The organism is Methylobacterium sp. J-001, assembly GCF_022829565.1.
GTDB lineage: Bacteria > Pseudomonadota > Alphaproteobacteria > Rhizobiales > Beijerinckiaceae > Methylobacterium.
This window is the reverse complement of the sequence record NZ_JAKSYN010000054.1, coordinates 1-56,912: the sequence shown is the minus strand read 5'-3', so window position 1 is coordinate 56,912 and position 56,912 is coordinate 1. Positions and strand designations below refer to the sequence as shown.

Annotated in this window: 49 protein-coding genes, 1 tRNA gene and 1 pseudogene (1 of these 51 running past the window's edge); 24 read left to right on the top strand and 27 right to left on the bottom strand. The window is 67.1% G+C overall.

Annotated features, from left to right (window positions below; genetic code table 11):
- Window positions 1-179, bottom strand: the 5' portion of a protein-coding gene (locus MKK65_RS05945) for an acyl-CoA dehydrogenase C-terminal domain-containing protein (RefSeq protein ID WP_243956290.1). It extends 1,609 nt beyond the left edge of the window; the window shows 179 of its 1,788 coding nt (coding positions 1-179); its start codon is at window positions 177-179; its stop codon lies beyond the left edge, outside the window.
- A 292-nt stretch (window positions 180-471) separates the two neighbouring features.
- On the opposite strand from MKK65_RS05945, the gene MKK65_RS05940 reads away from it, so the two are divergent.
- Together MKK65_RS05940 and MKK65_RS05935 are read left to right on the top strand one after the other, a co-directional pair.
- Entirely contained in the window at window positions 472-3,690 is a 3,219-nt protein-coding gene (locus MKK65_RS05940; RefSeq protein ID WP_243956288.1) for a hypothetical protein, read from the top strand.
- Window positions 3,691-3,878: 188 nt separating this feature from the next.
- Window positions 3,879-4,316, top strand: coding sequence for a DUF3429 domain-containing protein (locus tag MKK65_RS05935; RefSeq protein WP_243956286.1), 438 nt, complete (start codon window positions 3,879-3,881; stop codon window positions 4,314-4,316).
- A 163-nt stretch (window positions 4,317-4,479) separates the two neighbouring features.
- Here the strand turns inward: MKK65_RS05935 and MKK65_RS05930 are convergent, their stop codons facing one another.
- On the bottom strand, window positions 4,480-4,710 hold the full coding sequence (locus MKK65_RS05930; RefSeq protein WP_058190099.1) for a hypothetical protein: 231 nt from the start codon (window positions 4,708-4,710) through the stop codon (window positions 4,480-4,482).
- Window positions 4,711-4,843: 133 nt separating this feature from the next.
- On the opposite strand from MKK65_RS05930, the gene MKK65_RS05925 reads away from it, so the two are divergent.
- From MKK65_RS05925 to MKK65_RS05910, 4 genes are all read left to right on the top strand, one after another.
- Window positions 4,844-5,605: a LuxR family transcriptional regulator gene (locus MKK65_RS05925; protein WP_243956285.1), complete on the top strand. Its 762-nt coding sequence runs from the start codon at window positions 4,844-4,846 to the stop codon at window positions 5,603-5,605.
- Window positions 5,606-5,728: 123 nt separating this feature from the next.
- Window positions 5,729-6,352, top strand: coding sequence for an acyl-homoserine-lactone synthase (locus MKK65_RS05920; RefSeq protein WP_058190100.1), 624 nt, complete (start codon window positions 5,729-5,731; stop codon window positions 6,350-6,352).
- Between the two features lie 14 nt (window positions 6,353-6,366).
- Window positions 6,367-6,534, top strand: a complete 168-nt coding sequence (locus MKK65_RS05915; protein WP_243956283.1) for a hypothetical protein — start codon at window positions 6,367-6,369, stop codon at window positions 6,532-6,534.
- Between the two features lie 286 nt (window positions 6,535-6,820).
- Window positions 6,821-7,759: a DMT family transporter gene (locus MKK65_RS05910; protein WP_279596550.1), complete on the top strand. Its 939-nt coding sequence runs from the start codon at window positions 6,821-6,823 to the stop codon at window positions 7,757-7,759.
- A gap of 55 nt (window positions 7,760-7,814) precedes the next feature.
- Here the strand turns inward: MKK65_RS05910 and MKK65_RS05905 are convergent, their stop codons facing one another.
- A complete protein-coding gene (locus MKK65_RS05905) occupies window positions 7,815-9,029 on the bottom strand; it encodes an NADP-dependent isocitrate dehydrogenase (protein WP_058190103.1) in 1,215 nt (404 codons plus the stop codon).
- 197 nt (window positions 9,030-9,226) lie between these two features.
- Between MKK65_RS05905 and MKK65_RS05900 the strand changes: the two genes are divergently transcribed.
- Window positions 9,227-10,000, top strand: a complete 774-nt coding sequence (locus MKK65_RS05900) for an RNA methyltransferase (protein WP_243956279.1) — start codon at window positions 9,227-9,229, stop codon at window positions 9,998-10,000.
- Here MKK65_RS05900 and MKK65_RS05895 read toward each other — a convergent pair whose 3' ends face one another.
- A complete protein-coding gene (locus MKK65_RS05895) occupies window positions 10,001-10,183 on the bottom strand; it encodes a hypothetical protein (protein WP_058190552.1) in 183 nt (60 codons plus the stop codon).
- A 110-nt stretch (window positions 10,184-10,293) separates the two neighbouring features.
- Here MKK65_RS05895 and ccmA point away from each other — a divergent pair, with 110 nt between their 5' ends.
- Together ccmA and ccmB are read left to right on the top strand one after the other, a co-directional pair.
- Window positions 10,294-10,929, top strand: a complete 636-nt coding sequence (ccmA, locus tag MKK65_RS05890) for a heme ABC exporter ATP-binding protein CcmA (protein WP_058190104.1) — start codon at window positions 10,294-10,296, stop codon at window positions 10,927-10,929.
- Window positions 10,926-11,594: a heme exporter protein CcmB gene (gene ccmB, locus MKK65_RS05885; RefSeq protein ID WP_243956277.1), complete on the top strand. Its 669-nt coding sequence runs from the start codon at window positions 10,926-10,928 to the stop codon at window positions 11,592-11,594. The genes ccmA and ccmB overlap by 4 nt, the downstream gene beginning before the upstream one ends.
- 483 nt (window positions 11,595-12,077) lie before the next feature.
- On the opposite strand, the gene MKK65_RS05880 is transcribed toward ccmB, so the two are convergent.
- Window positions 12,078-12,845, bottom strand: coding sequence for a hypothetical protein (locus MKK65_RS05880; protein ID WP_243956275.1), 768 nt, complete (start codon window positions 12,843-12,845; stop codon window positions 12,078-12,080).
- Window positions 12,842-13,921 (bottom strand): hypothetical protein, encoded by a 1,080-nt coding sequence (locus tag MKK65_RS05875; protein WP_243956273.1) that lies wholly within the window; start codon window positions 13,919-13,921, stop codon window positions 12,842-12,844. The genes MKK65_RS05880 and MKK65_RS05875 overlap by 4 nt, the downstream gene beginning before the upstream one ends.
- Before the next feature lie 275 nt (window positions 13,922-14,196).
- Between MKK65_RS05875 and rpsT the strand changes: the two genes are divergently transcribed.
- The 4 genes from rpsT (at window position 14,197) to MKK65_RS05855 (ending at window position 18,543) form a co-directional block, all read left to right on the top strand.
- Complete coding sequence (gene rpsT / locus MKK65_RS05870) at window positions 14,197-14,463, top strand: 30S ribosomal protein S20 (RefSeq protein ID WP_147856441.1); 267 nt, start codon at window positions 14,197-14,199, stop codon at window positions 14,461-14,463.
- 532 nt (window positions 14,464-14,995) lie between these two features.
- The gene (gene dnaA / locus MKK65_RS05865) at window positions 14,996-16,492 is read left to right on the top strand and encodes a chromosomal replication initiator protein DnaA (RefSeq protein WP_243956271.1); all 1,497 of its coding nucleotides are present in this window, start codon (window positions 14,996-14,998) and stop codon (window positions 16,490-16,492) included.
- Window positions 16,493-16,702: 210 nt separating this feature from the next.
- The gene (locus MKK65_RS05860; protein WP_243956268.1) at window positions 16,703-17,911 is read left to right on the top strand and encodes an acetyl-CoA C-acetyltransferase; all 1,209 of its coding nucleotides are present in this window, start codon (window positions 16,703-16,705) and stop codon (window positions 17,909-17,911) included.
- Between the two features lie 122 nt (window positions 17,912-18,033).
- The gene (locus MKK65_RS05855) at window positions 18,034-18,543 is read left to right on the top strand and encodes a hypothetical protein (RefSeq protein ID WP_058190108.1); all 510 of its coding nucleotides are present in this window, start codon (window positions 18,034-18,036) and stop codon (window positions 18,541-18,543) included.
- A 33-nt stretch (window positions 18,544-18,576) separates the two neighbouring features.
- Here the strand turns inward: MKK65_RS05855 and MKK65_RS05850 are convergent, their stop codons facing one another.
- Window positions 18,577-19,356: an EAL domain-containing protein gene (locus MKK65_RS05850; RefSeq protein WP_243956266.1), complete on the bottom strand. Its 780-nt coding sequence runs from the start codon at window positions 19,354-19,356 to the stop codon at window positions 18,577-18,579.
- 113 nt (window positions 19,357-19,469) lie between these two features.
- Here MKK65_RS05850 and MKK65_RS05845 point away from each other — a divergent pair, with 113 nt between their 5' ends.
- Entirely contained in the window at window positions 19,470-21,668 is a 2,199-nt protein-coding gene (locus MKK65_RS05845) for a 3-hydroxyacyl-CoA dehydrogenase NAD-binding domain-containing protein (protein WP_243956264.1), read from the top strand.
- A gap of 21 nt (window positions 21,669-21,689) precedes the next feature.
- Here MKK65_RS05845 and MKK65_RS05840 read toward each other — a convergent pair whose 3' ends face one another.
- Window positions 21,690-22,664, bottom strand: a complete 975-nt coding sequence (locus MKK65_RS05840) for a LysR substrate-binding domain-containing protein (protein ID WP_243956262.1) — start codon at window positions 22,662-22,664, stop codon at window positions 21,690-21,692.
- On the opposite strand from MKK65_RS05840, the gene MKK65_RS05835 reads away from it, so the two are divergent.
- Window positions 22,648-23,739 (top strand): amino acid ABC transporter substrate-binding protein, encoded by a 1,092-nt coding sequence (locus tag MKK65_RS05835; RefSeq protein ID WP_243956260.1) that lies wholly within the window; start codon window positions 22,648-22,650, stop codon window positions 23,737-23,739. The genes MKK65_RS05840 and MKK65_RS05835 overlap by 17 nt on opposite strands.
- Before the next feature lie 26 nt (window positions 23,740-23,765).
- Window positions 23,766-24,821 carry a threonine aldolase family protein gene (locus MKK65_RS05830; RefSeq protein WP_243956258.1) on the top strand — a complete coding sequence of 352 codons (1,056 nt, stop codon included), beginning with the start codon at window positions 23,766-23,768 and terminating at the stop codon, window positions 24,819-24,821.
- Between the two features lie 6 nt (window positions 24,822-24,827).
- Here MKK65_RS05830 and MKK65_RS05825 read toward each other — a convergent pair whose 3' ends face one another.
- From MKK65_RS05825 to MKK65_RS05815, 3 genes are all read right to left on the bottom strand, one after another.
- Window positions 24,828-25,688 (bottom strand): 3'-5' exonuclease, encoded by an 861-nt coding sequence (locus MKK65_RS05825; protein ID WP_243956256.1) that lies wholly within the window; start codon window positions 25,686-25,688, stop codon window positions 24,828-24,830.
- Window positions 25,689-25,758: 70 nt separating this feature from the next.
- Entirely contained in the window at window positions 25,759-28,233 is a 2,475-nt protein-coding gene (gene ligA / locus MKK65_RS05820; protein ID WP_243956254.1) for an NAD-dependent DNA ligase LigA, read from the bottom strand.
- A gap of 65 nt (window positions 28,234-28,298) precedes the next feature.
- The gene (locus tag MKK65_RS05815) at window positions 28,299-29,594 is read right to left on the bottom strand and encodes an MFS transporter (RefSeq protein WP_243956252.1); all 1,296 of its coding nucleotides are present in this window, start codon (window positions 29,592-29,594) and stop codon (window positions 28,299-28,301) included.
- A gap of 115 nt (window positions 29,595-29,709) precedes the next feature.
- Here MKK65_RS05815 and MKK65_RS05810 point away from each other — a divergent pair, with 115 nt between their 5' ends.
- From MKK65_RS05810 to MKK65_RS05800, 3 genes are all read left to right on the top strand, one after another.
- Entirely contained in the window at window positions 29,710-30,402 is a 693-nt protein-coding gene (locus tag MKK65_RS05810; protein ID WP_243956250.1) for a 4'-phosphopantetheinyl transferase family protein, read from the top strand.
- Window positions 30,403-30,481: 79 nt separating this feature from the next.
- A tRNA-Pro gene (locus MKK65_RS05805) sits at window positions 30,482-30,558 on the top strand.
- 197 nt (window positions 30,559-30,755) lie between these two features.
- Entirely contained in the window at window positions 30,756-31,811 is a 1,056-nt protein-coding gene (locus MKK65_RS05800) for a hypothetical protein (RefSeq protein ID WP_243956245.1), read from the top strand.
- Between the two features lie 7 nt (window positions 31,812-31,818).
- Here MKK65_RS05800 and tgt read toward each other — a convergent pair whose 3' ends face one another.
- Together tgt and queA are read right to left on the bottom strand one after the other, a co-directional pair.
- Window positions 31,819-32,958, bottom strand: a complete 1,140-nt coding sequence (gene tgt / locus MKK65_RS05795; RefSeq protein WP_243956305.1) for a tRNA guanosine(34) transglycosylase Tgt — start codon at window positions 32,956-32,958, stop codon at window positions 31,819-31,821.
- An 11-nt stretch (window positions 32,959-32,969) separates the two neighbouring features.
- The gene (gene queA, locus MKK65_RS05790) at window positions 32,970-34,034 is read right to left on the bottom strand and encodes a tRNA preQ1(34) S-adenosylmethionine ribosyltransferase-isomerase QueA (RefSeq protein WP_243956243.1); all 1,065 of its coding nucleotides are present in this window, start codon (window positions 34,032-34,034) and stop codon (window positions 32,970-32,972) included.
- Window positions 34,035-34,131: 97 nt separating this feature from the next.
- Between queA and MKK65_RS05785 the strand changes: the two genes are divergently transcribed.
- Together MKK65_RS05785 and MKK65_RS05775 are read left to right on the top strand one after the other, a co-directional pair.
- Window positions 34,132-34,380: a hypothetical protein gene (locus tag MKK65_RS05785; RefSeq protein WP_243956241.1), complete on the top strand. Its 249-nt coding sequence runs from the start codon at window positions 34,132-34,134 to the stop codon at window positions 34,378-34,380.
- Between the two features lie 323 nt (window positions 34,381-34,703).
- Window positions 34,704-35,591 carry a cation diffusion facilitator family transporter gene (locus tag MKK65_RS05775; protein WP_243956239.1) on the top strand — a complete coding sequence of 296 codons (888 nt, stop codon included), beginning with the start codon at window positions 34,704-34,706 and terminating at the stop codon, window positions 35,589-35,591.
- A gap of 60 nt (window positions 35,592-35,651) precedes the next feature.
- Here MKK65_RS05775 and MKK65_RS05770 read toward each other — a convergent pair whose 3' ends face one another.
- The 10 genes from MKK65_RS05770 to coxB form a co-directional block, all read right to left on the bottom strand.
- Window positions 35,652-36,908 (bottom strand): SfnB family sulfur acquisition oxidoreductase, encoded by a 1,257-nt coding sequence (locus MKK65_RS05770; RefSeq protein ID WP_243956237.1) that lies wholly within the window; start codon window positions 36,906-36,908, stop codon window positions 35,652-35,654.
- Between the two features lie 47 nt (window positions 36,909-36,955).
- Window positions 36,956-38,071, bottom strand: coding sequence for a dimethylsulfone monooxygenase SfnG (gene sfnG, locus MKK65_RS05765; protein ID WP_243956232.1), 1,116 nt, complete (start codon window positions 38,069-38,071; stop codon window positions 36,956-36,958).
- Window positions 38,072-38,276: 205 nt separating this feature from the next.
- Window positions 38,277-39,047 (bottom strand): SURF1 family protein, encoded by a 771-nt coding sequence (locus tag MKK65_RS05760; protein ID WP_243956214.1) that lies wholly within the window; start codon window positions 39,045-39,047, stop codon window positions 38,277-38,279.
- The gene (locus MKK65_RS05755; RefSeq protein WP_279596552.1) at window positions 39,044-39,451 is read right to left on the bottom strand and encodes a DUF983 domain-containing protein; all 408 of its coding nucleotides are present in this window, start codon (window positions 39,449-39,451) and stop codon (window positions 39,044-39,046) included. The genes MKK65_RS05760 and MKK65_RS05755 overlap by 4 nt, the downstream gene beginning before the upstream one ends.
- A gap of 117 nt (window positions 39,452-39,568) precedes the next feature.
- On the bottom strand, window positions 39,569-40,429 hold the full coding sequence (locus MKK65_RS05750; RefSeq protein WP_243956205.1) for a cytochrome c oxidase subunit 3: 861 nt from the start codon (window positions 40,427-40,429) through the stop codon (window positions 39,569-39,571).
- A 142-nt stretch (window positions 40,430-40,571) separates the two neighbouring features.
- Window positions 40,572-41,183, bottom strand: coding sequence for a cytochrome c oxidase assembly protein (locus MKK65_RS05745; RefSeq protein WP_243956204.1), 612 nt, complete (start codon window positions 41,181-41,183; stop codon window positions 40,572-40,574).
- A 9-nt stretch (window positions 41,184-41,192) separates the two neighbouring features.
- Entirely contained in the window at window positions 41,193-41,357 is a 165-nt protein-coding gene (locus tag MKK65_RS05740; protein WP_058190126.1) for a hypothetical protein, read from the bottom strand.
- A gap of 5 nt (window positions 41,358-41,362) precedes the next feature.
- A complete protein-coding gene (locus MKK65_RS05735; protein WP_243956202.1) occupies window positions 41,363-42,310 on the bottom strand; it encodes a heme o synthase in 948 nt (315 codons plus the stop codon).
- A gap of 202 nt (window positions 42,311-42,512) precedes the next feature.
- Complete coding sequence (gene ctaD, locus MKK65_RS05730; protein WP_058190128.1) at window positions 42,513-44,141, bottom strand: cytochrome c oxidase subunit I; 1,629 nt, start codon at window positions 44,139-44,141, stop codon at window positions 42,513-42,515.
- A gap of 52 nt (window positions 44,142-44,193) precedes the next feature.
- Window positions 44,194-45,033 (bottom strand): cytochrome c oxidase subunit II, encoded by an 840-nt coding sequence (gene coxB / locus MKK65_RS05725; RefSeq protein WP_058190129.1) that lies wholly within the window; start codon window positions 45,031-45,033, stop codon window positions 44,194-44,196.
- Between the two features lie 298 nt (window positions 45,034-45,331).
- On the opposite strand from coxB, the gene fdhD reads away from it, so the two are divergent.
- Window positions 45,332-46,174: a formate dehydrogenase accessory sulfurtransferase FdhD gene (gene fdhD / locus MKK65_RS05720; protein WP_409565367.1), complete on the top strand. Its 843-nt coding sequence runs from the start codon at window positions 45,332-45,334 to the stop codon at window positions 46,172-46,174.
- A 2-nt stretch (window positions 46,175-46,176) separates the two neighbouring features.
- Here the strand turns inward: fdhD and MKK65_RS05715 are convergent, their stop codons facing one another.
- Window positions 46,177-47,055, bottom strand: coding sequence for a hypothetical protein (locus MKK65_RS05715; RefSeq protein WP_243956200.1), 879 nt, complete (start codon window positions 47,053-47,055; stop codon window positions 46,177-46,179).
- A gap of 544 nt (window positions 47,056-47,599) precedes the next feature.
- On the opposite strand from MKK65_RS05715, the gene gltB reads away from it, so the two are divergent.
- Window positions 47,600-52,315 (top strand): glutamate synthase large subunit, encoded by a 4,716-nt coding sequence (gltB, locus tag MKK65_RS05710; RefSeq protein WP_243956198.1) that lies wholly within the window; start codon window positions 47,600-47,602, stop codon window positions 52,313-52,315.
- Between the two features lie 101 nt (window positions 52,316-52,416).
- Complete coding sequence (locus tag MKK65_RS05705; protein ID WP_058190133.1) at window positions 52,417-53,850, top strand: glutamate synthase subunit beta; 1,434 nt, start codon at window positions 52,417-52,419, stop codon at window positions 53,848-53,850.
- Between the two features lie 51 nt (window positions 53,851-53,901).
- Here the strand turns inward: MKK65_RS05705 and MKK65_RS05700 are convergent, their stop codons facing one another.
- The 3 genes and pseudogenes from MKK65_RS05700 to MKK65_RS05690 form a co-directional block, all read right to left on the bottom strand.
- Window positions 53,902-55,341: a DUF459 domain-containing protein gene (locus MKK65_RS05700; protein WP_243956196.1), complete on the bottom strand. Its 1,440-nt coding sequence runs from the start codon at window positions 55,339-55,341 to the stop codon at window positions 53,902-53,904.
- Between the two features lie 79 nt (window positions 55,342-55,420).
- Window positions 55,421-56,626, bottom strand: a complete 1,206-nt coding sequence (locus MKK65_RS05695; protein ID WP_243956194.1) for a lytic murein transglycosylase — start codon at window positions 56,624-56,626, stop codon at window positions 55,421-55,423.
- Window positions 56,627-56,630: 4 nt separating this feature from the next.
- Window positions 56,631-56,912, bottom strand: a pseudogene (locus tag MKK65_RS05690) (UDP-glucose 4-epimerase GalE); the annotation flags it as partial.

The window sequence follows — 56,912 nt, the reverse complement described above, 5'->3', positions numbered from 1 at the left end:
CCGGCCCGATTCACCGGGGCTAGGACCTCCTCGGCGAGCTTCGCGCCCTCGCGCAAAACCGCCTCGACCACGTCCGGGGAGGCGTCGGCGAATCCGGCGAGATTGTCCCGGCTATGAAAGCCCAGGACATCGTTGAGCAGGAACAGCGTGTCGTCGACCGGGGCGCGGTAATGCGGCATGAACTGATTCCCCCTTGCCGGGCTGATCGACGGGTTCGGCCCGCCCGTTTGCAAGCATCTAAGCGCGCCATCGCGTCCGGAGCAACGGCTCCGCCGTCGCTGGGACGGGATGTATCGGGGGCCTGCACGCCTGCGCCGAGGATTACTGGGCCGGCCTCACCTTAACCGTGTGTTTACCAAGAAAGTTAAAGGTCCCCTCGAACGATCCGGCACCCGCGTTCCGTGGATACCGTCTTCCGGTCCCGTCCCGCGAACAGGATCAACGCCGAACGCTGCCGACGACAGGCCACCGATGACCCGCAACGCCATGCCGCAGCTCGACAGTTTCGATCCGGAGGTGCTCGACGCCGCCCGGGACGTGGCGGCGCGAGCGGGCGTCCCGCTCGAGACCTGGATCGCCTCGGTGGTGCCCCAGCAGCAGAGCGTGCAGGGGAATCGGCGCCCGCGTCGCCGCCCGCGCACCGAGAAAGTCGGCCTTCCTGAGGATCGGCCCGACGCCGAGCTTCACCACGACCGTCCGGACCCGGCCGCCGCTCTGTTCGAGCGGAAGTCCGAGTCCCGCCCGGACCACGGTACCGAATTTCAAAACCCGGGCTTCGCCGCCATGATGAGCCGCATCGATGGCCTCAACCGGACCTTGGATGAGGAGCGGCGTTTAACCCAGGAATCCGAGGCCCGGCGTCTGGCCGAGATCGAGACTCGGATCGAGCGTGCTCTGAAGGCGACGCCGGTCCAGCAGGTGACCGAGCGTCTCGGCGATATCGAGCGGCGGATGTCGCAACTCGGCGAGCAATTCGCCTCCGCGCGCCCCGCAATCCGCCGCGGGCGCCCGGACGTGGTCGAGATCCGCAGCGCCGTCCAGGATATCCGCCAGCGCCAGCGTGAGCTGTCGGAGGGCGTCGGCGAGCGTGCGGTGACGGCTGGCCAATCCGATGGTGGCGTCGTGGCGAGCATGCGCATGGACCTCGCCCGCCGCCTTGAGGCCCGTGTCGAGGAGATCACCGCACCGTCGGTCGCCGTGTCTGAACTCCAGCGCGAGACCGTGCGCCTGCGCGAGGCGATCAACCAACTGGCGACGAGCCGGGATGTCGGTGCTCTCGAACAGGCGGTGAACTCGCTCGCTCACGGCATCGAGCGAACGCAGGTCGGCACAGATCTCGCCGCCATCGCTGCGCCGATTGAGCAGGTCCGGGCGCAGGTCGAGCGCTTGGCTGAGCAGGTCGCAGAGAATGTTCATACCCGGGTGGCCGACGACGTCCGCCGATTGGCCGAGCGTCTCGACAGCGTCGCCGCGACCGGCCCGGCCGGTCCGGACGGGCATACGCTGGCCGGCCTGTTTGGCGAACTCGAAGAGATCCGCCGTCTGATCGGGGCCCTGGCCGGTCCGGAGCGCATTCAGGGCTTGGCGAACAGCCTGCAAGCCGTGAGTGCTCAGATCGCGCAGCTGCAGCGGACCGGCACCGATGCGAGCCTGCGCCCGCTTCTGGAAGAGATCCGCAGCGACGTCCGCACCGCGGCCCCGACGGCCATCTCCGAGCAGATCCAGACGTTGGCCGACAAGGTCGACGGCCTCTACACGCGCGACCAGAGGTTCGACCGGGTCGGGGAGTGGGACGTGGCCCAGTCCGGCGACATGGCCTCGATTCACGCGATGCTGCGCAGCCTTGCCGAGAAGGTCGATCAGGTCGGCAGCCGCTCGGAACACGAGGGCCTCGACGCCCTGGAGAAGCAGGTGGTCACGTTGGCCGGCAGGCTCGACGCCCCCCGGGGTGGCGATCCGGCCCTGGCCGGCCTCGAGCGCACCATGGACGACCTGCTCCAGCAGGTCGCGGCCCTGCGCGAATCGGCGCCCAGCGAGGCCGCAGTCGAGCGTGCTGCACGCAATGCGGTGGCCCAGACGCTGCAGGGATCCAGCATCCCCAGCGCGGATCTCGGCGAGATCGGTCTCCTGCGCGCGAGCCTCGCCGACATGCAGGCGCGGCAGATCGCATCGGACCAGCGCCTCGGCGCCACCCTCGAAGGTGTGCAATCGGCTCTCGAACGCCTCGTCAATCGGCTCGGCCCGGTCGAAACCGCGAATGCACGGGCGCCGTCCCTCGACGAGCGTCTGATGGCCTCCACGAGCCCGGAGATCACCCGCGCCGCCGCGTCTGAAGCGTCTCGCTTGGCCGACGACCTGCTGGAGCCAGGGAGCGGGCGTCCGGGACGCGAGGCGCGCGCGGCTCGGGACACCACGGCCCGCCGGGCTACGCGGGACCGCTCGACCGAGCCCGCCCGCGGCCGACCAGCTTTGGATGCGGGCGGCGAAACCGACATCAAGACCAGTTTCATTGCGGCGGCCCGTCGTGCCGCCCAAGCCGCTCAGGCGGAACTCGCCGCAGAGGCGCCGGCCGATCGCCGGGACCTGCGCGCCCACAAGGGCGAGAGCGAGCTGACGGCGTCGGGGGAGAGTCGTTTCGATCGCCTGCGGGCCGAGATCAACCGCCGCCGCCGGCCGCTGCTGCTCGGGCTCGCCGCTATCGTGCTGGCACTCGGCGCGCTCCAGGCGATCAGCCTGCGCACGCCCGAGGAGGTGTCCCGCCCCCCGGTCCAGACCTCCCAGGTCGCCCCAGCCCGCATCGAGCCTGCCCGGGAGTCTCGCCCGGAGGCTGCTCCAGAGGCGCCGGCACCCAAAGCACCGATCGCCGATCCGTTGACCACGCAGGCCCTGCCGAGCGCTCCGCCTGCCGAGGCACGCACGACACCCGCCAAGGCGGCGGTGCCCCAGGTCTCCGGCATTAACACGATGCAAGCCGATCTCGGCACCGTGCCGCCAGCCCTCGCCAAGGTGAAGCAGGCGGCTCTGGACGGCGACGGCGCGGCGATCTGGGATCTCGCAACCCGCGAGGCGGATGGCCGTGGCATGCCGCGGGACCTCGCTGTGGCGGCGAAGCTCTTCGAGAAATTGGCGGTCGCCGGCTATGCGCCGGCGCAGTACAAGCTCGCCGGCCATTACGAGAAGGGCTCCGGGCTGGTCCGCGACCTCGACAAGGCGAAGCTCTGGTACGGCCGCGCGGCCGAGCAGGGTCACGCCCGCTCGATGCATAATCTGGCGGTGCTATACGCAGAGAACCCCGCCGCCAACGGCAAGCCCGACTTCGCGTCGGCCGCCTCGTGGTTCCGGCAAGGGGCCGAGTTCGGCGTCCGTGACAGCCAGTACAACCTGGCGGTGCTCTACGCCCGGGGCCTCGGCCTGACGCAGGATCTGGTGCAGTCCTATGCCTGGTTCTCGGCTGCTGCCGCGCAGGGCGACGACGACGCGGCCAAGAAGCGCGACGACGTGGCGAACAAGCTGAACCCAGCGGACCTCACCAGCGCCAAGAGCCTCGCCGCCACCTTCAAGCCGCGCAAGATCGACGCGGCGGTCAACGAGCCGCCCGCCCCGAAGGAGGGCATCACGGCGCCGATGTCGCTGCTCGGGGCGCCGACGCCGAACTCGACCACCTTCACGCCGCCGCCGCGCAAGTCGTAGCGGTCGGAGCCTGCGACGCCCGACGCATCACCCGCCGATCCAGCCCCGGTGGATCCGGGTGATGCTCTCTTTTGCCGCCCTGATCCCAGCTTGACCGCTCCGCCGCGATGCGGGAACGCTCTGCGTGGGCGGCACCCGCCCCTGTGAAAGAAGCGTAGCCGTTGCCTGTTCGGCGGCTCGGAGGATGGATGGCGCACCGGAACCCCGTCCCGATCAGTGCGCTCGTGCTCGGCGTGGCCGGCCTCATCCCGTTTTTGGGTTTCGCGGCGCTGGCGGTTTCGGGCACCGATGGCGGCCTCAGCAGCATCGGCCTGTCGCCGCGGACGATCCTGTCGGCTTACGGGGCGGTGATCGCGTCGTTCCTTGGCGGCATCCGCTGGGGCGCGGCCGCAGCCCGCAATTCCGGCAATGGCGATTACGTCATCGCGATCGTGCCGTCCCTGGTGGCCTGGGCGGCGATGGCCGCGCCGGCGCCCTGGGATCTGTGCGTCCTCGGTGCCCTCGTACTGGCCTGGGGTCTGATCGACCAGGACCTTCCACGCCGCGGCCTCGTACCTCTCTGGCTCGGCCGCCTGCGGCTCGTGCTCTCTGGCGTCGCTGGCGCCGCCCTGCTGGTTGCAGCGTAAAAGCCCTTCAAAAAACGCCCTCTGCGCTGTCTTGAGCATAAGATGACGCCCGGTAATCGGGCGTTTCGTGAGGTGCTGTAAGCTCCGGCTTATTCATTTTTCACGGACGCGCCGCTGACTGCGCCCGCCGAAGACAACGACCAACCGCTGGGCGGTGGAACAATCAACTGTCTGCAGCCATCTCACGGAGCAGCTTCAACACCGCGCCGCGGCGGGTCGGTGACTTGATCGCCCGGAACAGGGCCGCGGCCTCGTCGCATTGTGCCTCGCTTGGCCCGGACGGATCGACCATCGCGGACTCGACGCGGAAGAAATAGGACGGCGACACGTCCAGCGTCTCGGCGATGCGCTCGAGCAGATAGCGCGTGGTCGGAGGCGTCTCATCGTCGATCATTGGCTCGAAGCTCGCACGCGATCCGCGTCACATATCGAAGCCGAAGCGAGTTCGGCCTCGCAGAAGAGATTTCGCGGCCAACCTATCGCCGAAGCGCGACAGATGCCATCCTCAGGTTGTGGTGGCCTGCGATTTGTCGCGCTACGTGCAAAATTTCGGGGCGAGCATGCCGCAATCGAAACATTTCGACAGGACATTCAATATCTTACGCGATCTCGATCGCGCCGCGACGCCCGACGAGATCGCTCGTCTGCTGGTCGGTGCGTTCGGACGCTATGGAATTTCATACGTCATGGCCGGCATCGTGCCGGAGCCGAATCTGCCAGCGCGCCGTCACGCCGGTTACGTTCTCGCCAGTACCATGCCGGAGGAATGGGCCCGCCGTTACGTTGCCCGCGGCTACGCCCTTCACGACCCAACGGTTCGCCGGCTTTGCACCAGCGCCACGCCGTTCGATTGGAGCGCCGTGCAGCCCGACACGGCGACAGCCGGCCGCGTCATGAACGAGGCCACCGAGTTCGGCATCCGGGCCGGCGTTACGATTCCGTTCGTGACCCTCGATGGCGAACCCGGCGGCATCAGCTTCTCTGGGGGGGCGATCGAGATTGAGGCGGCAGACCGAATCGCCGTCAATTTGGTGGCGACTTATGCCGTGGGCCAATTGCTGCTGATGAACAGCCGGCCTGTGCCCGGTGAACCAGTGCGTCTGTCACCCCGGGAGCGCGAGACTCTCCAATGGGCCGCCGAGGGCAAGACCGACGCGGAGATCGGTGTGGTGATGGGCATCACGGCGTCAGGGGTCGACTACCATCTGCGCTCGGCACGCACGAAGCTCGACACGGTCAACAAGGCGCACACCGTGGCGCAGGCTCTGCGGGCCGGCCTGATAACCTAGGGGTAGCATCAAAACTCACGGTCGCAATTGTCGTCGGCCTTACACGCAACCCTACGGTTTTGCGTAGTACACACTCGACCGGCGACGCGGGACACTCACGGCATAGAGACGTGAGGTTGTTCCATGATTCATGTGGTTACCCCAGCCAACGCATCGCAATATAGCGATGCGATGGAACAGGTTTGGCGCCTGCGGCACGAGATCTTCGTTGAGGAGAAAGGCTGGACGGACTTGGCCCGGCCGGACGGACGTGAAATTGATCAGTTCGATACGCCGCAGGCGGTGCATTTCCTCGCCATGGAGGGCGAGAAGGTCATCGGCTACAGCCGACTCCTGCCGACCACCCGCCCGCACCTCTTATCCGACGTGTATCCGCAACTCTGCGAGGGCGAGCGACCGGCCGGGCCGCACCTTTGGGAATGGACCCGCCAGGGTGTGGCCCGCTCGCACCGCGCCCGGGGCCGGGTGGTCAATCCGGTCTCGATCGCGCTGCTCACCGGCATCGTGGAGTGGGGCATGGCGCACGGCCTCACCGGCCTGCTCCTGCAGATGCCGACCCTCTACATGATCCACGTCATCCAGTTGCATTTCCGTGCCCAGCCCCTGGGCCTGCCCGTTTTGATCGGTGGCGAGGAAATCATGGCCGCCACTGCCGCCTTCGACGAGCGCACGCTGGCACGCCTTCGCACGGTGCACGGCGATAGCCGTTCTGTTCTGGTCTCCGAGCCGGCCTACCTGGCAGCCTGATGAGAAGTTCTGACATGACCGATGCCCCACTCGACACCCTCGCGGTGCAGTGCCTCACGGTGCGCGATCTCATCGATTCGGTCGGAGACCCGCTGATGCGGGCTGCGATCGACCTGCTGCTGATCGAGGTCGGCCGAGCACTGGCAGAGAGTTGCGCGCCGGATTTCCAGGCCGAAGCCTGATCGGACGGGGCCGTGGCACATCCCGCCGCGGCCCCTGCTTGAAAACTCCCCTCAAGAGCGCAGCTGGAGCTTGACCGTTCGCGAAACCGGCGCGAGTTGGATGCTGGGCCGATCAGCTACGATGGGCCTTAGTCTGGTGATTGAGATCGGGATGCTGTTCCCATGCTGCGACACCCGGCGGGCCCCTAGCAGAGGGGCTCTCGCCGGCAACACAACCGCTCCCCGGAAGTGATTGTGATCGCCGACATGCCAAGAACTGATCTCACGGGCGGCCGAGCGGCACGCGATGTCTGACGCGTCACTCGGCGGAGAAGCCGATCGTCGCCGGGCAAATTCGAGCCGGATTGTCGCCTTCCTTCTCATGGCATTCATCTGGGGCGCCGGCTGGCTGCCGACGAAGCTCGCCATGGAAGTCTTGCCGCCGATCTTCTTTGCCTGCCTACGTTTCACGATGGCGGCTCTGGGGTTTCTTGTTCTTGCCCGGCTCCGTGGTTTTTCCTTGCGGGTCGAGCGACCGGGGCGCGTCCTTGCGGCTTCCCTGCTGATCACCACCGCCTGCTACGCTCTGGTGTTCTGGGGGCTGGCGCAGGCCCCAAGCGGCCTCGCTGCAGTGGTCAATCTCGGGCTTATGCCGATTTTCTTGATCGGCATCGGGGCAGCCTACGGGCAGGAGCCGATCACGCCGCTCCGGGTCGCCGCGATCATCTTCGGCCTCGCCGGCTTGGCGTTGCTGTTTTCCGGTCGCCTCGGTGCGAGCGGGGAGGGCGCGAAGGCTGTCCTCGGCCTCGCTGCGGTGGCGCTCGGCACGCTCGCCTATGCCTGGGGCACGGTGATCAGCCGGCCGATCGTTCGCGCAACACCGCCGGTCGTGCTGGCGTTCTGGCAGTCCTGTCTCGGCACGCTGGGCCTGATCCCGATCTCACTGGTGGTGGAGGGCTGGGATCCAGGGCGCTTCGCCGCGCTCAGTGATCCGCGCGTCCTGCGGGGACTCGCCGTGATGGTCGGTGGCGGATCGCTGATTGCTTTGCCGATCTTCCTGATGCTGCTGCGCGACTGGGGCGCGTTCCGGGCCGGGCTCTATGCCTTCGTCAGCCCTGTCATTGCCGTCCTCATCGGCTACGCGTTCGCTGCGGAGCGCATCGATATGGCCGAGGCCGTCGGGATGGCGGTGACGCTGGCAGCGACCGCCCTCGCACTCGGCAAGCCCGGTCGGACCGCGACATGAGAACGGCGGGCGCCCCGGGGCACCCGCCGCTGAAACTTCGGCCGAAAGCGCCGTTTCAGACGCCCATCGCGGTTTTCAAGTTCTGATCGACCTTGTCGAGGAAGCCCGTAGTCGAGAGCCACTTCTGATCGGGGCCAACCAGCAGCGCGAGGTCCTTGGTCATGTGCCCGGCCTCGACGGTGTCGACGCAGACCTTCTCCAGCGTCGCCGAGAACTTGGCCAAATCGTCGTTGCCGTCGAGCTTGGCCCGATGCGACAGACCGCGGGTCCAAGCAAAGATCGAGGCGATCGAGTTGGTCGAGGTCTCGCGGCCCTTCTGGTGTTCGCGGAAGTGGCGGGTGACGGTCCCGTGAGCGGCCTCGGCCTCGACCGTCTGGCCGTCCGGGGTCATCAGCACCGAGGTCATCAGGCCGAGCGAGCCGAAGCCCTGCGCGGCGGTGTCCGACTGTACGTCGCCGTCGTAGTTCTTGCAGGCCCAGACGTAGCCGCCCGACCACTTTAAGCAGGAGGCGACCATGTCGTCGATCAAGCGGTGCTCGTAGGTGATCCCGAGCGGCTTGAACTTGGCCTCGAACTCCTCCTCGTAGACCTTCTGGAACAGGTCCTTGAACCGACCATCATAGGCCTTGAGGATGGTGTTCTTGGTGGACAGATAGACCGGATACTTGCGGGCCAAGCCATAGTTCAGCGAGGCCCGGGCGAAGTCGATGATCGACTGGTCGAGGTTGTACATCGACATCGCGACGCCGGCGTCCGGGAACTTGAACACCTCCTTCTCGATGACGGTGCCGTCGTCGCCCTCGAACTTGATCGTCAGGCGCCCCTTGCCGGGCACCTTGAAGTCGGTGGCACGGTACTGGTCGCCGTAGGCGTGACGGCCGATCACGAACGGCTGGGTCCAGCCGGGGACGAGGCGGGGCACGTTCTTGCAGATGATCGGCTCGCGGAAGATCACGCCGCCCAGGATGTTGCGGATCGTGCCGTTGGGCGAGCGCCACATCTCCTTGAGGCCGAATTCCTGCACCCGCTGCTCGTCGGGCGTGATGGTGGCGCACTTCACGCCGACGCCGTGGCGCTTGATCGCCTCGGCGGCGTCCACCGTGACCTTGTCAGCCGTCGCGTCACGGTGCTCCACGCCGAGGTCGTAATACTCGAGGTCGACGTCGAGATAGGGATGGATGAGCTTGTTCTTGATCTCGGCCCAGATGATCCGGGTCATCTCGTCGCCGTCGAGTTCAACGACGGGGTTCGCTACCTTGATCTTCGCCATGGACCGATGCCTTCTCGCGTTGTCCCCGCGCACGGCATGCAAGGGCCGTGCGGTCGCCCGCCCGGATATCGACCGGGTCCGTATCGCCCCGGCGACATAGCGCGGCCCTTCCGGCAGCGGAAGGCGCGGGCTGTCATCCGGCCGGCTTCGTCACCCGGCCCTCGACGGGCGGCCGCCGCCTGTGCCAGAGGGCCGGCATGACGACCCGAGACCCGCAAGACGAGCCGCCGCCGAAGATCACCGAGCTGCCGCCGGGGATCGCCCCGGTGGTGATCCTGGTGGAGCCCCAGCTCGCCGAGAATATCGGCATGACGGCTCGGGCCATGGCGAATTTCGGCCTGTCGGAAATGCGCCTCGTCAACCCGAAGAATGGGTGGCCGAAGAAGGGCGTGCGGGAGGCGGCCTCGGGCGCCACCCATGTCCTCGACCGGGCCACGATCTTCGGCAGCGTCGCCGAGGCGATCGCCGATTTGCACTACGTGCTCGCTACCACCGCGCGCGAGCGCGGGCAGATGAAGCGCGTCTTCGCCCCTGAGGCCGCCATGGGCGAAATGGTCGCCCGGGAGGGGCAGCGCATCGCGGTGATGTTCGGCCGCGAGCGTGTCGGTCTGACCAATGATGAGGTGTCGCTCGCCGATGCGATCATCACCTTCCCGGTCTCGCCGGATTTCCCGTCGCTGAACCTCGCGCAGGCGGTGCTGCTGGTGGGCTATGCGTGGCGCCAGGCCAGCGGGCGGGCGGTGCTGCCGTTCTCGGGGGAGTTGCTGTCGCCGCCGGCCACCCGCGAGGCGCTGGTGGCGCTGTTCGGCAGCCTGGAGACGGCTCTGGACGGCGCCGGCTTCTACCCGCCCGAGAAGCGGGAGATCATCGCCCGCAATATGCGCGACATGCTCCACCGCATGAGCCTGACCGAGCAGGATGTCCGCACCTTTCGTGGTGCATTGCGGGCCCTGACGCGCAAGGGGACCTGATCAGTCGGCCGCTTGCATATCCGGTGGCTTGCCGCCGCCGAAGCAGCGTCCCACCGCCTCCCAGAATGCCGCCTGTTCCTCGGGCGTGCATTGCGCCACCCGCGCCTCGACCAGCGCCCGGCCGGCCATCGCATCCGCATCGGCGGCGACTTCGGCTTCGGTCGGGTTTATCGCCTCGTTCATCGGAGCCTCCATACTCCCAGAAAAAGGCCGAGCGTAGCAGCACGGTTCCGTTGCCGGCCGCAATCAGGCATGGAAGCGCCGCGCGTCGGCGGAAGAGGGCGGGGTATCGGGTGCGGCTCAGCGTGGACAATCTCGCCTGCCGCCGCTCCGGGCGCCGCATTTTTTCCGGTCTGGCCTTTGCCCTCGGGCCCGGGGATGCCCTGGCGGTGACCGGGCGGAACGGCGCCGGGAAATCGAGTCTTCTCGCGATCCTGTCGGGCCGCCTGCGGCCCGATGCCGGGCGTATCGACGTGGACGAGGTGGGCGAGGCCAGCCTGCCGGAATGCCTCCACGCGGTCGGCCATCGCGACGGGCTGAAAAGCTCGTTGACTGCCGGAGAGAACCTGCTGTTCGCCCAAAAACTCCTCGGCGCGCCCCGCCTCTCCCCCCGGGATGCGCTGGAGCAACTCAGCCTCGGCCATGCCCACGACCTGCCGGTGGGCTACCTGTCGGCCGGCCAGCGGCGGCGCGTGGCCCTGGCGCGGCTGCTGGTCTGCGAACGCCCGCTCTGGCTCCTCGACGAGCCGACGGCGGCCCTGGACACAGCCTCGCAGACGTTGCTGGCCGGCCTGATGGCGGCGCATCGGGCCGGTGGCGGTCTCGTGATCGCCGCGACCCACCAGGCTCTGGGTCTCGATGGGGCGGCAGAGCTGCGCATCGAAGCGTCAGCCGCTCCGGAGCCCGAGCCGATGGAGGATTGGGCGTGACCCGTGCCATCCTCGCGCTGATCGCCCGCGACTTGCGCCTGGCTGGCCGGGTCGGAGGCTCAGGTGCCCTGTCGCTGGTGTTCTTCCTGATGATCGTGGCCCTGGTGCCGTTCGCGCTTGGGCCCGACCTCAACCTGCTGTCGCGGATCGGCCCGGCGATCCTGTGGCTCGCGGCGGTGCTCTCGACCCTGATCGGCCTCGACCGCCTGTTCCAGGCCGACGAGGAGGACGGCTCCCTCGAGCTGATGAGCGCCGCCCCGGTGCCCCTCGAAGGCGTGGTGCTCGCTAAGGTCACGGCGCATTGGCTGACCACGGGTCTTCCCCTGGCGCTCGCCTCGCCGCTCTTCGGTCTGCTCGTCGCCCTCGACGGCACCGCCATGGGCGCCACCGCGCTGACGCTGCTCGCCGGGACTCCGGCGCTCAGCTTCATCGGCGCGGTGGGCGCGGCGCTCACGGCCTCGATCCGCCGGGGCGGGCTGATTCTCGCGGTTCTGGTCCTGCCGCTGATGATCCCGAGCCTGATCTTCGGCGTCTCGGCCGCCCAGGCGGCGACGGGCGGAACGGTGCCGTTCCTGGTGCCGCTCGCGGTGCTGACAGCACTGACGCTGATCGCCGCCGTGGTCGGAACGCTGGCGGCGGCGGCGGCGTTGCGCTGGCCGGAGTGATCTACGACCTTCAACCGTTTCGTACCCCCATGGTTGGGCCGAAGATGGTCGCATCAATGTCCTGAACTCTAATCCATGGGATTGTCGGCTAATATCTTTAAAAGAAAGTCGTATTCCCCGCCGTTGTCTTCGGTGCCTCGGAATGTCGATACCTCGACATGATTGTCGTCAAAGCATTCTATTTCGAGTCGCACCCCGTACAGCGACGCATCGACCCTGATCGTGTCCGGCCGATCCCTCGCAAGCCGGAAGGAATTTTTGCCTTCTCTAAAGTTTTTAGCACGTCGAAGATTGTATGATTTTCCATACGCCTCCCTCCTCTGTGAATCGATGCCGGCGTGTGGGCGACCCTGGAGGCTTTGGCGAACGCTTGGCTTACCGCTACTGTTCGGCCGCTGATCTCTCGGTCGCGCTCGTGTCTTTCCTGTTCGGATTGTGGCCGCTTTCGACGCAACCGAAATGAGGGCCGTCACACGGCGCCGATCATTGTTGGTCCGATCCACTGGCGGCCGTAATGGGTATGACAGCCTTCTGGAATGGAAACGCCGTGGGCTGCCAGTGGCGGCCGAGCTTGAAACGGTCTGCTTCGGTGCGCTCGTTCTCCCAGAGAAGCTTCGCCAAAGTCATGTGATCGCCCGTCTGCAGGGCCTCCCCTACCGTAACCCAGCTCCGGAGGTAATCAGATATCGGCTCACCATCGATCGCTTTTTGCTTCTCGTATCGCTCCCTGAAGCTCGGGGTAATCAGATCCCAATGTTTTCTGGCAATCGCAAGCTCGCCGAGCGCTGCGTTTGTGAGGCACATCCAGATATGATCCTTGTTGAAGCTATAGCCTCGCATTTCTTGGGATAAAATAAAGTTTACAATTTTCTCGATTGAGTCTAAGGATCTGAGAAGCGGAAGGACTTCGGTCTCAACCTGAACGACGAAATCCCCAGCGATCATCGGGTCGTCCCAATCCCAGACGCCATCTCGGCCAGCTGGTTTGAACCTGCGCGACCGACCGATCATACCGATCGATCGGCCATAACCTCCGAACCCAAATTTGTCTCCACGAATATACAGCTCAGTCAATCTCCATTCGAGCGTGAAATAGCCTCGACTGGGGCGATTGTATATTCGGATCTGCCTAGCGATATGACCAACACTCTGAAGGCAGAGGAATTTGCCGCCTGTCAGAGTGATGTCTTGATTCCGGTCGATTAAAGGAATCGACAGTTCCCTGATTTGCTGTGTCGGTGTAACAGTCATTTGGGCCATTTCCTAGGTCTTACCTGTATCATAATGAAGCGCATTGCTTCCGGAAATTCGCGCTTTGCCGCCTTGACGGAGTCAACAGCTTGCTTAGGGGTCCAGCCGTGTCGACCAGTTTTCGGCTCATAGATACACACGGTGTCGATGCGAGGCCTCTCAAATACGTCGTCTCTCTTGCTGCCAAAAAGAATGTAATCTCCATTCTTTCTTCGTTCGGCTAATATAAGTTCTGCAACAAAATTTGGATCTCTATTTTCGTTGATAATACGCGCGATCTCAATGTGAATCATTGTACCCAGCTGTGTAGCATTCGCATACACACCTTGCGCTGTCACACGTGCAGTCGCTTCGTCCACAATAGCCTGCACTTCCCCGTTCCTTGGACAAGCGTCATCCAATTGAGCTTGACTGAGCCGGCCGATCCACATCGGCATACTCATCTGCGGATCGTCCCCAAACTTATATTCTTGCGCTGTAAGCCCCAAAACGGTGCCGTACCCATCCTCACGAGCGGAGAGGTACGTCAGGAGCTGCAACCCAAGCTCGAAGGTTGCGATGACGGGGGCGGCGATCAGAGGTAGGGCGGGGGCGAAGGCCTGTTGAACGATTGGCTCAGCGACGAGACCGGTTGGTGTGAAGGTGGTCCGCGATAGGACCTCGCCCGTTTTGCCGTCTCGAACCGTCTGCGTTTCCCCGGAGGTCTCGAAGATCCGGCTTTCTCCGCCCGGCGCCGTGACGGTGTGCTGTTCGTCGAAGGGCTGTCGCCCCGCATGTACGCGGATCGAGAGGATGCGCGTCCCATCCTCGAGCGTCGTGCTGTCCGTGAGCACGGGTGGATCCTGTCGGGACGGTCCGCTGAATCGATCCTCTTGGAATGAGGCCCACTGAGCACCGATGGGAGCTGGCACCCACTCGCCGCCGTTCGGCTGTCCCGCTGGCGCGCGCGGCTGGGTCTCCCAATTTTTAGCCTGGAGCTGCCGCTGCAGGCGCATCAGCTTCGTCTCAAGGGTCAGGCCAGCCAGAACGTGGCGCAGCATGATTGCTTCGCTGTACGCTTGAGATTCGTCACGCATGGTGGCCCCACCCCGCCATGCCGCCCTGTTGCGGCCGCAAGAACAAAGCAAGAACATAGGAGAAATGCCAAGATCTAGGACGTGCGGCCCGACCGGCTCGCTCGGGATCTTCCGCGTTGACGCGCGGCATCGCGCTAACTATAGAGGCCGCTTCGCCGAGGGGCCGCGCTTTCGCGCGCGCTGCGTTTCGGCCATCGCCTGACAACCTGATGCGACGACCGATTTCCGGCTGAGCCGGCCCGTCGGCATCGCCCGACGAAGAGAACGAGGACTCCATGGCCAACACCGCTTCGGCCAAGAAAATGACCCGCAAGATCGAGAAGCGTACGGCGGTCAACCGCTCGCGCCGCTCGCGCATGCGCACCTTCGTCCGCAAGGTCGAGGAGGCGATCGCCGCCGGCAACCAGCAGGACGCGCTGACCGCGCTGCGGGCCGCCGAACCCGAGATGATGCGCGCTGCCCAGCACGGCATCGTTCACAAGAACAATGCCTCGCGGAAGGTCTCGCGCCTGGCTGCCCGGGTGAAGGCGCTGGCCGCCTAGTCCGCCACTGCACCACTGGACGAGACAGAGCCCGGCCTTCGCGCCGGGCTTTTTCGTGTCCGCTATCCAGGTGAGCGATCAGCCACTCTCGAAACAGATCACCGCCGTTCGGGATGACGCACGAGGCCCTGGGACGGTCCAAACGTCGCGAAGCGTTAACCCTAGACCAGAATTTGGCACATTGCAGAGTCTAGGGGCCGCGTGTAGCTTAACAGAAACTGACTGCGTTTAAGCAAAACCTGCCGATTTCGGGACATGAGCGAATCATTGCGATTCGCCAAGACTCTAACAAGCAGCTCCGCAGGGGCCGGCAACACTTGGGGTTGGGAATCTGAGCCGTCCCCACAAGTCCCACTGTTAAAGGAACTGTAGGTAATTGTTGATAGGCTCCTCCAATCGGCAAAAGTTCCTTGGTGGGGAGTTGACTCCACCCAAGGACTCTGTCCCGCCCGGTTATGCGGGACGCTGAGGGCGTAAATCGTGCGTACGCGCGGCCTGCGGGTTTCCGCCGGCGGCGTCGGGAGAGCCAGTGATGCGTGTCGACGGAACGGTGGCGAGCGACGACGAGAGTGGCCGCAGCGGCGGCAATACGGATTTCGGATCCGCCTGGGCGCGGGTGAAGCGTCGGCTGCGCGCCGAGCTGGGTGAGGACGTGTTCGCCAGCTGGTTCGCCCGTCTGGAGCTCGAAGGCGTCTCGGCCGGCACGGCGCGGCTGACGGTGCCGACGCGCTTCCTCAAGAGCTGGATCGAGTCGCACTACCTCGACCGCGTGCTCGGCACCTTCAAGGCCGAGGCCGAGGAGATCGCCCGGATCGAGGTCGGCGTGCGGGGTACCGGCGCCCCGGCCCGCCCGGCGGTTGTCGGCGTGCCGAAGGCCGGCCCGGCCAGCGGCCCGCTCGCCCGGCTCCACGCCACCAACACGCCGGCCCCAATGGCCCCAGCGGTGGCGACCGCCTCCGAGCAGCGCAACGCCGATGCCGGGGGGGACCTCAGCGGCACGCCGCTCGATGCGCGGCTGACCTTCTCCAGCTTCGTCATCGGCCGCTCGAACGCGCTGGCCCACGCCGCCGCCGAGCGGGTCGCCCGGCACCAGGGCGAGGGCGCGCTCTACAACCCGCTCTACCTCCATGCCGGGGTCGGCTTGGGCAAGACGCACCTGCTGCACGGAATCGGCCACGCGGCCCGCGAGGCTGGGCGTCGGGTGATCTACCTGACCGCCGACCGGTTCATGTACGGCTTCGTCAACGCCCTGAAGACGCAGTCGGCGCTCGCCTACAAGGAGCGTCTGCGCGGCATCGACCTGCTGATCCTCGACGACGTCCAGTTCATCCAGGGTAAGTCGATCCAGGCCGAGTTCGGCCACACCATCAACGCGCTGATCGATGCCGGCCGTCAGGTCGTCGTCGCCTCGGACCGGCCCCCGACCGAGCTGGAGGCGCTGGACGAGCGCGTCCGCTCGCGCCTGGGCGGCGGCCTCGTGGTCGAGATCACGGCCCTGGACGAGGCGCTGCGCGTCTCGATCCTGTCGGCGCGGCTCGCAGCGGTGCGAACTGCGCATCCGGGCTTCGACGTGTCGCCGCAGGTCGCGACCTACGTGGCCCGGGCGATCACCGCCAACGGTCGGGATCTGGAGGGCGCGGTCAACCGCCTGCTGGCGCATGCCACGCTCACCGGCACCGCCGTCACGATGGAGACCGCCGAGAGCGCCATCCGCGACCTCGTGAAGAACCGCGAGCCGAAGCGCATCAAGATCGAGGACATCCAGAAGCTGGTGGCCTCACGCTACAACGTCTCGCGCTCGGACATCCTGTCGGAGCGGCGCACCGCCGCCGTCGTCAAGCCGCGCCAGATCGCCATGTACCTGTCGAAGGTGCTGACCCTGCGCTCGCTGCCCGAGATCGGCCGCCGGTTCGGCGGGCGTGACCACACCACCGTGCTGCATGCGGTCCGCAAGATCGAGAAGCAGATCGGCGAGGATGCGGTGCTCGGCGACGAGGTCGAGCTCCTGAAGCGCATGCTGCAGGATTAGGATCCCGACAGGATCCAGGCCACCTGACTTCGCGACCGCGCCCGATCGAACCCCGATCGGGCGCGGTTCCGTTTCAGGCGCCTCTCAGGCCGGCCGTTTCCCCGGGACCTGGGATGGTGCGACGCGTATGGGCCATGGCAGACTGGCGTCCAGCGAGTCGGCCCGGTATGGCCGCGTCGCCAACAGGCAAGAACATGCTGGGGAACGCCGATGCCCGAAGCCTTCATCTACGATCATGTCCGCACGCCCCGCGGTCGTGGAAAGGCGGACGGCGCGCTGCATGAGGTGACGGCCCTGCGCCTGGCCGAGACGGCCCTGCGGGCGCTCAAGGACCGCACCGGTCTCGACACGGCGCTGGTCGATGACGTCATCCTCGGCTGCGTCGACCCGGTGGGCGAGGCGGGGGGCGACATCGCCCGCGCCGCGGCCCTGGTCTCGGATTACGGCGACCATGTCCCGGGCGTGCAGATCAATCGCTTCTGCGCGTCGGGTCTTGACGCGGTGAATTTCGCCGCCGCGCAGGTGATGAGCGGTCAGCACGACATGGCGGTGGGCGGCGGCGTCGAATCGATGAGCCGCATCGGCATCGGCGCCTCCGGGGGCGCGTGGCCGGTGGATCCGGCAATCGCCATCAAGTCGTATTTTATGCCGCAGGGCGTCTCGGCCGACCTGATCGCCACCAAGTACGGCTTCTCGCGGGACGATTGCGACGCCTATGCAGTCCGCTCGCAGGCGCGCTCGGCCAAGTCCTGGGCGGAGGGGCTGTTTGGCGGCTCGGTGGTGCCCGTGCGCGACGTGAACGGCATCACGCTGCTCGACCGCGACGAGCATATGCGGCCGGGCACCGACATGCAGTCGCTGGCTGCGTTGAAGGCCTCCTTCGTCCAGATGGGGCAGATGGGCGGGTTCGACGCTGTGGCGACGGATGCGCATCCGGACGTCGAGACGGTCAACCACGTCCACCATGCCGGCAACTCGTCGGGCATTGTCGACGGCGCCGCCGCCGTGCTCATCGGCTCGAAGGCCGCCGGCGATGCCGCCGGACTGCGCCCGCGAGCGCGGATCCGGGCCTTCGCCAATATCGGTTCGGATCCGGCCCTGATGCTCACCGGTCCGGTCGATGTCACCCGCAAGATCCTGGCTCGGTCCGGGCTGAGTCTTTCGGATATCGACCTGTTTGAGGTGAACGAGGCCTTCGCGGCCGTGGTCCTGCGCTTCTGCCAGGCTTTCGATCTAGACCCTGAGGTCGTCAACGTCACCGGCGGCGCGATCGCCCTGGGCCATCCCCTCGGTGCGACCGGCGCGATGATCCTCGGAACGGTGCTGGACGAGCTGGAGCGCACCGGCAAGGAGCGTGCGCTGGTGACGCTCTGCATCGGTGCCGGCATGGGCACCGCCACGATCATCGAACGGGTCTGAGCGAGACTGCGGCGTGGGAGCCGACGGGGGGCCGCTCCCCAAAGCCCTGGAACGCTGCTAGAGGCGCGGATGACGTACGGCACGAATCCGGGCCGAACGATAACAAATTGGGAGTCGAGCCCTTGAACCGCCTGATCGCGACGCTCTGCCTGGGCGTCTCCATGAGCCTGCCGCTTGCCGCGCGCGCCGACGAAGCGTCGGACCGCGTTGCCGAGGCGACCGCGCTCGTCAACAAGACCCTGATCAAGAACCTCCAGACCGGCTTCAACGTCGCCCTGGAAAAGACCGTGGCGCCGATGCCGGAAGCGCGCGCCGAGGCCGTGCGCAAGGAACTCACTGACGAGTTCGAGAAGCAGCGCGGCATCATGATCGAGGGCCTCTCGAAGGAGTATGCTCAGAAGTTCACCCTCGCCGAGCTGAAGCATCTCGACGAGATCTACGCCGATCCGACCTACCTCAAGTTCCAGACGATGAACGCCGACCCCAACTCCGCAGTGACGGCGATCTCGCAGAACTCGGTGACCAAGCTCCTCAACATGCTGGCGGTGGCCGCCGCCGCCGACAACACGCCCAAGCCCGGCGCGCCGCCGGTCTCGCCGCCGGCGGCTCCGCCCGCTCCGGCGCCGAAGTAGCCCATGCCGTCCCCCGCGCGCGATCGGCTGGCCTCAAGCCGCGCGCGCGGCCGCTTGGGGGGCGAAGCCTTCGACCGCGGGCAGCGCCTCCAGCCTTGGTTTGGCGAAGTGATAGCCCTGCATCAGTGTGATTCCGAGGCCGCGCAGGGCGTCCCGTTCCGCTGCTGTCTCGATGCCCTCCGCCAGCACGGTGACCCCGAGGGCCCGGGCGATGGCGATGATCCCCGTTACGATCGCGTGCCGGCCGGAATCGGTGTCGATGCCGCGCACCAGCTCCATGTCGATCTTGATGAGGTCGGGCCGGAAATTCGCCAGCAGGTTCAACCCGGCGAAGCCCGCACCGAAATCGTCGAGCGCCGTCAGGAAGCCCTGCCGGCGATAGGCGGCGACGATGCGCTTCACGTGCTCGATGTCTTGGAATCGCTCCTGCTCGGTGAATTCGAACATGATGCGCCGGTGCGAGAACTCAACCCGCCGGGCCGCCTCCAGCGAGGCGCGAATGCAGGCATTCGGCTCGTAGACCGCGTTCGGCATGAAGTTGATCGAGAGCCGCGTGTCGCTGTCCCGGGGGAACAGGCGTCCCGCCAGCTCGATCGCCTTCACGCGCGCAGCCTGATCGAACTGGTAGCGCGTCGCGTCGGTCACCCGTTCAATGATCGTGCCCGCCGGCTCGCCGTTGAGCCCGCGCACCAGAGCCTCGTAGGCCCAGACGTGTCCGGATCCGACATCGAGGATCGGCTGGAACGCCATCGTGAAGTCGAAATCGAGGGCGGCCCCATCGCGGCATGCGCGGCAGCCAATATCCTTCGTCATGTGCCGAATCCGTCGGTACCCCCCGACCGGCGGATCATGCGCTCCAGCACTCAATGCAACCTTAACGTACAACCACCGGCTTTTAGACGGCGTGACTTTGGGAGGACGGCACCATGACGCTGGCGGATTTCCACTTTGAGATCGATTCAGACGGCGTTGCGATGGCGACCTGGGATATGCCCGGCCGGTCGATGAACGTGATCACCGAGGGGGTGATGGACCAGCTCGAGCAGATCATCGAGCAGGTCGCCAGCGATGCCGCCATCAAGGGCTGCGTGATCGCCACCGGCAAGGACAACTTCTCCGGGGGCGCCGACCTCACGATGCTGCAGGGGCTTGGCCGAGCTTATGAGCAACTGAAGGCCGAGCAGGGCGAGGAGGTGGCCATGCGCCATTTCTTCGAGGCGTCGCGCCGCCTGTCGCTGCTGTTCCGCCGGCTGGAGACCTGCGGCAAGCCGTTCGCCGCGGCGATCCAGGGCCTGTGCCTGGGCGGCGCCTTCGAGCTGGCCCTGTCCTGCCACCACCGGGTCGCCTCCGATGATGCGAAGACGCGGGTCGGGCTACCGGAGATCAAGGTCGGCCTGTTCCCGGGCGGCGGCGGCACCCAGCGGGTGGCCCGGCTGATGCAGACCGGCGACGCGCTCCAGATGCTGTTCAAGGGCGAGCAGATCCGCGCGCCGATGGCCAAGGGCATGGGCCTGATCCACGTGGTGGCGCCGCAGGCCGAGATCGTCGAGCGTGCCAAGGCGTGGATCCGCGACGGCGGCTCGGCGGTCGCCCCCTGGGACGTGCCGAAGTTCAAGGCGCCCTCCGGCAAGGTCTACTCGCCGGCCGGCATGATGATCTGGCCGCCGGCCAACGCGATCTACCGCCGGGAGACCCACGACAATTACCCGGCCGCCAAGGCGATCCTGGCGTCGGTCTACGAGGGCCTGCAGCTGCCTATGGACCTCGGCTTGCGCGTCGAAAGCCGGTACTTCGCGCATATCCTGCGCTCGAAGGAGGCGGCGGCGATGATCCGCACTTTGTTCATCTCCATGGGCGAGCTGAACAAGGGGGCCCGCCGACCCAAAGACGTCCCGGCTACCAGCCTGCGGCGGGTCGGCGTGATCGGGGCCGGCTTCATGGGTGCCGGCGTCGCCTACGTCACCGCCCAGGCCGGGCTCGAAGTGGTGCTGGTCGACCAGTCGATCGAGGCCGCCGAGAAGGGCAAGGCCTACGCCCACACGCTGATCACCGGCCAGATTAACAAGGGCCGGGCCAAGACCGCCGATCGCGATGCGCTGCTCGGCCGGATCACCACCACGGCGGATTATGCCACGCTCAGCGGGTGCGATCTCGTGATCGAGGCGGTGTTCGAAGATCCGAGAGTCAAAGCCGAGGTGATCCAGAAGGTCGAAGCGGTGATCGGCGCCGACACGATCTTCGCCTCCAACACCTCGACGCTGCCGATCACCGGCCTGGCGAAGAGCTCGCAGCGGCCGGAGCAGTTCGTCGGCATCCACTTCTTCTCGCCCGTCGAGAAGATGATGCTGGTGGAGATCATCAAGGGCGAGGCTACCGGCGACGCGGCGCTCGCCACCGCCCTCGACTATGTGCGGTTGATCAAGAAGACCCCGATCGTCGTGAACGACGCCCGCGGGTTCTTCGCCAACCGCTGCGTCGGCGCCTACATCCTCGAAGGCCACAAGATGCTGTCCGAGGGCGTGCTGCCCGCGATGATCGAGAGCGCCGGGCGTCAGGCCGGCATGCCGGTCGGACCACTGTCGCTCAACGACGAAGTCGCTCTGGATCTCGTGCTCAAGATCGCCAAGGCCACCGAGGCGCAGGTGGGGGAGGGGGCAGTCGATCCGGCCCAGAAGTCGATCCTCACCGCCATGGTCGAGGGCCAGGGCCGGCTTGGCCGCAAGAACCGCAAGGGCTTCTACGATTATCCCGAAGGTGCGCCCAAGCGCCTCTGGCCGGGCCTGGCGGAGCTGCAACCGAACCGGCTCGACCCGGAGGCGGTCGATTTCAACGAGTTGAAGCATCGGCTCCTGGTGGTGCAGGCGCTCGAAGCCGCCCGCACCGTCGGTGAGGGCGTGGTGACGGATCCCCGGGAGGCCGATGTCGGCTCGATCCTGGGCTTCGGCTTCGCCCCGTTCACCGGCGGCACCCTGTCCTACATCGACTTCATGGGGGCGGCGTCCTTCGTCGCGCTCGCCCGCGGGCTGGAGGCCAAGCACGGCCCCCGCTTCCGGGTGCCCGACACCCTGGCGGTCATGGCCGACCAGGGCGGGACGTTCTACGGCGCGCAGAAGCGCGCCGCCTGATCCGTCGCGTCCGAACGCGCGTCAGCCCAGGATACGCGTGCCGTTCCCGATCGCCTCGGGAACGGCCGGCAGGGCGGCGTCGGGCAAATGGGCAAGTTCCTCGAGCAGGATCGCCCGCGCGCAGGCGCCGAATGCGCGCATTAGCCGGCTCCGCGTATGGTCGGGCGGGAACAGTAGTGCGAACCGCACCGGCAGGGCCGGCGTGAACGGCCGGATGAGGATCGGCGAAACCTTCGCTTCCTCGTAAGCCGCCAGCGGGTTGATCAGGCTGACGCCGAGGCCCGCCGAGACGAGGGTGCATATGGCGGCGCCGAGGCCGGCTTCCGCGGTGATGGTCATCTCCACACCCGCCGTCTGGAACACGGCGTCGACGCGGCTGCGCAGGGCACTCGCGAGCGGGGAGGCCACGAAGGGGATCCCGCGAAAATCCTCCGGGCCGAGACGAGGGCGGGCACCGAGCGGGTGGTCCCGTGGCAGGATGGCGACGCAATCCATCGTGAGTACGTGTTCGAGCCGGGAATCCGGGGCGTCGCCGTAGAGCATTGTCAGGGCGGCGTCGCAGAAGCCGCTCGAGATCCAGCCATTGACGGTCTCGTCGTCGCCGGAATGAATCGCCACGGTTACGTCCGGGTGCTCGGCTTTGAAACGCGCCACCGCGCGGGCGAGCAGGCCGCCGGCGAGCCGCGGCATGGCGGCGGCCCGCAGCCGCTCGGCGCCGAAGGCGCGGATGCGCGCGGCCGCCGCCTCCAGGCTGGTCAGGCCGATGAAGGCCCGATCGACTTCGGCGTGGAAGCGCGTGCCGTCCAACGAGGGCGAGAGCCGGCTGCCGCTGCGATCGAACAGGGGCAGGCCGGTCATGGCCTCGAGCTGCGCGATCAGCCGGCTCACCTGCGGCTGCGAGGTATGAAGCTGTCGCGCCGCCGCGGTCATCGACCCCGCGGCCATCACGGCCCGGAATGCCTCGATATGCCGGAAGGTCATGCGCCGCTGGGCCATATCAAATCCGCATGGTCCGCAGGGAAATCGGAATTGGACGCCGGTTGATGAAGGCTGGATAAACATCCTCCGGCAAGCCGGCGAGTCCACATTCGACTCCCGCACGGTGCCAGCCTCGGCGAAGTCAGGCTGGGTCGGTGCCCGAAAGTGGAGTGTTGGGGTGTTGTACAGGATCGCGTTGTTGCTGGCCGCCTCGCTGATGGTCGGAGCAACGACCCCATCGTCTGCGGAAGGCACGGGACGTCTCGATAAGCTCCGGTCCCTTGGGCAGATCAGCCTCGGATTTCCGGATGCGTCCCCTCCGTTCGGCTTCCTCGACGGCGACGCGAAGCCGATGGGCTATTCGGTGGAGATATGCGAGCACGTTGCCGAGAAGCTGAAAGTCGGCCTGGGCCTGCCGAAGCTTGAGATCCGCCACGTCCCGGTGATGTCGGCAACGCGGATTCCACTGATCAACAACGGCACGATCGATCTCGAATGCGGGACGGCGAGCAACCTGGCGGAGCGGCACAAGCTCGTCGCCTTCGCGCCGACGACCTTCGTGGCCCAGGTGGTGTTGACCGCCCGGAAAGACACACCGGTGGACGTCAACGATCTCGCATCCTTTCGCGGCAAGGCGATCTCCGCGCAGGCCGGCGGTGAGACCCAGCGCGTCGCCACTCGGATCAACGTGCGCGACAAGCTTGATCTCCGAATCATGCCCGCCAAGGATACCGGCGAGGTGTTTCTTCTCCTGGCTAGCGGCCGCGCCGCCGGGATGATCAACGACGACGCCCTGGCCCATGCGACCGTGGCCGGTGCCAAGGATCCGTCGGAGTACAAGATCGGCGACAAGGGCCTCGAATTTTCGCCCTACGGTATCCTCGAGCCGAAGGACGATCCGGATTTCAAGGCTGCGGTCGACAAGGCGGTGATCGAGCTGATTCAGGATGGGACCGTCGCCCGGCTCTACACGAAATACTTTCAGGCGCCGCTGCCGCCGAAGGGCATCAATCTCGACCTGCCCATGAGCGATGTGTTGAAGCGCGCGCTCGCCAAACCGACCGATTCTGGCGACGAGGCCGACTACAAGTGAGTATTGCGGAGGTTCAGTCCGAGATCATGATGCCCGAGGAAATCGGCACGCGGCCGAACGTGGTCGACCTGCGCAGCGATACGGTCACGCGGCCCACCGAGGCCATGTACCGGCGGATGCGCGAGGCGCCGCTCGGCGATGACGGGCTGGAGGGCGACCCGACTGCGCGCGAGTTGGAGGTCACCACGGCGCGCATCCTCGGCAAGGAAGCCGGCCTCTTCGTGCCGAGCTGCACCATGGCGAATTTACTGGCGATCCTGGCACAGGTCCAGCGCAGCGAGCAGATCCTGCTTGAGGCGAAGGCCCACATGCTCAACAGCGAGCGGGGCGCCGCGACTTTCACCGGCACCTTCATGCTCGGGCTCCCAGGCGTGGACGGGGCCATGGACCTCGACCGGCTGGAAGATGCCCTTCGGCCCAGCACCAGTCCGCTCCGGACCGCGATGGTCGCGTTGGAGACATCGCACAACGCGGCTGGCGGCACCGTGCTGCCGCTCCTCCACATGGTGGCGGTGGCCGGCATGGCCTGGACGCGGGGCATCCGGGTTCATCTCGACGGCGCCCGCTTGTTCAATGCCGCGGCGCATCTCGCGGTGACCCCGGCCGAGATCGCCGCCCAGGTCGATACGGTCTCCCTCTGCCTGTCGAAGGGCTTGAGTGCACCGGCCGGTGCGGTGCTGGCTGGTCCCGCTGTCGTGATCGGGGAGGCGCGGCGGCTCCGGAAGATGCTCGGCGGCACCCAGCGCCAGATCGGCATCGTGGCGGCGGCCGGCCTGGAAGCGGTCACCGCAATGGGCGCCCGGCTCGCCGAGGACCACACGACGGCCCGCCAGCTCAGCGAAGGGCTGAATGGCCTGGATCCGCGTCTCGCGGTGAGCATCCCGCAGACCAACATCGTCCAGGTCGATCTCACCGGGACCGGCCGCGACAGCGCCCGCTGGGTGAAGGATCTCGAACCCGCCGGGATCCTGACCCGCCCGCTCGGCGAGCGGCGCCTGCGGCTGGTCACGCACCGGCATATCGGTTCGGACGATGTCGCGCGCGCGATCGCGGCGTTCCGGACCTGCCTCGACGCGGCCTGATGGCCATCAGGCGACGCGGACCTTCGCACCGACCATGCGGGCGAGGAGTTCCACGTCGTCGGCGTTGTCGGAGATCAGGTCGGTGATATCTCCGACCTCCAGCGCCTTCACGTGGCGGCAGCGCATGCCGTAACGGCCAGCCGTACAGGTGCAGCGCAGCTGCGGGCCGCCGGTCCGTTCCTCCAGCACGACGTCGTAACGGTTGCCGGTCGAGCCCCGGATCGTGAAGCTCAGCGCCGAAGGGGCGGACGGGAAGGCGGCCAGCGCCCGATCGCTGATGGCCCCCGGAGCCCGGCGGGGGAGGGAGGGGCCGCCCGTCACCCGGGTGACCGGCACACCGATCGCCGCGGCGAGACCGTGCACGTCGGGGGTCTCTGTCTCCCGCATGGCCGCCAGGGCGATCGCCGCACAGGCATAGGCATCCTCTCCGGCATCGTGATGCTCGAAGCGGATGCCGAGGCGCCGGGCGACCTTGCCGAGGCCGCACCCTTCCGGCGCCGGAAACACCCGCCGGGAAATCTGCACGGTGCAGAGATACGAAAGGGCTGGAACCGGCAGGCCGGCGCGGGCCAGGCCGGCGCGCAAAACGCCGATGTCGAAGCTGGCATTGTGCGCGAGGATCAGCCCGCGCGTCAGGTCGCCGAGATACGGCGCCATCACCCCTGCGAAATCCGGCTGATCGGCGACGTTGGCCGGCAGGATGCCGTGGACCCGGATGTTGCCCGGCGAGAAGCGCATGTCTGGTGGTCGGATCAGATGGCTTTCTCGCCGGACGATCCGGCCGTCCGCGATCCAGGCGAGCCCCACCGCGCAGGCGCTGTCGCGCCGCTCGTTGGCCGTCTCGAAGTCGAGGGCCAGGACCGTCATCGCGGGTGGACCATGCCGGGGAACGTTCTGGGGGTGTTCCAAACCGGTCTAAGCCCGCCGGAGTCGCGCTTCAACCCTCGGCGACCATCCCCAGCCAATCGTCTTCCGACACGACCCGAACGCCGTGCTTCTCGGCATCCTTCAGCTTGGAGCCGGCCCCGGGGCCCGCGACCACGAGGTCGGTCTTGGCCGAGACCGATCCCGAGACCTTCGCGCCCAACCGCTCGGCCACCGCCTTGGCCTCGTTGCGGGTCATCTTCTCCAAAGTGCCGGTGAAGACCACGGTCTTGCCGGCGAAGGCCGAGGCCGCTTCCGGTCGCTCCATCGACTCGACGGTCACCTCTTCGAGCAGAGCCGCGACGGCGTCGGCATTATGCGGCTCGGAGAAGAACAGGATGAGCGCATCGGTCGCCACCGGGCCGATCTCGCCATCATCGGCAAACAGCCGATAGGCATCGCCGGGCCGCTGCCCGGCGGCGCGGGCGAGGGCGGCCCGAACGGCATCGGCATCGCCGTAATGCAACAGCAGATTCTCGCGCTGGGGCGCGCTGAGGCGCGCACGCGGCGCGTCAGACGATGCGTCGTCGGGGAAACCGAGATCGAGCAGCCGGTCCCGGGTCGTGCCGCCGACCCGCGGCACGGCGGTGAACTCGACCCAGTCCGGACCGGGCTGCGCAGCGGCGGCTTCCGTGATGGCCGCGATCAGGGTCAACATGTCGGGGAAGCGCTTGGCGAGCGCTTTGGCGGTGGCTTCGCCGATCTGGGGGATGCCCAAGGCGAACAGCAGACGGTTCATGGGAACCCGGCGGCGGTCCTCGACTCCGGCCAGCAAGTTCTTGATCGCCTTGTCGTCCTCTTCGCCCTTTTTCTTCGCGGCCTTCTTGGGCGGCTCGGTCGCTCCGGCCTCGGCGCGCCGCTCGGCCGACAGCGCCTCGCGCCGCGCCACGACGGCAGCCTTCAGAGTCTCGAAATCGAGCCGGAACAGGTCGGCCGGCTGGTGTACCAGACCGGCCTCGAACAGCACTTCGATATATGTCTCGCCGAAGCCCTCGATGTCGAAGCCATTGCGCGATACGAAGTGCTTCAGCCGCTCGACCCCCTGCGCCGGGCAGATCAGGCCGCCGGTGCAGCGCCGGATCGCGTCAAGGCGACCGGTGCGCGGGTTGATCGCCCGCACGGCGCGGCTGCCGCAGGCCGGGCAGGTCTCCGGGAAGGCGAAGGGCTGCGCATCCGATGGCCGCTTGGTGAGGTCGACATCCATCACCTTCGGGATCACATCGCCGGCTCGGACCACCGTGACGGTATCGCCGACGCGGATATCGCGGGCTTTAAGCTTCGGCCGACCGTCGTCACCGATCCCGTCCTCAATAGGCTCACGGATAAACTCACCGTCGGCGCCGACGCCCTTCACGTAGCCCTCGTTGTGCAGGGTCGCGTTGGAGACGACGACGCCGCCCACCGTCACCGGCCGCAGCTTCGCCAGGGGATTGAGGGAGCCGGTACGGCCGACATTGATGACGATGTCTTCGACGATCGTCGTGGCTTCCTGGGCGGCGAATTTGTGCGCCAGCGCCCAACGCGGCGAGCGCGAAACGAAGCCAAGCCGCTTCTGCAATGCGAGATCGTCCACCTTGTAGACGACGCCGTCGATGTCGTAGCCAAGCCCCGCGCGATCCGCTTCGATCTGACGATAGTGACTGAGCATCGGTTCGATGGCGGTGAAGGTCCGCGTAAGCGGGTTCACCGGCAGGCCCCAGGCGGCGAAACGCTCGAGAACACCGGATTGGGTGTCAGCGATCGGGCCTGATAGCTCGCCCCAGGCATAGGCGAAGAACTTCAGGGGGCGCGAGGCGGTGATGCCCGGATCGAGCTGGCGCAAGCTCCCAGCGGCGGCGTTGCGCGGGTTGGCGAACAGCGGCTTTCCGGCCGCCTCCTGGCGCGCATTGATCGCCGCAAAATCGGCATGCGACAGGTAGACCTCGCCGCGCACCTCGCAGACCTCCGGCCATCCAGAGCCTCCCAGGACCGCCGGGATGTCCCGGACCGTGCGGGCATTGGCTGTGACGTTCTCGCCGACCTCACCGTCCCCGCGGGTGGCCGCTGTCTCCAACTGGCCGTTCATGTAGCGCAGCGACAGGGACAGGCCGTCGATCTTCGGCTCGGCCGTGAATGCGAGGGGAGTCTCCTCGGGCCAGCCCAGAAAGCGCCGGACGCGGGCCACGAACTCGGCGACCTCCTCGGCGTCGAAGGCGTTGCCCAGCGACAGCATCGGCACCGCATGCCGAACCTTCGCGAATTTCTCCGAGGGCTTTGCGCCGACCGTCGTGCTCGCCGCGCCTGTCCCGGCGAGATCGGGGAAGCGGGTCTCGATCTCTTCCAGTCGGCGGCGCAGGCGGTCGTATTCCGCATCCGAAATCTCGGGTGCGTCTTCCTGGTGGTAGAGTCGATCGGCCTCCTGGATCGCCTCCGAGAGCCGCGCATGCTCGGTGCGCGCCTCCTCGGCGGTAAGGTCGAGGTTCGGCGTGTCGGGCTTCGCGGCTGGCATGGGGGCGTTCTAGCGCATCGCGGGCCTGACGGGAGCCGGTCGCGGCGCGGCATCCCCGCTTTCCGTCATTGGCGGGACGCGAGCAGATCGCCGCGCCCGACCAGTAGCAAGGCGCCCAGGAATACGGTTGCGACGACGGTGCTCAAGCCCGCCAGCGGCATCACCGCGGCAAGCCAGCCCGACAGCGCCGTGCCGGTGACCGAGCCCAAATTCATTGTTGCCATATAGACTTCAAACTGCGTCGCCGCGCCGGCCCTCCCGCGGCTGGCCTGGAGCAGGGCCGGCATCAGCGCGACGATCAGCAATCCCGGCAACGCATTGGTCAGCGCCAGGATCAGGGGTGCGGCCGATCCCAGCAGCCCGGCGGCGATCAGGGCGGCGGTCAGCATGAAGCTTACCACGCTTGCGAGGAGCAGGGTCCGCAGGGGCCGTACCGGCCCGACCCGGTCCGACCACACTCCGATCGCGAAGGCGCCCGCCGTGCCGCTCACGAGCGCCAAGCCTGCTTCGAGCCGAGACAGGGTCGCAGGGTCCCAGCCCCGGCCCTGGAGCAAGTCGATCGAGAAGGGCAACTCGAACAGCCCGAGGGCAGCGTCGAGGCCGAAGCAGAGGGCGAGCAACTGCAGGGCGCGCTTCCGCCGCAGGGCCAGGCCGAGGCGGCGGATGAAGCGCGAGAACGCGACGCGCCGCGGCGGCGGTCCGCGCCTCTCAAAACTCCCGACCGCATCGCCGGGTGCTTCGCGCACGAGAATCATCGGCAGGCTCGCCAGGATGCCGGCCGAAAGCAGAGCGGACAGGCTCACGGTGAGCCCGTAACCGGACAGCGTCCATCCCAGACCGGCGGCGCTGAGGCTGGTCCCAGCGACGAACCCGGCCCGGGTGCACGCGCTGACGCGGCCAAGCTCGGCCGCTGGGACGTGGTCCATGATCAGCCGATCGCAGGCCGTGTCGAGCAGTGAAGCGAACAGGCTGTGGACCAGGAAAGCGAAGCCGAGCAGGCCGATCTGATCGACCTTCAGCAGCAGCATCAGGGCGATCGTTGCGTGACACCCAAGGATGGCCGCCACCGCGAAGGGCCGGCGTCGGCCCATGCGATGATCGCCGGATCGATCGACCAGCGGACCCCACAGGATCGGCTGTAGCGTCCAGGGCAAACCGGCCAGGGCAAAGTGAAACCCGACCTCCGTGGCGGAGACGCCGTGCGCGGCCAGGTGATTGGCCAGGGCGGTGAGCGAAAATCCGGCGATCAGGCCTTGGTAGAGATAGGTCGCGAAGAACACGCCATACCGCGCACGCCGCCCTGCGAGATTCGGCGCCTGGAGCCATCGACGATAGGACCTGGCGCTCAGATCCGGGGGCACTTGCCGGTCCGGTGCTGCACGACGATGCTCCTCTTCTCGCCACCCCGGGACCCGAACCCGTGTCGCTCCGTCTCAAGCACCTTACGGTCAGCCTGTATCCGCCGGGAGGCGTCGCGTGAGCGCGGCCGAAGTTTGGGTCGTCGATCTGGCGCTGTCTTTGGCGCAGCTCGAAATCTGCGGCACCGTTCTCGATGCATCGGAGCGGGAACGAGCCGTGCGCTTCCTGCGTCCCGCCGATCGTGCCCGGTATCAGGCGAGCCATGCAGCCCTCCGGCTCATCCTCGGCGAAGCCCTCGGCCTCGCGGCAGGTGACATCCGCTTGGAGGTCAGCGCCGCGGGCAAGCCCGCGCTCGCCGACGGTATCCTGGACTTCAACCTGTCGCATTCCGGGGGACGCGCCCTCGTCGGCCTCGCCCGCGGCGCGGCCATTGGAGTCGATGTCGAGGAGATGCGGCCCATCCCGGATGCCCTGCGGATCGCCGGTGCGCATTTCGCACCCGACGAGGCTGCAGCCCTGTCAGCGCTGCCACCGCATGCGGTCAGTGCCGCTTTCTTCGGCCTGTGGACCCGTAAGGAGGCGGTGGTGAAGGCTTTGGGGACCGGCCTGTCCCTGCCCCTGGATCGATTCAGCGTCAGCGTTCCGCCGACATCCGCGCGCCTTCTGCGCATGGCTGACGGCGGCACGTTCACCCTTGCTGACATCAATGCCGGAGCCGGTTACGCGGCCACGGTCGCGGTGCTGTCAGGGCAGACCGAGATCGCAATTCGGCATCTCGGTCACGGTTGGCCGAACCGCCTGCGCAGATAGATCAACACCGGCCTTGCGGTACGGGAAAGGCGCGGCTATAAGCCCGCTGCCGGCAGTTGCGGACACGCAGTTCGGCCTTCGGAGTGTAGCGCAGTCTGGTAGCGCACCACGTTCGGGACGTGGGGGTCGCAGGTTCAAATCCTGCCACTCCGACCAAGCTCTTTTATGAGTAGAGGTCTTCCCGCCTTACTTCGCCAAAGCCTGAATCTCTTCCCTCGGGACGAGTTGGCGCCTCTGGGCTGGGTGTGCGGACAGATCCGCGCCGCCACGACCTTCCTGGGACCAAGCGTTCGGTTCTCCTCGGGTCCGAATGACGGCGACGGCGTCCGTCGAAGTTTGTATGTGGCCTGCCCATGGCCTCGGAAACACAAGCCGGTCCCATCCACGCCGAGACCGCGCCTGACGCATGGGCGGTTTTCTCGCGCCTGTTTCTGATCGGCGCGGCCTTCGTCGGGCTTGCCGCGATCATCGCAACGGCGCTGCTGGACCCGTACGGCCTGCGTGCGGGCCCCGGGCATCCACCGGGCCCGATCATGGACACCAATCAGCGGCTGTCCTACCCGCAGATCGCCCGCGGCGGCGATTTCGACGCTGCTGTGTTCGGGACCTCGACGGCACGCCTGCTCGACCCGACCGCCCTCGATGCTGCCTTCGACGCGCGATTCGCCAATCTGGCAGTGAATGCCGCGACGCCGGACGAGCAGATCCGTCTGGCCCAACTCTTCCTCGAACACCGAGCCGTGAAAGCAATTGTCTTCGGCCTCGACACGACGTGGTGCGCCGCCGATCCGCCGGCCCGCACAGCGAACGCGTTTCCGGATTGGCTCTACGAGCCTGAGACACCCTGGGGCGTCCTGCGCCAGTTCAGCCTGCGCTCGCTCACGATCGCGGCGCAAACCGGGCTCGCACGCCTGGGCCTGGTACGGCCGCGGATCCGCTCCGACGGCTTCGCGGTCTTCACGCCGCCGGAGGCGCTGTACGATCCCGTACGCGCCCGCGCCCACATCCGAGCCGGCGCTCTCGATCCGGCCGCCCCGGCCGACCGATCGGACGCACCTATGCCGGCCCTGACACAGCTTGAGACGCTTCTCGGGCGCGTCCCGGCGGGCGCGCTGAAGCTCATCGCCTTCATGCCGGTACATGCGGCGGCGCAGGGCGCCCCCGGATCGCCAATCGGCCGACGGGACGCGGCCTGCAAGGCTCGGGTTGCGGACATCGGCGCGAAAAGCGATGCCGTCGTCGTGGATTTCCGGATGCCGTCGCCCGTAACCACGCAGGATACGAACTACTGGGACGCGCTGCATTACCGCCTGCCCGTGGCCGCGCGGATCGTGGCGGATCTGAAGTCGGCCGTCAGCACCGGTGCCGATGACCCGGCGGGAATCTACCGGGTTCTCGCACACCCGTGACGCCGCCTTATCCAGCGGCGGCGCGTTCGGCTCGTGCCCAGCCTTCGCGCGTGGCGCTACAGTAATCCGCGAACCGCCCGTCCCGGATCGCCGCCCGGGCGCCCGCCATCAGATCCTGATAATAGGCAAGGTTGTTCCAGGTCAGCAGCATCATCCCCAGGATCTCGTTCGAGCGGGCAAGATGGTGGAGGTAGGCCCGGGAATAGTCGCGTGCGGCCGGGCAGGTCGAGGTCTCGTCCAGCGGTGCCGTATCCTCGGCGTGCCGGGCATTGCGCAGGTTGACCCGACCGTTGCGGGTATAGGCGAGGCCGTGGCGGCCGGCCCGGGTCGGCATCACGCAATCGAACATGTCGATGCCCCGGCCGACCGCGCCCAGGATGTCGTCCGGCGTACCGACGCCCATCAGGTAGCGCGGCTTGGCCTGCGGCAGGTGCGGCTCCACGGTCTCGATCATGGCGAACATCACCGCCTGCGGCTCACCCACCGCCAGGCCGCCCACGGCGTAACCCTTCAGATCGAGGTCGGTCAGGGCGCGGGCACTTTCGACGCGGAGCGCCGGGATGTCGCCGCCCTGAACGATGCCGAACATCGCCTTACCTGGCTGCTCACCGAAGGCCACGCGGCAGCGCTCGGCCCAGCGCAGGGACAGATGCATGGCCTTCTCGATCGCCGCGTGCTCGGCGGGCAGGCGCACGCACTCGTCGAGCTGCATCTGGATGTCGGAGCCGAGCAGACCCTGGATCTCGATCGAGCGCTCCGGGCTCATGTGGTGGGCTGTGCCGTCGATATGCGAGCGGAAGGTCACCCCCTGCTCGTCGATCTTCCGCAGGGCCGAGAGTGACATCACCTGGAAGCCGCCGGAATCGGTCAGGATCGGCCGGTCCCAGTTCATGAACCGGTGCAGGCCGCCGAGCCGCGCCATCCGCTCAGGGCTGGGGCGCAGCATCAGGTGGTAGGTGTTGCCCAGCACGACGTCGGCGCCCAGTTCCCGGACCTGACCGGGATACATCGCCTTGACGGTGGCGGCGGTGCCCACCGGCATGAAGGCCGGCGTGCGGATGGTTCCGCGCGGCGTCGCGATCGCGCCGGTCCGGGCGCTGCCGTCCTGCCCGTGCAGGGTGAAGCCGAAGGGCGCGGTCTCGGTCATGGCAGGAACGGTCATGAGATGTCCGCGCGCGGGCCCGGAAACAGCAGGCTGGCGTCGCCGTAGGAGTAGAAGCGGTAGCCGCTTCGGATCGCGTGCGCGTAGGCCGCCCGCATCGTGTCGAGGCCCGAAAAAGCCGAGACCAGCATGAACAGGGTCGAGCGCGGCAGGTGAAAGTTCGTCACCAGCGCGTCGATCGCGCGGAACCGGTAGCCGGGCGTGATGAAGATGTCGGTCGGCCCCGAGAAGGCCGAGAGCGTGCCGTCGGGGCTCGCGGCGCTCTCCAGCAGGCGCAGCGCCGTGGTGCCGACCGCGACGATCCGGCCGCCGGCGGCCCGGACGGCGTTGAGAGCGTTGGCGGTCTCGGCGTCGAGGATGCCGATCTCGGCGTGCATCCGATGGCCGTCGGTATCGTCCGCCTTGACCGGCAGGAACGTCCCGGCCCCGACATGCAGGGTGACGTGGTGGCGCTGCAGGCCAGCGGCGTCGAGGGCGGCCAGCAGTTCATCCGAGAAATGCAGGCCCGCCGTGGGCGCCGCCACGGCGCCGGGATGGCGGGCATAGACGGTCTGATAATCGGTGACGTCGCGCGCGTCGGTGGCGCGCTTGCCGGCGATGTAGGGCGGCAGGGGCAGGGCGCCTTCGAGGGCGATCTGGGCGTCGAGTTCGGGACCGGCCCGGTCGAAATCCAGGGTGATCTCACCGGCCTCGCCCTTCGCGAACACGGTGGCCCGAAGGTCGCCGAACTGAAGCGCATCGCCCACGGTCAGCCGCTTGGCCGGCCGTGCGAAAGCCCGCCAGCGCGCCGGTGCCTCGCGCAGATGCAGCATCACCTCGGTGCGCTGGCCCGGAGCGCCAGGGCGGGTGCGCACGCCGTTGAGCCGCGCCGGGATCACCCGCGTGTCGTTGAACACCAGGGCATCGCCGGCCCGGAGCGCGCCGGGCAGATCCCGCACGCTGCGGTCCGTGAGCGCCTCGCCCGGGCACACGACGAGAAGCCGCCCGGCATCGCGCGGCTCGGCCGGACGCAGGGCGATACAGCTCTCGGGCAATTCGAAATCGAACAGGTCCACGCGCATCGCCGGCTGCCTGCACCGAACGGCACACGGTTTCAACCTCGGAACCGGTTCGCGGCCCTGCCGGTTCTCGCCTCACCGCAGCGGGAGACGCTTGAACATGCCCTGGTACGCCGTGCGACCCCGCGATGCTGCCGACCCGCGCTGGCCGCTGCCCGGGACCGAGGAGATCGTGCTGAAGGCCGACGATCCGGCAGGCGCCCGGGCGAAGTTCGAGGAGGCCTATCCGAGCGAGCCGTTCGGGAGCCCGGCTGTGCCCGTACCCAATACCGGGACCGGCAGCTTCCGCGGCGATGCGGACGGGCTGATCGTGACCGAGACCGGCGAGCCGGCGTCACCGCGGGACTGAGCAGCATGGTCAGGACCAGCCGTACCCGGCGCATCACCCTCGACGGCCAACTCGTAGGGTACTGGGACAGGGAGGCGGCGCGTCTTGCAACGATGGCAGCCGCATCGCGTTTCGCGTGGCAGAAACGACGTTTGTCTCGGAAGGCCGCCGAGGCACAGGCGAAGGCCGATCGAAGCCGGCAGCGCGAGGCGGATCGCGGCCAGGCCATGCCACCGGCAGAGGCATAGCCGAAGCTAAAATTTATTCGCCAGCGTCGAAGCTTTGCCGTGGCCTGAGGCAAGCTGCATCCCGTATGGGCACGTCGACTCGTAATCGGCGTACTCATGGACCGGACCCAGAAAGCAGCCCTCCTCAGCGCCGGCATCGGCCTCGTGGTCACCGCGCTAAAATTTTATGCCGCGTGGCTGACCGGCAGCCTGGCGCTCTACTCGGATGCGCTCGAGAGCATCATCAACGTGGTCGCTGCCGTCGGCGCGTTCGTGGCGCTGCGCGTGGCCGCGCGTCCGGCCGACGCGGAGCATCCCTACGGGCACCACAAAGCGGAGTTCTTCTCCGCCGTGATCGAGGGCGCGCTCATCGTCGTCGCGGCGGTCTTGATCCTGCGGGAGGCCTATTTCGGCCTGCTCGCCCCAAAACATCTCGACGCGCCGGCTCTGGGCGTGGCGATCAATCTCGGGGCTGGGGCCATCAACGCCGTTTGGGCCTGGGCATTGATGCGCTGGGGGCGCGCCTGGCGCTCACCGGCCCTGGTCGCGGATGCTCGGCATGTCTTCGCCGACGTGGTGACGTCGTGCGGGGTGCTCGTGGGCGTCGTCGCCGTCTGGCTGACCGGCTATCCGGTTCTCGACCCGGCGGTGGCCGGGCTCGTGGCGCTCAACATTCTCTGGTCCGGCTTCCGCATGGTGCGCGAATCGGTTGACGGCCTGATGGACCGGGCAGCCTCACCCGACATGGTCTGCGAGATCCGCGCGCTGATCTCGCGTCACGGCGAGGGCGCGCTGGAGGCTCATGACGTCCGGACACGCTCTGCCGGGCAGGCGACGTTCATCGATTTCCACCTCGTGGTCCCGGGCAGCATGACCGTCGAGGCGTCCCATGCCATCTGCGACCGCCTGGAGAGTGCCCTGGAAACCACGATACCGGGGGCTGTCGTCACCATTCATGTCGAGCCGGGCGAGGAAGCGAAGGCGCGCGGCTTGCCGATTCTCTGAACGCTCGGCGCTTTCGGGGGAATGTCCGGAGCGCCGGCGACGCCTCTTCGGGATGGTTTGTCAGCTCCAGGCGTGGAACGGTGGGACGATGCCGTTCAGCGCGTGGTTGCCGATGATCGCGACCTTCCAGCGGACTGGATCGTGCAGGGTGTGGGTCCGGGCGTTGCGCCAGTGCCGGTCGAGGTTTTCAGTGGCGAGCGTCGAGCGGGTGCCGGACAGCTCGAACAATTTGTTGGAGGCGGCCAGAGCGACGTCGGTGGTCAGCACCTTCGCTTCGGCGACGGCGAGCTGCGCGGCGGCGACGCTCTCTGCGTCCGGCCGGGCCACCGCGGCATCGAGGGCAAGCCCGGCCTTGTCGAGCAACGCTTCGGCCGCATGCTGGCGGATGGTGAGATCGCCGACCGCCTGGATCGTGTAGGGGTCGTCGGAGGCGCGCTCCTGCCCGCTATCGATCCAGGGTCGCGCCTTCTCGCGCACGAAGCGGATCGTATCGGTGAGGGCCTCGCGGCCGATGCCGGAATCCACCGCCGCCTGGATGATCTGGAAGATTGCCCCGTCGGCACTCGGCGCCTCGTAGCCCCGCCAGGCCGGAACCAGGTGAGTCTTCTCCACCCGGACATCCTCGATCAGCACCGTGCCGCTCGCCGTCCCGCGCTGGCCGAAACTCGACCAGTCATCGATCACCGTGAGCCCCGGCGCATTCCGCTCGGCGATCGCGTACCAGGCTCGCCCCTCGGCATCGAGGGCGACGATCGGTACGAGATGCGCCAGCAGCGCTCCGGTCGCATAGAATTTCTGGCCGCGCACGATCACGTGGTCGCCGTGATCGGTAAACCGCGTTTCGAAATCGGCCGCCCGCTTGGTCCCCCGCTCGGAAAACGCATTGCCGAACCGGGTGCCACGCAGGACTTCCCCGAACAGCAGCTGCTTCTGTGGCTCGTCCGCGACCGTACGGATCGCCGCCACGATCCCCAGGTGATTCTGCGAGATCTGCCCGATCGCCGGATCGGCCGCCGAGATCAGCGCGATGACCTGCGCCAGAGTCTTGTAGGAGACCTCCGGGCCGCCATAGGCCTTGGGCACGTTGATCGACCACAGGCCGCTCTGGGAGAAGGCGTCGAGTTCGGCCAGGGGCCGGGTATGGTTCCGGTCGCGCTCCGAGGCGTCCCGCCGGAACTCCACGGCGAGACGATGGGCGACTGCCAGCGCCTCTGCGTCGTCACGGATCACATGGGCGGGGGAGGGCTGCCGCGCCGGGCCTGGAACACCTTGGCGCGGCTGGATGTCGAGCGTGCGCGCATCGACGGCGATGTTCATGGCTCACTCCGATAGGGCTGGGTTTGTCTGAGGTTCGGGCGCAGCGGTCAGGCCGCCTCGGCGCGCTTCTCGCGCGCGGCTTCGAGCGCCCGGACCCGCGGGATCACATGGGTACCGAAATACGCGACCTCTTCCTGGAAATGCAGGAAGGCCAGCAGAGCGAGATCGGCGCCCGCATCCTTGAGGGCAAGGATCCGTTCAGCGATCTGGTCCGGCGTACCGATCAGGTTGGTCTTGAAGCCGTCATTGTACTGGACGAGGTCGTTGAAGGTCGATTTCGCCCAGTTGCCTTCACCCTCGGGCGACGCCTTGCCGGCATTCTTCGCCTCGTGGCCGAACGCCTTCACGGCATCGGGGTCGGCATGCTCGATGATTTCCTGGAGGACGGCACGGGCCTCTTCCTCTGTGTCGCGGGCGATCACGAAGGCGTTGACGCCGATGCGTGGGCGGTTGCCGCTCTCGGCGGCCTTCGACCGGATGTCGTCGACCTGGGCGCGGATGTTCTCCGGTGTGTTGCCGTTGGTGAAGTACCAATCGGAGACGCGGGCCGCCATGTCGCGCGCCGCCCGGGACGAACCGCCCTGGAAGATCTCCGGCAACGGATCGGCAGGCTTCGGCTTGAGCGTGTAATCCGTGTAGCGGTAGAAATCGCCCCGGAAGGTGAAGTTGTCCTGTGTCCAGATCCCCCGGAGGCTACGGATGAACTCTTCCGAGCGGCGATAGCGCTCATCGTGATCGAGCCAAGGCTCGCCGATCGCCCGAAATTCGCCCGAGAACCAGCCGGAGACGATATTCACGGCGATTCGGCCGCCAGTGAGCTGGGAGATGGTCGCGATCTGCTTGGCCGCGAGCGTGGGATGCCAGGGACCTGGCAACAGCGCGGCGATGACCTTCAGCCGGGAGGTCGCGGCCAGCAGCGCATGGCTGAACGCCACCGATTCGTGTTGGTACTCAGCGCCGTAGCCGGCGGTGAATCGGATCTGGGTCAGGGCGTAGTCGAAACCGGATTCCTCGGCGATCTGCGCGAGGCGGCGGTTGTAATCGGCATCCCAGCTCGTGCGCTGCGGTATCTTGCTGATCACCAGGCCGCCGGAGACGTTGGGCACCCAATAGGCGAAGCGGATCGGATCAGGCGACGGCTGTTCAACAAAACGGACGGTCATGGCGCGCACCTCGTTCGCGCGGAGTCGTTGCTCCGCGGCGTCTTCGAAGGATCGCAGCAAACTGAATACAAAATCCAGACTTACGCGATCGCTCAGGAACACGCAAAGTATTCTGGCTCAGGTGCGATCGGTCAAAGGAACGCGATGCCGTTTTGCAGGCCTCACCGGCGGCATTCTTCTGCGTAAGCCGGCGTTGAATGCGGTTTTATTCTTTTGCCATACCAATGGCGTCCGAATCGTACAGACGGCGATAGGCGAACACACTGAAGACGCCAATCAGGCACGCCGCGAGAGCGAACCACGTGAAGGCGTATTGCAGGTGATTGTTCGGGATATCGACCTTCAATTGGCCGCCTCGCGGCCACGTGGTCTGGCCCGGTACCGCATCCGCCTCGATCAGGTAGGGCGCCGCTTGGGCGATCCCGCGCGCTGCGGCGATGCCGCCGACATCGCGGTTGAACCACTCCCCGCGCGTCGGATCTGCCTCCGGCACGAACATTCCACGCGCCTCGCTGGCGCGCAGGATCCCGGTGACCGTCGTCGGATCTTCGATCAGCCCGTCCCGGCGATCGGCCTGCGCCTTCAACTCAGTCGGTACGAAGCCGCGGTTGATCAGGACGGTGCCGCCATCCGTCAGCTCCAATGGCGTGATGACGTAGTAACCCTGCAGCGCTCGGCCGGGCGTCTCGCCGGCCGCCAGACCGTGGACCAGGGTTTCGCGATCGTTGGCAAAACGGCCTGATACGCGGACGTGGCGGAACTCGTCCCGTGCGGGATCCCAGGCGTCCGCCGCGGGTGGCGCCACCGGCTCAGCCTGGGTCTGCCGAACGATCCGGGCAATCAGCTCTTCCTTCCAGCTTTTGCGCTCGATCTGCCAGATCCCGAGGGCCAGAAGAATCGCCAGGGCGATCAGGGAAGCGAGACCTGGCGCGATCAAGTCGCGCCACGCGGCCGCACGCGGCGTGGATCGGTTCACTGTTCGAAGCGTCCCTGCTCAGCCTTGTTGCTGTACTGGAGGGCAATCAGCATACCCTTGAGCGGTCGAACCAAAATCAGGCTCAAGCCGATCGACAGGGTCCCGGCCACCAGCGCATGGACCCAGATCGGCGGCTCGTAGGTGATCTCCAACCACAGGGCCAAGCCAACCACCAGCAGGCCCACGATGGACATAACGAAGAAGGCCGGTCCGTCCGCGGAATCGAAGGCCTCATAGTCCAGGCCGCACGCTTCGCAGGAGGGGCGAAGGGTCAGGTAGCCCTTGAAGAGATGTCCCTCGCCGCAGCGCGGACAGCGGCCGCGCAGGCCCGTCGGGACGGGCGGCGGCTGCGGATAGGTTCGTTGGTCCACGTGAACACTCCAGACCGGTCCGGAAGACCGCATGCGCGCCGTCACCCGGCCACCGTCCTCGATATGGGGATCCTGCTGAGTCGGACACGAAAAAGGGCGGCCTAAGCCGCCCTTTCACAGACCCGCCATGCGGTGACGGGATGGCGATGCTCAGTGAGCGGCGCCGTGGAAGACCCCCGAACCCCAGACGTAGATCGCGGCGAACAGGAACAGCCAGACCACATCCACGAAGTGCCAGTACCAGGCGGCGAACTCGAAGCCGAGATGCTGGCGCGACGTGAACTGGCCCGCATAGGCGCGGAACAGGCACACTGCCAGGAAGATGGTGCCGATGATGACGTGGGCGCCGTGGAAGCCCGTCGCCATGTAGAAGGTCGACGAGTAGATGCTGCCCGAGAAACCGAACTCGGCGTGGCTGTACTCGTAGGCCTGGCAGGCCGTGAACAGCACGCCCAGGATGATCGTCAGCCACAGGCCGTATTTCAGGCCCTTCCGGTCATTATGCAGCAACGCATGATGCGCCCAGGTCACGGTCGTGCCGGAGGTCAGCAAGATCAGCGTGTTGAGCAGCGGCAAGTGCCAGGGGTCGAACGCCTCGATGCCCTTGGGCGGCCAGACACCGCCGGTGAATTCGACGCGGGACGCCTGGATCGGATCGGCGGTGTAAAGCGCCGCCTCGAAATAGGCCCAGAACCACGCGACGAAGAACATCACCTCGGAGGCGATGAACATCATCATTCCATAACGATGATGCAGCTGGACGACGCGGGTGTGATCGCCGGAATTGGCCTCGTGGGCCACATCCTTCCACCATGCGAACATGGTGTAGAGCACGCCGATCGAGCCGACGCCGAAGATGTAGGGGCCCGGGGTTAGCGTGCCGATCTGGAGGCTCTTCATCCAGAACACGGCGCCGAACGCCATGAGGAAGCCCGAGAAGGCACCCATCAACGGCCACGGACTCGGGCTCAAAATATGGAAGTCGTGATTCTTGGCGTGCGCCTCGGCCATCGTCCCGTCGCTCCTCACCCTGACGCCCCGCGCCGTTCCCGGCATCCGGCCTATCGCTCTTTTGGCCGGGCGCCACAGACAGGGCACCCAAGCTTGTCCGCACACTTAGTCGGTGCCGACCTCTGTTGTCACGCGTTCGCGATCAGAAATCGCGCTTCGTGCCCGAAGCCCCTGTGGTCGCGACCGCCGCACTCACCGGCTGGCCGTTCTTCGACGCGAAATACGTGTAGGACAACGTCATCTCGGAAAGATGCGCGGTGTTCGAATCATCCCGGACGGCCGGGTCGACATAGAACACGACCGGGACATCCAATGTTTCGCCCGGCTGCAGCGTCTGCTCGTTGAAGCAGAAGCAGGCGATCTTGACGAAATAGCTGCCCATCAGGCCAGGTTGGACGTTGAAGGTCGCCACGCCCGTCGACGGCTTGCTGCTCGTATTCTGGACCCGAAAGAAGACCGTCTTGGTCTCCCCGAGTTTCGCCTCGACGCTGTTCGTCTCGGGGGAGAACTTCCAGGGCAGGCCGGGAGCGACGTTGGTGTCGAAATGCACCACCATGCTATCATCGGTGCGCGCCGCCGACGAGGACAAAGCCGGCCCCTGACGCGGCGTGCCGTCGTATCCGGTCGCCTTGCAGAAGGCGTCGTAGAGCGGCACGGATGCGAAGGCGAGACCGACCATGCCGACGGCGAGGCCGGCGCAGGCAATCGCTGTCCGTGTGGCACCGCGGTTGGGATCGGGGCGGGATGGGGTCATAGGGATCCCTCAGAGCGGACGGCTGAGGATCTGCGGGCCGAGCTTTACGATCGTCAGCACGAAGAACAGCAGCACCCAGGCACCCAGCGCCAGGGCGATCGCAATCGATCGCTTCCGGCGGCGCGCTTCTTCCTGGGGTGTAAGCTGGCGGTACGGGACCTCGGGATCCGCCATGGCGCTCAGACCAGGGGCCGGAACAAGCCGAAGCTCTGCTCGGCGAGCAGCGCCGAAAACAGCGCGAAGAGGTAGAGGATCGAGAAGCCGAACATGCCCATGGCGGCCTTCTTCTCGGCCTCACCTTCGCGGTTCTTCAGGACGCGGACGCTGAAGGCCAGCATCCCGACGCCGCCGACCACGCCGATCACCGCATAGAGCAAACCACCGAAGCCCAGGGCCACGGGTACGAGACCGAGCGGGGCGAGGAGCACGGTGTACCAGACGATCTGGCGGCGGGTGGAGGCCGGACCCGCGACGTTCGGCATCATCGGGATGCCGGCGCGGGCATATTCCTCGGCCTTGATCAGGGCCAGTGCCCAGAAATGCGGCGGCGTCCAGATGAAGATGATGGCGAACAGAACGAGCGACTCGATCCCGACCGAGCCCGACACAACCGCCTGGCCGATCACCGGCGGAAGGGCGCCGGCGGCCCCACCGATCACGATGTTCTGCGCGGTCGCCCGCTTCAGCCACATCGAGTAGATCACCGCGTAGAACACGATGGTGAAGGCCAGCAATCCGGCGGCCAGCCAGTTCGCGGCCAGGCCCAGCACCAGGACCGACGCCACCGACAGGAACAGGCCGAAGCCGAGCGCTTCCTCGGACGAAATCCGACCGGCCGGGATCGGGCGCTGCGCCGTCCGGGTCATGACGGCATCGATGTCCGCGTCCCACCACATATTGAGGCAGCCCGACGCCCCGGCTCCAACCGCAATGGCCAGAAGCGAGATCACGCCGATCGCAGGCTGAACATGGCCCTGGGACACCACCATGCCGACGAGGGCGGTGAAGATCACGAGGACCATCACCCGCGGCTTGAGCAGGGCGAAATAGTCCGGCACGTCGCCGCCAACGGCCGTGAAGGCCGGGGCCGGGGTGTCCGGTCCGATCGTATTCGTCAGGCTCGTCATCGCGTCTGCCGCTGTTGTGTCGGCGCCCGGCCACGCGTGTCACGGCCGAGTCAAATCTTGAAAACGTTTAGTTCCAAGAACGAGCGCGAGTGATTCACGCGCCGTGTGCGGATCACCCGTCTGGATCGCCCTTGCCCGGAAGTCGCCGTCACGGCTTCCGGGGAAGGGCGAGGGCCGCGCATACGGCCCTCGCAGATGCGGATCAGTGCGCGCCCGGCTCGTCGACGATGCGGGGCAGCGTCTCGAACTGGTGGAAGGGCGGCGGGGAGGGGAGCGTCCACTCGAGGGTGGTTGCGCCTTCACCCCACGGATTGTCGGCAGCTCGCTCCTTGGAGCGGAAGGCCAGCACGACGCCGATCACGAAGACGAACATGCTGAGGCCGAAGATGTGGCCGCCGTAGGTCGAGACCTTGTGCCAGGCCGCGAAGGCATCCGGGTAGTCGGCGTAACGACGCGGCATTCCGGCCAGGCCGAGGAAGTGCATCGGGAAGAACAGGACGTTCGCACCGATGAAGGCCAGCCAGAAGTGCAGCTTGCCGGCCCATTCCGGGATGATGTGACCCGTCATCTTGGGGAACCAGTAGTAGATACCGGCGAAGATGATGAACACTGCGCCCAGCGAGAGCACGTAGTGGAAGTGCGCCACGACGTAGTAGGTGTCGTGCAGGTACTTATCGACCGCCGAGTTGGCCAGCACGACGCCGGTCACGCCGCCGACGGTGAAGAGGAAGATGAAGCCGACGGCCCAGTGCATGGCCGCAGTGAAGCGGATGGAGCCGCCCCACATCGTGGCGATCCAGGAGAAGATCTTCACGCCCGTCGGGACCGCGATCACCATGGTGGCGAACACGAAGTAGGACTGCGTCTGCAGCGACAGGCCTACCGTGTACATGTGGTGGGCCCAGACCACGAAGCCGACGACGCCGATCGCCACCATCGCGTAGGCCATCGCGAGGTAGCCGAAGACCGGCTTGCGCGAGAAGGTCGAAATGATGTGCGAGACGATGCCGAAGGCCGGCAGGATCATGATGTACACTTCGGGGTGACCGAAGAACCAGAACAGGTGCTGGTACAGGATCGGGTCACCGCCGCCGGCCGGGTCGAAGAAGGTCGTGCCGAAGTTGCGGTCGGTGAGCAGCATCGTGATGGCGCCCGCCAGAACCGGCAGCGACAGCAGCAGCAGGAAGGCAGTCACCAGTTCGGCCCAGGCGAAGAGCGGCATCTTGTGCAGCGTCATGCCCGGGGCGCGCATGTTCAGGATCGTGGTGATGAAGTTGATCGCCCCGAGGATCGAGCCTGCACCCGAGAGGTGCAGGGCGAAGATCGCGAAGTCGACGGCCGGACCGGGATGGCCGGCGGTCGAGAGGGGCGGGTACACGGTCCAGCCGGTACCGGCGCCGGACGCGCCGGGCGCGCCTTCGACGAACAGCGAGCACAGCAGCGAGCAGAAGCCCGCCACCGTGAGCCAGAACGAGATGTTGTTCATGCGTGGGAACGCCATGTCGGGCGCGCCGATCATGAGCGGCACGAACCAGTTGCCGAAGCCTCCGATCAGTGCCGGCATCACCATGAAGAACACCATGATGAGGCCGTGGCCGGTGACGAACACGTTGTACGTCGCCGGGCTCGAGAAGAACTGCAGCCCCGGCTGTTCCATCTCCATTCGGATGCCGAAGGAGAGGAACGCGCCGATCATGCCGGCGCAGAAGGCGAAGAGCAGGTAGAGCGTGCCGATGTCCTTGTGGTTCGTCGACAGGAACCACCGGGCGAAGAACGACGGCTTATGGTCGTGGACCTCGTGGGCCTCGGCATGGGCTGCGGCTGTAGCCATGGATTCGGGTGCCTTGTGGATCTCTGACGGGTTCTGATCGGTCGGCCGGGGCTCAGCGCGCCTCGGCGAAGCTCGTGCCGTTGTCGATGCGGGCGTACTTGGTCTTCGCTTCCTTCAGCCAGTCGGCATAGGCCTGCTCGCTGACGACGCGGACGACGATCGGCATGTAGGCGTGACGCTGCCCGCAGAGCTCCGAGCACTGGCCGTGGAACGTGCCTTCCTTGTCGGCCCGGAACCACATCTGGTTCAGGCGGCCCGGGACGGCGTCGATCTTGAAGCCGAAGGCCGGCATCGCCCAGGAATGCAGCACGTCCGCTGCCGTGACCTGGATCTTCACGATCTTGCCCAGCGGCACGACCATTTCGTTGTCGGTCTGCAGCAGGCGGGGCTGCTTGTCCTCGTCGATGTTTGCATCGAAGGTGAAGCCACCACCGGCCTCGGTCTGCGGGTACTCGTAGGACCAGTACCAGGCATGGCCGATGACCTTGACGATCATGTCGGCCTTCGGATCCGCGAGCTGCGTGCGCAGCAGGCGGAAGGACGGGATCGCGACGGCGACCAGGATCAGCACCGGGACGATGGTCCAGGCGATCTCGATCGCGGTGTTGTGCGTGGTGCGGGAGGGGGTGGGATTCGTCTTCTCGTTGAAACGGAAGACGCACCAGAGGATCAGTCCCAGCACGAAGACCGAGATCGCCAGCGAGAGCCAATGCAGGCCGATCTCGAAGCTCAGGATATCGCGCGCGTTTTCGGTGACCGGGATCTGCCGGCTCATCTCCCACGGCACCGGCTGTCCAAAGCCGGCCGCGAGCGCACCGGATGTCGAGGTGAGCAAAGCGCCAAGGGCGGCGAGGCTCCAGGGTGATCGGGTGATCGTCCGCACCGTCCGCATCTGCCTCTCGTTGCTCCCCTGCGATTTGCTTTCCCGTCGGCTTTTCCCGTCTTGACTGAGCGCGGGATGGTGCCGACGTGACGGACCGCCAGTTGTGTTACCTGGCGTGTATCCGATCGCGGCTTCAGATCACAAGGGCGTTCGAGGTGCAACCGCACAAGCGTCGCAGCGCGCGGATTCCGGCAGATTCGAGTCGCGTCGCGACAGCTTTTCATCGACCTTTCGCCGCTGGTGGAGCGTTCATGCCGCTCCCAATTCGGCGCGACAGTAGCGGTACAGAGTTCTTTTGGAGCTTCGGATGTCGATGAAAACCGGGGATCGACCCGCCGGGACACCGCCGATCTCGATGCAAGCCCCGATGCAGGTGGTCGCGTACACGGCTTCGGTGCCGAAGGCGGGCACTCGAGCGCTGGCCGTGGAGGCGGCTGTCAATCTCGTCTACGGCAGCGTGCCGCACGCCGTCATGATGGCGACGCCCGCCGATCTCGACGATTTCGCCTACGGCTTCAGCCTTACGGAAGGCATCGTCGAATCCGCCGACGAGATCCGAGCGACGCGGGTCGAAGTCGGATCCGACGGGCTTCGCCTCCATGTCGAGCTTGCGCCCGGCCGCCTCCGTGAGCACCTAGCTCGCAAGCGCGCGATCAGCGGTCGCACCGGCTGCGGCGTGTGCGGCATCGAAGATCTGTCCGATCTCCCGCGCGCCGAAATGCGGGATGCTCCAGACGTGCGGGTCGCGCTTCCGGCGATCGCCAGGGCGCTGCAGGGGCTCGATGCGGGCCAGGTTCTGGGCGCGGAAACCCGTGCCGTTCACGCGGCCGCCTGGGCTCGCCTCGACGGTTCATTGGTCGCCGTGCGCGAGGATGTCGGCCGGCACAATGCTCTGGACAAACTGATCGGGGCGCTGATGCGGACGGGCACCGATACCGCCGCCGGTTTCCTGGTGATCACCAGCCGTTGCTCGTTTGAGATGGTGGAGAAGGCCGCACGGCTGGGTGCTGCCGTGATCGTGGCGATCTCGGCCCCGACATCCCTGGCGCTGGAACGAGCCAAGGCGCACGGGATCACGCTCTGCGCGATCGCGCGCTCGGATACCTTGACCGTCTTCACCGGCTCCGAACGCCTCATCCCGGGCGGGTAGCGCTACTGCGCTGCCGACTCCTTCTCGGAGGGGCCGGGGACGATTGTGGCTCCGCCGATGATTCGCACCGGCTTCCTGTCCGGTGGCGGATCCTTCCAATCCGCGGCCGGCGGCTTGGTCGCATGAGCTATGCCGCCTGCCGCGGGCTTGGCCGGGGGGGAATCGGCAGGCGCGGAATTGGCTGTAGGCGCCTTGTCGATGGCGGCCGACTTGGTGTTCGGCTTGGCCTCGGCAGCAGGATCCGCCGTGGCGGCCTCAGCGGGCGCGATCTTCGGGGCAGGCGCTTCCGGGACGTTGCGCAGCGCGGGCTTCAACTCCGGCTGGCGGCTGGGCTGCGCGGCGCGGGCGACCTTACGCGGTGCATCGGGCCGGGCACGGGAGGCGGGATTGAGACCATCAGGATTGGCATCCGGGCGCAGGGCCTCGGGACTCACCCGGCGTTGCGGCCGCAGGGCCGGACCCGGTATGCTGTCGGGCGTCGCCGGCCGCAGGATACGCCGCGGCGCGGCATCCTCCTCGGTCCAGCCGAATCCAGGGCCGGGACGCTCAAGGCGGGCGTAGGTCTCGGGGGCACCGATCCGCTGGCGCCCGACGATCGCGCCCGCGGCGGGATCGACGAACAGCCGGACTGGCACGCCGGTCGGGCTGACGGCATCCACCACGTAAACACGTCCATCGAAGCGGGGACGACCCAAACCACTGAAACCGCGTTCGGCCAGACGCCATGCGACGACCCGCGGCGGCAGGATCTCTTCCTCGAAAGCGAATTGCGCGCTGGCGCCGCGGCAGAGACCCAGCATCGCGCCGCCGGAGAGCAGCACGGCAAAGAGCGCTCGTGCCGCCGCCCGTCGCGCGCGGCCGCGCATTCTGTTCTCGATCATCACTCTGGTGCGTTCCCGTCTTGGAGACCCGGCAGAGTATCCGGTTCCGGCATGGTCCGGGCCGGTTTGCCCAGACCTCGACCATGCCGGCGAGGTCGTTGCCCCGCATGCCGCTTGTGCTCGGCGGAATCCCGTAGACCGGGTGATTCTGGCGAGATTGCGGAAGAGACTGATGAACAGCTGTTTAAGCCACGTCGCCGATGCCGCGCCCGGGGCTCCGCGCGCTCCCTTGCTGAAACGGTTTCAATCTGCCAATTTCGCGACTTAGGACAGTAGAACTGTCCCATCGGCCGTGCATGCTGACCGTCTCCGTCTCGCGCAAAAGCGGGAAATCCGGCAGACGGTTTCGAGCGCGCCAGCGCGCCGCTCCCTGGAGCGGTCCGGGTTCTCGATGAACGCAGGTCGACGGACGTGCCCTTCCGGGGACCGACCGGATCGCCTGCGGCATCGGGTCGGGGCGCCGGGCGGCGACGGCTCGCGGGCATGAAACATGCTCGCGGGTTGACCGGCAGCGGACGGGATCGAGGGAAGGACGAGACGAAGCATGGCCCAGCGCGGACCCGCCGAAGAGTTTGCTGCTTCCGAGTTCCAGGCTGCCGCCCCGCGCGGCGGCGCGATGCCGCTCACGGTGCGCGATCCTGCTCTGCCCAAAGCCCAGGGCGCCTACGATCCGGCCAACGAGCGCGATGCCTGCGGCGTCGGCTTCATTGCCGACATGCATGATCGCCGCACCCATGCCATCGTTCAGCAGGGCCTGAAGATCCTCGAGAATCTCGACCACCGCGGCGCGGTGGGTGCGGATCCGAAGATGGGCGACGGCTGTGGCATCCTCACCCAGATCCCGCACGGCTTCTTCGCGGACGAATGCTCGCGCTTGGGTTTCGAGCTGCCGCCGGCCGGCCAATACGCGATCGGTCAGTTCTTCATGCCCAAGGCCGAAGAGCCCCGGGCGATCATTCAGGGAATCATCGAAGCGGCCCTGGCCGACGAGGGTCTTCCGCTGCTCGGCTGGCGCGACGTGCCGGTGGACCCGGAGGATCTCGGCGTGGCCGTGAAGGCCACCGAGCCGCATCACCGTCAGGTGTTTATCGGTCGCCCGGCCTCGGTCTCCGACCAGGACGTGTTCGAGCGGCGTGTCTTTGTCGCCCGCAAGGTGATCTCCAACAAGGTCTACGCCCTCGACGATCCGCGGGTGAAGGAGTTCTACCCGGTCTCCGTCTCGACCCGGACCATCGTCTACAAGGGCATGGTCCTGGTCACGCAGATCGGCGACTACTTCCTCGATCTGAAGGACGAGCGCTTCGTCTCGGCGATCGCCCTGGTCCACCAGCGCTTCGCCACCAACACGTTCCCGACCTGGCGGCTGTCGCACCCGTACCGGATGGTCGCCCATAATGGCGAGATCAACACGCTGCGCGGCAACGTCAACTGGATGGCGGCCCGCCAGGCCAGTGTCGATTCGGACCTGTTCGGCAACGACATCTCGAAGCTCTGGCCGATCTCCTACGAGGGCCAGTCCGACACAGCGTGCTTCGACAACGCCCTCGAATTCCTCGTGCAGGGCGGCTACCCGCTCGCCCATGCGATGATGATGCTGATCCCGGAGGCTTGGGCCGGCAATCCGCTCATGAGCGAGGAGCGGCGCGCCTTCTACGAGTACCATGCCGCCCTGATGGAGCCGTGGGACGGCCCCGCCGCGGTGGCGTTCACGGATGGCCGCCAGATCGGCGCCACCCTCGATCGCAACGGACTGCGCCCGGCCCGCTACATCGTGACCGATGACGGGCTCGTCGTGCTCGCCTCCGAGATGGGTACGCTGCCGATCCCGGATGAGAAGATCGTCCAGTCCTGGCGCCTGCAGCCGGGCCGGATGCTGCTGATCGATCTGCAGAAGGGCCGGATCGTCTCCGACGAGGAGATCAAGGGCGAACTCGCCGCCGCGCACCCCTATGCCGACTGGGTCAAGAACACGCAGATCGTGCTCGAGGATCTCAAGCCCGTCGTGGCGCGGGAGACGCGCTCGGACGTGGGCCTGCTCGATCGCCAGCAGGCCTTCGGCTACACGCAGGAAGACCTGAAGCTGCTGATGCAGCCCATGGCCGTGACCGGCCAGGAGGCAGTCGGCTCGATGGGCACGGATACGCCGCTCTCGGCGCTCTCCGAGAAGTCGAAGCTGCTCTACACCTACTTCAAGCAGAACTTCGCCCAGGTCACCAATCCGCCGATAGATCCGATCCGGGAAGAGGCGGTGATGAGCCTCGTCTCGTTCATCGGGCCGCGGCCGAACCTGCTGGACATGGAGGGCGCGTCCCGGCGTAAGCGCCTGGAGGTCCGCCAGCCGATCCTGACCAACGGCGACCTGGAGAAGATCCGCTCGATCGGCCATTTCGAGGACCGGTTCGACACCAAGACCCTGGACATGACCTACCCCGCCGAAATGGGCGCACAGGCCATGGACGGCGCGCTCGATCGCCTGTGCGATCGGGCGGAGGCGGCGGTGCGCGGCGGCTACAACATCATCGTGCTGACCGACCGCGCGGTCGGGCCGGACCGGATCCCGATCCCGGCGCTGCTGGCGACCGCCTCCGTCCACAACTACCTGATCCGCAAGGGTCTTCGCACCTCGGTCGGCCTCGTGGTCGAATCCGGTGAGCCGCGCGAGGTGCATCACTTCGCGTGCCTGGCCGGCTACGGCGCCGAGGCGGTGAACCCATACCTCGCCTTCGAGACGTTGCTGGCGATGAAGGACGAGTTCCCGCCGGACCTCACGGACGACGAGATCATCTACCGCTACATCAAGGCGATCGATAAGGGCCTGCTCAAGGTCATGTCGAAGATGGGCATCTCGACCTACCAGTCCTATTGCGGCGCCCAGATCTTCGACGCGGTTGGCCTGAACTCGACCTTCGTGGGCCGGGACTTCTTCGGCACGGCGACCACGATCGAGGGCGTCGGCATGGCCGAGGTGGCCGAGGAGACGGTCAGCCGTCACCGCGACGCCTTCGGCGACGCCCCGATCTACCGCAACGCCCTCGATGTCGGCGGCGAATACGCCTACCGGTTGCGCGGCGAAGCCCATACCTGGACGCCCGACACGATCGCGACGCTCCAGCACGCGGTGCGCCTCAACGTCCCCGAGCGCTACCGCGAGTATGCGGCCCTGGTGAACCGCCAGGAGAACCAGCTCAAGACCCTGCGCGGCCTGTTCCGTCTGAAGTCCGCGGCCGAGCTCGGCCGTGAGGCAGTGCCGCTGGATGCGGTCGAGCCGGCCTCCGAGATCGTCAAGCGCTTCGCCACGGGCGCGATGTCGTACGGATCCATTTCGAAGGAAGCGCACGAGACGCTGGCGATCGCGCTGAATTCCTTCGGCGGACGCTCCAATTCCGGCGAAGGCGGCGAAGAGGTCGAGCGGTTCAAGCCGCTGCCGGACGGACGCTCGCGCCGGTCCGCGATCAAGCAGGTCGCTTCGGGCCGGTTCGGCGTCACGACGGAATACCTCGTCAATTCCGACATGATGCAGATCAAGGTCGCGCAGGGCGCCAAGCCCGGCGAGGGCGGCCAGCTGCCCGGCCACAAGGTCGACGCCAAGATCGCCAAGGTGCGCTACGCCACCCCGGGCGTCGGCCTGATCTCGCCGCCGCCGCATCACGACATCTACTCGATCGAAGATCTGGCCCAGCTGATCTTCGACCTGAAGAACGTGAACCCGTCGGCGGACGTGTCGGTGAAGCTCGTCTCCGAGGTCGGCGTCGGCACGGTGGCGGCCGGCGTCGCCAAGGCGCGCGCCGACCACATCACCATCTCGGGCTATGACGGCGGCACCGGCGCCGCTCCGCTCACCTCCCTCAAGCATGCGGGCGGCCCCTGGGAGACGGGCCTCGCCGAGACCCAGCAGACGCTGGTGCTCAACGGCCTGCGCGGGCGCGTTGCCCTCCAGGCGGATGGCGGTATCCGCACCGGGCGCGACGTGATCATCGCGGCCCTGCTCGGCGCCGACCAGATGGGATTCTCGACCGCACCGTTGATTGCGGCCGGCTGCATCATGATGCGCAAGTGCCATCTGAACACTTGCCCGGTGGGCGTCGCCACGCAGGATCCGGTCCTGCGCAAGCGCTTCAAGGGCACGCCCGAGCACGTGGTGAACTACTTCTTCTTCGTGGCCGAGGAAGTACGCGAGATCCTGGCATCGCTCGGCTTCACCAAGCTGGAGGAAGCGGTCGGCCGCTCCGACGTGCTCGATAAAGTCGAGGCCATCGCCCATTGGAAGGCGCGCGGGCTCGACTTCACCAAGCTGTTCCACCGCCCGAAGGTGGCGGACGGCATCGCCATCCGGCATGTGGAGAAGCAGCACCATCCGATCGACACGGTCCTCGACCGGCGTCTGATCGAGCAGGCCAAGCACGCCATCGAGACCGGGGAGCCGGTGGTCGTCACCGACACGATCCGCAATTCGGATCGGGCCGCCGGTGCGATGCTGTCCGGCATGGTCGCCAAGGCCCATGGCCACGAGGGGCTGCCCGACGACACCATCGTGGTGAAGCTCTCCGGCACCGCCGGCCAGAGCTTCGGTGCCTGGGTCGCGGCCGGCGTGACCATCGAGCTCACCGGCCACGGCAACGACTATGTCGGCAAGGGCCTGTCGGGCGGGAAGCTGATCATCCGGCCGAGCGACGCCCTACGGTCGCCGCCTGACCGGACCATCATGGTCGGCAACACCGTCCTGTACGGGGCGATCGCCGGCGAGTGCTACATCCGCGGCTCCGCAGGCGAGCGCTTCGCAGTGCGCAATTCCGGCGCGATCACTGTGGTCGAGGGCATGGGCGACCATGGCTGTGAGTACATGACCGGCGGCGTCGTCGTGTCGATCGGCGAGACCGGGCGCAACTTTGCTGCCGGCATGTCGGGCGGCATCGCCTATGTGCTGGACGAGGACGGCTCGTTCTCGGCTCGCTGCAACCTCTCGATGGTCGATCTCGAACCCGTCGAGGAGGAGGACGACCTGATGCGCCGCTTCCACCAGGACGGCGATCTGGAGACCAAGGGGCGCGTCGATATCCTGGCCGACATGTCCGGCCACGACGAGGAGCGCCTGAGCCAGCTCATCACCAACCATCTCAAGTACACGGGTAGCCCGCGGGCCAAGCAGATCCTCGACGACTGGGCGAGCTTCCGCACCAAGTTCGTCAAGGTGATGCCGGTTGAGTACCGCCGGGCGCTGCGCGAAATGGAGATGGCGCGGATGCCGGTGGCGGCAGAGTAAGGCTATCGGTCTCGGCGCCCGAGCGAAACGGGCGCCGATCGCGGAATGAAGGTCTCATAGGCTGCAGCATCGGTCGATCTGCGGGCCTCAAGGGTTGATCGATGGGCAAGATCACGGGTTTCCTCGAGTTCGACCGGCAGGAGCAGAAGTACCAGCTCGCAGCCGATCGCGTGCGGCACTTCCGCGAGTTCACCCTGCCGCTCGACGAGCACGACCTGACCAAGCAGGCGGCGCGCTGCATGGATTGCGGCATCCCGTTCTGCCACGGCCCGACCGGCTGCCCGGTCCACAATCAGATTCCGGACTGGAACGATCTGGTGTTCCAGTCGGACTGGGAGGAAGCCTCGCGCAACCTCCACTCGACTAACAACTTTCCGGAGTTCACCGGCCGCGTCTGCCCGGCGCCCTGCGAAGAGGCGTGCACACTCAACCTCGAGAATCAGCCGGTTGCGATCAAGACAATCGAGCAGGCGATCGCTGACCGCGCCTGGAACATGGGGTGGATCAAGCCTGAAACGGCGTCCGTGCGCACCGGCAAGCGCGTGGCGATCGTCGGCTCCGGGCCGGCCGGCCTCGCGGCGGCCCAGCAGCTCGCCCGGGTCGGCCACGACGTGCACGTGTTCGAGCGCGAGCCGAAGGCCGGCGGCCTGCTCCGCTACGGCATCCCCGACTTCAAGATGGAGAAGCGCCACATCGATCGCCGGGTGCGGCAGATGGAGGCCGAAGGCGTCGTCTTCCACTACAACCAGAACATCGGCGTGACGAAGCCGGTCGAGGAGCTGAAGGCCGAGTTCGACGCGGTGATGTTCTGCGGCGGCGCGGAGGATCCGCGGAATCCGCAGCTCCCTGGCCAGGAGCTGGAGGGCGTCCACTACGCGATGCCCTACCTGATCCAGTCGAACCGCCGCGTCGCAGCCGAGCCGATGCGCGGCAATGGCGAGGTGCCGATTCTGGCCTCGGGCAAGAACGTCGTGGTGATCGGCGGCGGCGATACCGCCTCGGATTGCGTCGGCACGGCCTTCCGCCAGGGCGCCCTGTCTGTGACGCAGCTCGACATCCGCCCCCGCCCGCCCGAGCGCGAGGACAAGCTGACGGTGTGGCCGTACTGGCCGACCAAGATGCGCACCTCCTCCAGCCAGGCCGAGGGCGCCGAGCGCGAATTCCAGGCGGCGACGCTGCGGCTCGACGGCAACAAGAAGGGCCGCCTGACCGGCGTAGTCTGCGCCCGGGTCGATGCCAAGCGTCAGCCGATCCCCGGCACCGAGTTCATCCTGCCGGCCGATCTGGTGTTCATGGCGATCGGCTTCGCCGGCTCGGTTCAGAAGGGCCTCCTCGAGCAATCCGGCATCAGCGTCAGCAAGCGCGGCAACGTCGAGGCGAACGAGGAGGATTACCGCACCTCGGACGAGAAGATCTGGAGCGCCGGTGACATGCGCCGGGGCCAGTCCCTGGTGGTCTGGGCGATCCGCGAGGGGCGTCAGGCAGCCCGCGCCATCGACGAGACCCTGATGGGCGCGAGCGTCCTGCCGCGATAGCTCTCTTGGTTCGACGGCGCGGGTTGAGAAACCCGCGCCGAACGCGTCCCGTCAGCCCGGCGGCCAGCGGAAATCGTCGGCGCGGCCGGGCTGGGGCAGCGGTGCGGCGCCTCGTACGAGCGTCCGCTCCACGGTTCCGAGGTTGTCGCCGTCGCGCGGCCGACCGGTCAGCAATGCGCCGCCGGGAGAGACTTCGGTTCGACCAAGCGGCACGACCGGGCCCGCCGCCGGCTTCACCGGCAGGGCAGGAACCCCCGGCGGTTCCGGCAGGCTCGGTAGCATCGCGGTGATCTGCCGATCGATCGTCGCGGTGTCCGTGGGCTGCCCTGCACCGTCGAGGCTCGGCCCTGATGTGGAGGGCGTACCGGCCGGTGCGATGGTCGCGGTCGGCGGCTGGTCCGCCAACGCTGGCGTAGCGGTGCCCATCAGCCGTTTCAGTTCGACATCGGCAAAATGTGCCAGCTTGCGATCGCCCGCCTTGGTGAAGTGAACGCCGTCGGCGGTCCGAAGCTTGGCGATCTGTCCTTCGGGATCGGGGCCGGAGGCCGTGTAGCGGTCGCGGTCGTCGACGAAGCCCGGCCAGATGTCGACATAGGTCGCGCCGGCTTTGGTGACGCTGTCCCGGACGATGTCATTGATGGCGGCGAGGTCCCGGCTCAGCGGCTCGCTCTGCATTGGTGGAAGGCCGACCCAGACCAGCGGCACTTTGTGATCGGTGAACACCTTCACGAACGCGTCGACCCGCGCACGGTACAACGCCTTCCAGCGATCGGTGAGGGGATCGGCCGTCTCGTCGCCTTCGCGGATCGGCTGTCGGTCATTGGCGCCGAGCATGACAAGCCCGTAGCGCACCTTCGGATTGGTGCGGAGGTAGTCCTCGGCACTCTTCGGCCAATCGACGACGTCCTTGCGCACGAGCCCGCTATCGCCCTTCGCACGATCGATGACCGCAACGTCGGCATTGTCCTCGAAGACGTCGTCGAGCCCGTGGGCGAGGTGGTCGGCCAAGGAGTCGCCGAACACCGCGATCTGCACGTTCGGCGCGGTCTTGGCGATAGCCGGCTTCGGCGGCATCGGTGCCCGTGCCGGTCGCTCCCGTCGCTTGATCGCGGGCGGGGGCCGCTGTGCGTCGGCGCTTCCAATGTTGTTGCGCGGACGGGGCGCCCGGTAGGTGCGCTCCGGTGGGGGGGCGACCGGCTGTTGCGGTCGGTCCTCCCACGGCCAGTAGAACTGGCGCGGCGCTTCCTGAGGGGGCGCATAGCGGGGCTGGCGCGCGTAAGCTCCGTCATCACGGTAATAGGCATCACGCGCACGCCGCCGCGTCGGCGCTTCGGAATAGGCGCCGTTCCCGGGTTGCTGATAGCCGTCGCCCCACTGCGCCCGGGCAGGCGTATTGCCGATCATGGATAGGGCCGCCTGGCCCAGCAGGACGGCCAGCCCGAGGAGGGCCGGACGTGTCGTGCGACGCCAAACAGCGACTCTCATGCGCATCCCGCATTCCCAAGGCGCCCGGGTACCGGTCGCTGGCCGAGAGTATATGGGAGACGGGCGCGTACGTCTAAACCGCGCGCTATCGACTGGGGCCGTGCCGCTCCCGGATATGGGTGAGAAGTGCCGGCGTGGCGTAGCCGTCGGCCTGGAGCCCCGCATCGATCTGGTAGCGTCGCACCGCCTCGCGTAATTTCGGACCGGCGCGGCCGTCCGTGGGGCCCTCGTAAAAACCGGCCATTGCGAGCTCGCTCTGGAGTGCGCGCAATCCCGTACCGTCGAGGCGCGGGCCGGTCGGCCAGGGAGCCGCAAGGGCTGGGCCGCCGTCGAGACGGTCGGCGAGGTGGCCGACCGCCAGCGCGTAGGAATCCGAGGTGTTGTAGCCGCGGATCACCTCGAAATTGCCGGTGATCAGGAAGGCCGGCGCGCCGAGGCCGCCGGGCAGGATCAAGCTAGCCTTGCCCCGCTCGGGCAGGCGCTTGCCGTCCATCCGCCGGACGCCGCGGCTCGCGAACCGGCCGAGATCGCCGGAATAATCCGAGAGGTCGAAACCGTCGGGCAGATGCACCTCGTAGCCCCAGGCAAGGGACGGATCCCAACCGAGATCCTTGAGATAGGCTCCGATGGAGGCGAGCGAATCCGCGTCGCTCAACCAGATATCTCGGCGGCCGTCGCCGTCGAAATCGACCGCATGTGCGAGGTAGGTAGACGGCAGGAACTGAACTTGGCCCATGGCACCGGCCCAGCTTCCACTCATCCGCTCGGGCGTGATGTCGCCCCGCTGAAGGATGGTGAGGGCAGCGAGCAGCTCGTCGCGAAAAAGCGTGCCGCGATGCTGGGCTTCCGCCAGGGTCGCCAGAGCCCGGATGGTCGAGAGGCTGCCGGCGCTCGCACCGAAATCGGACTCGACGCCCCAGATTGCGAGGACGATGGCGGCCGGAACCCCATAACGGGCCTCGATGGCCCTGAGGGTGGGAGCGAGGGACGACGCCCGTGCGCGTCCCCGGGTTATACGACCGGTCGATACGGCACCCACCAGATAGTCCCAGACCGGGCGAACGAACTCGCCCTGCTGCTTCGTCCGAGCCAGGATGGCGCTATCGGGCGCCGAGATGCCGCGGAAAGCCGCCGTAAAGGTCTCGGGCGTCACCCCGCGGGCCTCGGCGTCCGGACGCAGCGCCGCAATGAATGCCTGGAACGCGCCGTCCGACGCACCCGGTTTTGCGGCCCTGGTCACGGCCGGGACGAGGCACAGGGCGGCTGCGAGGACGGCGCGGCGGGACTGCACCGCCTCAGATCCGGTTGCGCATACTGAGTTTGTCCTCCCAGGCGAGAGCCTGGGCGACGATGGCGTCGAGATCGTCGTGGCGGGGCTGCCAGCCCAGCTGCGACCGGATCCGGCCCGCCTCCGCCACGATCCGCGCCGGATCCCCCGGCCGGCGCGGGCACAGCCGGACCGCGAAGTCCCGCCCCGAGATCCGCTTGACCACCTCGATCACCTCCAGCACCGAGTAGCCCCGGCCGTAGCCGCAGTTCAGCGTCAGGCTCGCGCCGCCCCCGCGCAGATGGTCGAG

Bases quoted from the DNA above. Each gene is read 5' to 3' on its own strand.
- MKK65_RS05940 (WP_243956288.1), top strand. From the start codon at position 472: ATGACCCGCAACGCCATGCCGCAGCTCGACAGTTTCGATCCGGAGGTG.
- MKK65_RS05935 (WP_243956286.1), top strand. From the start codon at position 3,879: ATGGCGCACCGGAACCCCGTCCCGATCAGTGCGCTCGTGCTCGGCGTG.
- MKK65_RS05930 (WP_058190099.1), bottom strand. From the start codon at position 4,710: ATGATCGACGATGAGACGCCTCCGACCACGCGCTATCTGCTCGAGCGC.
- MKK65_RS05920 (WP_058190100.1), top strand. From the start codon at position 5,729: ATGATTCATGTGGTTACCCCAGCCAACGCATCGCAATATAGCGATGCG.
- MKK65_RS05915 (WP_243956283.1), top strand. From the start codon at position 6,367: ATGACCGATGCCCCACTCGACACCCTCGCGGTGCAGTGCCTCACGGTG.
- MKK65_RS05910 (WP_279596550.1), top strand. From the start codon at position 6,821: ATGTCTGACGCGTCACTCGGCGGAGAAGCCGATCGTCGCCGGGCAAAT.
- MKK65_RS05905 (WP_058190103.1), bottom strand. From the start codon at position 9,029: ATGGCGAAGATCAAGGTAGCGAACCCCGTCGTTGAACTCGACGGCGAC.
- MKK65_RS05900 (WP_243956279.1), top strand. From the start codon at position 9,227: ATGACGACCCGAGACCCGCAAGACGAGCCGCCGCCGAAGATCACCGAG.
- MKK65_RS05895 (WP_058190552.1), bottom strand. From the start codon at position 10,183: ATGAACGAGGCGATAAACCCGACCGAAGCCGAAGTCGCCGCCGATGCG.
- MKK65_RS05880 (WP_243956275.1), bottom strand. From the start codon at position 12,845: ATGACTGTTACACCGACACAGCAAATCAGGGAACTGTCGATTCCTTTA.
- MKK65_RS05875 (WP_243956273.1), bottom strand. From the start codon at position 13,921: ATGCGTGACGAATCTCAAGCGTACAGCGAAGCAATCATGCTGCGCCAC.
- rpsT (WP_147856441.1), top strand. From the start codon at position 14,197: ATGGCCAACACCGCTTCGGCCAAGAAAATGACCCGCAAGATCGAGAAG.
- dnaA (WP_243956271.1), top strand. From the start codon at position 14,996: ATGCGTGTCGACGGAACGGTGGCGAGCGACGACGAGAGTGGCCGCAGC.
- MKK65_RS05860 (WP_243956268.1), top strand. From the start codon at position 16,703: ATGCCCGAAGCCTTCATCTACGATCATGTCCGCACGCCCCGCGGTCGT.
- MKK65_RS05850 (WP_243956266.1), bottom strand. From the start codon at position 19,356: ATGACGAAGGATATTGGCTGCCGCGCATGCCGCGATGGGGCCGCCCTC.
- MKK65_RS05845 (WP_243956264.1), top strand. From the start codon at position 19,470: ATGACGCTGGCGGATTTCCACTTTGAGATCGATTCAGACGGCGTTGCG.
- MKK65_RS05835 (WP_243956260.1), top strand. From the start codon at position 22,648: ATGCGCCGCTGGGCCATATCAAATCCGCATGGTCCGCAGGGAAATCGG.
- MKK65_RS05840 (WP_243956262.1), bottom strand. From the start codon at position 22,664: ATGGCCCAGCGGCGCATGACCTTCCGGCATATCGAGGCATTCCGGGCC.
- MKK65_RS05830 (WP_243956258.1), top strand. From the start codon at position 23,766: ATGATGCCCGAGGAAATCGGCACGCGGCCGAACGTGGTCGACCTGCGC.
- MKK65_RS05825 (WP_243956256.1), bottom strand. From the start codon at position 25,688: ATGACGGTCCTGGCCCTCGACTTCGAGACGGCCAACGAGCGGCGCGAC.
- ligA (WP_243956254.1), bottom strand. From the start codon at position 28,233: ATGCCAGCCGCGAAGCCCGACACGCCGAACCTCGACCTTACCGCCGAG.
- MKK65_RS05800 (WP_243956245.1), top strand. From the start codon at position 30,756: ATGGCCTCGGAAACACAAGCCGGTCCCATCCACGCCGAGACCGCGCCT.
- tgt (WP_243956305.1), bottom strand. From the start codon at position 32,958: ATGACCGAGACCGCGCCCTTCGGCTTCACCCTGCACGGGCAGGACGGC.
- queA (WP_243956243.1), bottom strand. From the start codon at position 34,034: ATGCGCGTGGACCTGTTCGATTTCGAATTGCCCGAGAGCTGTATCGCC.
- MKK65_RS05785 (WP_243956241.1), top strand. From the start codon at position 34,132: ATGCCCTGGTACGCCGTGCGACCCCGCGATGCTGCCGACCCGCGCTGG.
- MKK65_RS05775 (WP_243956239.1), top strand. From the start codon at position 34,704: ATGGACCGGACCCAGAAAGCAGCCCTCCTCAGCGCCGGCATCGGCCTC.
- MKK65_RS05770 (WP_243956237.1), bottom strand. From the start codon at position 36,908: ATGAACATCGCCGTCGATGCGCGCACGCTCGACATCCAGCCGCGCCAA.
- sfnG (WP_243956232.1), bottom strand. From the start codon at position 38,071: ATGACCGTCCGTTTTGTTGAACAGCCGTCGCCTGATCCGATCCGCTTC.
- MKK65_RS05755 (WP_279596552.1), bottom strand. From the start codon at position 39,451: ATGCGGTCTTCCGGACCGGTCTGGAGTGTTCACGTGGACCAACGAACC.
- MKK65_RS05750 (WP_243956205.1), bottom strand. From the start codon at position 40,429: ATGGCCGAGGCGCACGCCAAGAATCACGACTTCCATATTTTGAGCCCG.
- MKK65_RS05745 (WP_243956204.1), bottom strand. From the start codon at position 41,183: ATGACCCCATCCCGCCCCGATCCCAACCGCGGTGCCACACGGACAGCG.
- MKK65_RS05740 (WP_058190126.1), bottom strand. From the start codon at position 41,357: ATGGCGGATCCCGAGGTCCCGTACCGCCAGCTTACACCCCAGGAAGAA.
- MKK65_RS05735 (WP_243956202.1), bottom strand. From the start codon at position 42,310: ATGACGAGCCTGACGAATACGATCGGACCGGACACCCCGGCCCCGGCC.
- ctaD (WP_058190128.1), bottom strand. From the start codon at position 44,141: ATGGCTACAGCCGCAGCCCATGCCGAGGCCCACGAGGTCCACGACCAT.
- coxB (WP_058190129.1), bottom strand. From the start codon at position 45,033: ATGCGGACGGTGCGGACGATCACCCGATCACCCTGGAGCCTCGCCGCC.
- fdhD (WP_409565367.1), top strand. From the start codon at position 45,332: ATGTCGATGAAAACCGGGGATCGACCCGCCGGGACACCGCCGATCTCG.
- MKK65_RS05715 (WP_243956200.1), bottom strand. From the start codon at position 47,055: ATGATCGAGAACAGAATGCGCGGCCGCGCGCGACGGGCGGCGGCACGA.
- gltB (WP_243956198.1), top strand. From the start codon at position 47,600: ATGGCCCAGCGCGGACCCGCCGAAGAGTTTGCTGCTTCCGAGTTCCAG.
- MKK65_RS05705 (WP_058190133.1), top strand. From the start codon at position 52,417: ATGGGCAAGATCACGGGTTTCCTCGAGTTCGACCGGCAGGAGCAGAAG.
- MKK65_RS05700 (WP_243956196.1), bottom strand. From the start codon at position 55,341: ATGCGCATGAGAGTCGCTGTTTGGCGTCGCACGACACGTCCGGCCCTC.